41 protein-coding genes and 7 pseudogenes (2 of these 48 cut by a window edge) are annotated in these 57,671 nt (G+C 38.7%); 14 read left to right on the top strand and 34 right to left on the bottom strand.

From position 1 onward, the window contains the following. The 6 genes and pseudogenes from FLP15_RS00290 to FLP15_RS12880 all read right to left on the bottom strand — a co-directional run. Positions 1–878: pseudogene (locus tag FLP15_RS00290) on the bottom strand (3D domain-containing protein) (it extends 171 nt beyond the left edge of the window). Positions 879–1,056: 178 nt separating this feature from the next. Continuing rightward, a complete protein-coding gene (locus tag FLP15_RS00295) occupies positions 1,057–2,325 on the bottom strand; it encodes an MFS transporter (protein ID WP_190288365.1) in 1,269 nt (422 codons plus the stop codon). Positions 2,326–2,852: 527 nt separating this feature from the next. Continuing rightward, positions 2,853–5,250: pseudogene (gene pheT / locus FLP15_RS00300) on the bottom strand (phenylalanine--tRNA ligase subunit beta). Between the two features lie 3 nt (positions 5,251–5,253). After that, positions 5,254–5,781, bottom strand: a complete 528-nt coding sequence (locus FLP15_RS00305) for a GNAT family N-acetyltransferase (protein ID WP_190288366.1) — start codon at positions 5,779–5,781, stop codon at positions 5,254–5,256. A gap of 109 nt (positions 5,782–5,890) precedes the next feature. Further along, positions 5,891–6,739 (bottom strand): type II restriction endonuclease, encoded by an 849-nt coding sequence (locus FLP15_RS00310; RefSeq protein ID WP_223804664.1) that lies wholly within the window; start codon positions 6,737–6,739, stop codon positions 5,891–5,893. Next, positions 6,727–7,062, bottom strand: a complete 336-nt coding sequence (locus FLP15_RS12880) for an EcoRII N-terminal effector-binding domain-containing protein (RefSeq protein ID WP_223804665.1) — start codon at positions 7,060–7,062, stop codon at positions 6,727–6,729. The genes FLP15_RS00310 and FLP15_RS12880 overlap by 13 nt, the downstream gene beginning before the upstream one ends. Before the next feature lie 100 nt (positions 7,063–7,162). Between FLP15_RS12880 and FLP15_RS00315 the strand changes: the two genes are divergently transcribed. Next, positions 7,163–8,320: a DNA cytosine methyltransferase gene (locus FLP15_RS00315; RefSeq protein WP_223804666.1), complete on the top strand. Its 1,158-nt coding sequence runs from the start codon at positions 7,163–7,165 to the stop codon at positions 8,318–8,320. 13 nt (positions 8,321–8,333) lie between these two features. Here FLP15_RS00315 and FLP15_RS00320 read toward each other — a convergent pair whose 3' ends face one another. The 5 genes and pseudogenes from FLP15_RS00320 to FLP15_RS00340 all read right to left on the bottom strand — a co-directional run bounded on the left by FLP15_RS00320 (position 8,334) and on the right by FLP15_RS00340 (position 13,760). Further along, the gene (locus FLP15_RS00320; protein ID WP_142765561.1) at positions 8,334–8,894 is read right to left on the bottom strand and encodes a hypothetical protein; all 561 of its coding nucleotides are present in this window, start codon (positions 8,892–8,894) and stop codon (positions 8,334–8,336) included. Then, positions 8,887–9,945 (bottom strand): DUF262 domain-containing protein, encoded by a 1,059-nt coding sequence (locus tag FLP15_RS00325; protein WP_142765562.1) that lies wholly within the window; start codon positions 9,943–9,945, stop codon positions 8,887–8,889. The genes FLP15_RS00320 and FLP15_RS00325 overlap by 8 nt, the downstream gene beginning before the upstream one ends. A 38-nt stretch (positions 9,946–9,983) precedes the next feature. Next, positions 9,984–11,024 (bottom strand): phenylalanine--tRNA ligase subunit alpha, encoded by a 1,041-nt coding sequence (gene pheS / locus FLP15_RS00330; RefSeq protein ID WP_142765563.1) that lies wholly within the window; start codon positions 11,022–11,024, stop codon positions 9,984–9,986. A gap of 622 nt (positions 11,025–11,646) precedes the next feature. Continuing rightward, positions 11,647–12,938: pseudogene (locus FLP15_RS00335) on the bottom strand (adenylosuccinate synthase). Positions 12,939–13,136: 198 nt separating this feature from the next. Next, a complete protein-coding gene (locus tag FLP15_RS00340) occupies positions 13,137–13,760 on the bottom strand; it encodes a hypothetical protein (RefSeq protein WP_223804667.1) in 624 nt (207 codons plus the stop codon). Between the two features lie 218 nt (positions 13,761–13,978). Between FLP15_RS00340 and hslO the strand changes: the two are divergent. From hslO to FLP15_RS00370, 6 genes and pseudogenes are all read left to right on the top strand, one after another. Continuing rightward, positions 13,979–14,862: pseudogene (gene hslO / locus FLP15_RS00345) on the top strand (Hsp33 family molecular chaperone HslO). A 96-nt stretch (positions 14,863–14,958) separates the two neighbouring features. After that, positions 14,959–15,474 (top strand): dihydrofolate reductase family protein, encoded by a 516-nt coding sequence (locus tag FLP15_RS00350; RefSeq protein WP_142765565.1) that lies wholly within the window; start codon positions 14,959–14,961, stop codon positions 15,472–15,474. 521 nt (positions 15,475–15,995) lie between these two features. Next, positions 15,996–18,320, top strand: a complete 2,325-nt coding sequence (gene hsdR / locus FLP15_RS00355; protein WP_142765566.1) for an EcoAI/FtnUII family type I restriction enzme subunit R — start codon at positions 15,996–15,998, stop codon at positions 18,318–18,320. A gap of 15 nt (positions 18,321–18,335) precedes the next feature. Continuing rightward, positions 18,336–19,802 (top strand): class I SAM-dependent DNA methyltransferase, encoded by a 1,467-nt coding sequence (locus tag FLP15_RS00360; RefSeq protein WP_142765567.1) that lies wholly within the window; start codon positions 18,336–18,338, stop codon positions 19,800–19,802. Beyond that, on the top strand, positions 19,799–20,812 hold the full coding sequence (locus tag FLP15_RS00365; RefSeq protein ID WP_142765568.1) for a virulence RhuM family protein: 1,014 nt from the start codon (positions 19,799–19,801) through the stop codon (positions 20,810–20,812). Before FLP15_RS00360 ends, FLP15_RS00365 begins: the two co-directional genes overlap by 4 nt. Then, complete coding sequence (locus FLP15_RS00370) at positions 20,802–22,352, top strand: restriction endonuclease subunit S (protein WP_142765569.1); 1,551 nt, start codon at positions 20,802–20,804, stop codon at positions 22,350–22,352. The genes FLP15_RS00365 and FLP15_RS00370 overlap by 11 nt, the downstream gene beginning before the upstream one ends. Here the strand turns inward: FLP15_RS00370 and FLP15_RS00375 are convergent. The 3 genes from FLP15_RS00375 to FLP15_RS00385 are packed head-to-tail and all read right to left on the bottom strand — an operon-like array spanning position 22,303 to position 25,192. Then, positions 22,303–22,929, bottom strand: a complete 627-nt coding sequence (locus FLP15_RS00375; RefSeq protein ID WP_142765570.1) for a restriction endonuclease subunit S — start codon at positions 22,927–22,929, stop codon at positions 22,303–22,305. The genes FLP15_RS00370 and FLP15_RS00375 overlap by 50 nt on opposite strands. Then, complete coding sequence (locus FLP15_RS00380; RefSeq protein WP_142765571.1) at positions 22,929–23,726, bottom strand: tyrosine-type recombinase/integrase; 798 nt, start codon at positions 23,724–23,726, stop codon at positions 22,929–22,931. Before FLP15_RS00380 ends, FLP15_RS00375 begins: the two co-directional genes overlap by 1 nt. Positions 23,727–23,773: 47 nt before the next feature. Next, positions 23,774–25,192: a restriction endonuclease subunit S gene (locus FLP15_RS00385; RefSeq protein WP_223804668.1), complete on the bottom strand. Its 1,419-nt coding sequence runs from the start codon at positions 25,190–25,192 to the stop codon at positions 23,774–23,776. Between the two features lie 551 nt (positions 25,193–25,743). Here FLP15_RS00385 and FLP15_RS00390 point away from each other — a divergent pair. From FLP15_RS00390 to FLP15_RS00405, 4 genes are all read left to right on the top strand, one after another. Further along, positions 25,744–25,962 carry a DNA-binding protein gene (locus FLP15_RS00390; protein ID WP_223804669.1) on the top strand — a complete coding sequence of 73 codons (219 nt, stop codon included), beginning with the start codon at positions 25,744–25,746 and terminating at the stop codon, positions 25,960–25,962. Between the two features lie 386 nt (positions 25,963–26,348). Next, a complete protein-coding gene (locus FLP15_RS00395) occupies positions 26,349–27,605 on the top strand; it encodes a tyrosine-type recombinase/integrase (RefSeq protein WP_142765573.1) in 1,257 nt (418 codons plus the stop codon). Between the two features lie 86 nt (positions 27,606–27,691). Continuing rightward, a complete protein-coding gene (gene dusB, locus FLP15_RS00400; RefSeq protein WP_142765574.1) occupies positions 27,692–28,696 on the top strand; it encodes a tRNA dihydrouridine synthase DusB in 1,005 nt (334 codons plus the stop codon). Positions 28,697–29,182: 486 nt separating this feature from the next. Beyond that, entirely contained in the window at positions 29,183–29,413 is a 231-nt protein-coding gene (locus FLP15_RS00405) for a hypothetical protein (RefSeq protein ID WP_120772379.1), read from the top strand. A 29-nt stretch (positions 29,414–29,442) separates the two neighbouring features. Here FLP15_RS00405 and FLP15_RS00410 read toward each other — a convergent pair. From FLP15_RS00410 to FLP15_RS00455, 10 genes and pseudogenes are all read right to left on the bottom strand, one after another. Continuing rightward, positions 29,443–30,329: pseudogene (locus FLP15_RS00410) on the bottom strand (YitT family protein). 268 nt (positions 30,330–30,597) lie between these two features. Beyond that, positions 30,598–31,482, bottom strand: coding sequence for a YitT family protein (locus FLP15_RS00415; RefSeq protein ID WP_142765575.1), 885 nt, complete (start codon positions 31,480–31,482; stop codon positions 30,598–30,600). A 226-nt stretch (positions 31,483–31,708) separates the two neighbouring features. Beyond that, positions 31,709–32,596: a YitT family protein gene (locus tag FLP15_RS00420; RefSeq protein ID WP_162930859.1), complete on the bottom strand. Its 888-nt coding sequence runs from the start codon at positions 32,594–32,596 to the stop codon at positions 31,709–31,711. Next, the gene (gene aspS / locus FLP15_RS00425; RefSeq protein ID WP_142765576.1) at positions 32,580–34,349 is read right to left on the bottom strand and encodes an aspartate--tRNA ligase; all 1,770 of its coding nucleotides are present in this window, start codon (positions 34,347–34,349) and stop codon (positions 32,580–32,582) included. The genes FLP15_RS00420 and aspS overlap by 17 nt, the downstream gene beginning before the upstream one ends. Positions 34,350–34,460: 111 nt before the next feature. Further along, on the bottom strand, positions 34,461–35,753 hold the full coding sequence (gene hisS / locus FLP15_RS00430) for a histidine--tRNA ligase (RefSeq protein WP_142765577.1): 1,293 nt from the start codon (positions 35,751–35,753) through the stop codon (positions 34,461–34,463). A gap of 852 nt (positions 35,754–36,605) precedes the next feature. After that, positions 36,606–37,159, bottom strand: a pseudogene (pgsA, locus tag FLP15_RS00435) (CDP-diacylglycerol--glycerol-3-phosphate 3-phosphatidyltransferase). 154 nt (positions 37,160–37,313) lie between these two features. Continuing rightward, entirely contained in the window at positions 37,314–38,216 is a 903-nt protein-coding gene (locus FLP15_RS00440) for a helix-turn-helix domain-containing protein (RefSeq protein WP_142765578.1), read from the bottom strand. Between the two features lie 343 nt (positions 38,217–38,559). After that, positions 38,560–39,843 (bottom strand): EF-P 5-aminopentanol modification-associated protein YfmH, encoded by a 1,284-nt coding sequence (gene yfmH / locus FLP15_RS00445; RefSeq protein ID WP_190288314.1) that lies wholly within the window; start codon positions 39,841–39,843, stop codon positions 38,560–38,562. Positions 39,844–39,852: 9 nt separating this feature from the next. Continuing rightward, positions 39,853–41,130: an EF-P 5-aminopentanol modification-associated protein YfmF gene (gene yfmF, locus FLP15_RS00450; RefSeq protein WP_342588751.1), complete on the bottom strand. Its 1,278-nt coding sequence runs from the start codon at positions 41,128–41,130 to the stop codon at positions 39,853–39,855. A gap of 120 nt (positions 41,131–41,250) precedes the next feature. Beyond that, the gene (locus FLP15_RS00455) at positions 41,251–41,643 is read right to left on the bottom strand and encodes a hypothetical protein (RefSeq protein ID WP_142765580.1); all 393 of its coding nucleotides are present in this window, start codon (positions 41,641–41,643) and stop codon (positions 41,251–41,253) included. Positions 41,644–41,722: 79 nt separating this feature from the next. Between FLP15_RS00455 and yaaA the strand changes: the two genes are divergently transcribed. Further along, on the top strand, positions 41,723–42,085 hold the full coding sequence (yaaA, locus tag FLP15_RS00460; protein ID WP_142765581.1) for a S4 domain-containing protein YaaA: 363 nt from the start codon (positions 41,723–41,725) through the stop codon (positions 42,083–42,085). Positions 42,086–42,273: 188 nt separating this feature from the next. Then, on the top strand, positions 42,274–43,350 hold the full coding sequence (gene recF / locus FLP15_RS00465) for a DNA replication/repair protein RecF (RefSeq protein ID WP_142765582.1): 1,077 nt from the start codon (positions 42,274–42,276) through the stop codon (positions 43,348–43,350). Here the strand turns inward: recF and FLP15_RS00470 are convergent. Further along, positions 43,347–43,715, bottom strand: a complete 369-nt coding sequence (locus tag FLP15_RS00470; RefSeq protein WP_142767395.1) for a carboxymuconolactone decarboxylase family protein — start codon at positions 43,713–43,715, stop codon at positions 43,347–43,349. The two genes, recF and FLP15_RS00470, sit on opposite strands and share 4 nt — an antisense overlap. A 67-nt stretch (positions 43,716–43,782) precedes the next feature. On the opposite strand from FLP15_RS00470, the gene FLP15_RS00475 reads away from it, so the two are divergent. After that, positions 43,783–44,163 (top strand): MerR family transcriptional regulator, encoded by a 381-nt coding sequence (locus tag FLP15_RS00475; protein ID WP_142765583.1) that lies wholly within the window; start codon positions 43,783–43,785, stop codon positions 44,161–44,163. A gap of 659 nt (positions 44,164–44,822) precedes the next feature. Here the strand turns inward: FLP15_RS00475 and FLP15_RS00480 are convergent. The 9 genes and pseudogenes from FLP15_RS00480 to FLP15_RS00520 all read right to left on the bottom strand — a co-directional run. Further along, positions 44,823–45,985: pseudogene (locus tag FLP15_RS00480) on the bottom strand (uroporphyrinogen decarboxylase/cobalamine-independent methonine synthase family protein). A gap of 109 nt (positions 45,986–46,094) precedes the next feature. After that, positions 46,095–47,030: a LysR family transcriptional regulator gene (locus FLP15_RS00485; RefSeq protein WP_142765584.1), complete on the bottom strand. Its 936-nt coding sequence runs from the start codon at positions 47,028–47,030 to the stop codon at positions 46,095–46,097. Positions 47,031–47,479: 449 nt separating this feature from the next. Then, on the bottom strand, positions 47,480–48,463 hold the full coding sequence (gene galE / locus FLP15_RS00490; RefSeq protein WP_142765585.1) for a UDP-glucose 4-epimerase GalE: 984 nt from the start codon (positions 48,461–48,463) through the stop codon (positions 47,480–47,482). A 770-nt stretch (positions 48,464–49,233) separates the two neighbouring features. Continuing rightward, on the bottom strand, positions 49,234–50,721 hold the full coding sequence (gene galT / locus FLP15_RS00495) for a UDP-glucose--hexose-1-phosphate uridylyltransferase (protein WP_142765586.1): 1,488 nt from the start codon (positions 50,719–50,721) through the stop codon (positions 49,234–49,236). A gap of 643 nt (positions 50,722–51,364) precedes the next feature. Next, positions 51,365–52,564 carry a galactokinase gene (locus FLP15_RS00500; RefSeq protein WP_142765587.1) on the bottom strand — a complete coding sequence of 400 codons (1,200 nt, stop codon included), beginning with the start codon at positions 52,562–52,564 and terminating at the stop codon, positions 51,365–51,367. 2 nt (positions 52,565–52,566) lie between these two features. Further along, positions 52,567–53,589 carry an aldose epimerase family protein gene (locus tag FLP15_RS00505; protein WP_142765588.1) on the bottom strand — a complete coding sequence of 341 codons (1,023 nt, stop codon included), beginning with the start codon at positions 53,587–53,589 and terminating at the stop codon, positions 52,567–52,569. Positions 53,590–53,745: 156 nt separating this feature from the next. Then, complete coding sequence (locus FLP15_RS00510) at positions 53,746–55,134, bottom strand: glycoside-pentoside-hexuronide (GPH):cation symporter (RefSeq protein ID WP_142765589.1); 1,389 nt, start codon at positions 55,132–55,134, stop codon at positions 53,746–53,748. A gap of 150 nt (positions 55,135–55,284) precedes the next feature. Next, on the bottom strand, positions 55,285–56,025 hold the full coding sequence (locus FLP15_RS00515; RefSeq protein WP_142765590.1) for a MurR/RpiR family transcriptional regulator: 741 nt from the start codon (positions 56,023–56,025) through the stop codon (positions 55,285–55,287). Positions 56,026–56,700: 675 nt separating this feature from the next. Continuing rightward, positions 56,701–57,671, bottom strand: partial view of a nicotinamide-nucleotide adenylyltransferase gene (locus FLP15_RS00520; RefSeq protein WP_142765591.1) — the 3' portion only. The gene runs 169 nt beyond the window's last position; 971 of the gene's 1,140 nt are visible here — the last part of the coding sequence; the start codon falls outside the window, past its right edge; its stop codon occupies positions 56,701–56,703.

Raw genomic sequence — 57,671 nt, forward strand, 5'->3', positions numbered from 1 at the left:
GTCAACGGCGATACACATTGGATTCTTACTCAAATCAATCCCATTGCTGTAATACCATTTAGAGCATAAGCTGTCGCTTGAACATTTATTGTGCGACCTGAGCTTGTCGGTGGAATAACCGGTTTTGGAGGGGTTGGGTTTGAATCTGAATTTGATGTGTTACTTGTTGAGCTAGAAGATGTACTCGTTTGCGCTTGCTGTGCTTCCGCTATAGATTTTGCCAAGGCTTCATCGTGAGCTTTTTGTTCAGCTGCTGCTTTCGCTTGCATTGTACTCAATAATTTTTGATTTGATGCAATTTTATCTTTTAATGTCAAGATATCGCCTTGCAAATCGGTCACTTGTTCTTGATAATTTTTCTGATCTTGAACTAATTTTACTTGAGTGGCTTCCAAACTTGCTTTCATACTTCTTAGAGTATTCTCTTTTTCAACCAAGGCTTTTGCTTGGTTGGATTCTGCTGTCATCACGGCATTCAAGCTTGTTAGACGCATAACCATATCTGAGAGATTTTTCGATGATGCAATCACATCAATCACTGACATCGTCATCCCACCATTAGATTGCATCGCACGCATTTGATGAGCAATCACTTCTTTTAGGTTTGCTACATCATCTTGTGTTTGGGCAATTCCAGATTGCAAATCGTCAATCTTACCTTGAGTTTGCTGAACTTTTTGTTGTGATGACTGAGCTTTACTGTAAAGGTCATTTACTTGTGTAAGCTCTGCATTTAGCTGAGTTTGGAATGTTTGAATTTGCTGATTCACTTCATTTTGGGTGCTGTCAGCTCCCACAGGAAGCCCTGATGAGACCAACAGTAACACGCCTGCAAATACTCCAACTTGCTTTACTTTTTTAGAAATTAGCTTCTTCATACTTCATCTATTCTAACACATCACCGTCCATTTTTTGTTTCATAATCGTTACAAATGTTAATTAAACAAATCAAAAGATACAGAAACACACTTTCTAGGAAGCGTTCCCTCTTTTTGTAAGCAAATTTTCATTAATATTTTTGTTTAAATTTAGAAAATAATCACTGACAGAGTTTGGTCAGTGATTATTTTTTTCTGTCAGTGATTTTATTCTTTTTTGCAAATTTTTATCATATTGTCTGGTTAGCGGGAAGAGTAAAAGTAGACTTCCACAGATAATTCCTCCACTACCACTGATTAACAATACTTTTTCAACACCGATTCCCTCTGATAGTGGTCCTGCAAATATTAGACCTACTGGTCCCGCAAGGCTTGTCAGCGCATTTATCATCCCCATCACTCGTCCCAAATACTCCGCCTCAAAGCTTTGTTGTATCATTGCCATCTGGAGAGAACTAAAAAACGGGGTTGCAATCCCGGCAATAGCATTAAAGACTACAAAAATATAAAAACCTGTCCGATTAGCTGGTAAAAACCCTCCAAGTCCTATCACCACTCCGATAAGTATTAGGGAGATAATCATTGGCAATATTCTGTTTTTGTTTTTTCCGAATATTCCTATAAACAAGCCTCCTAGAAGCATGAAACTTGAATAAACTACTTCAATCACACCAGCATCTCCAATCGTTCCACCAAAATATTGTATTGTGATTAGAGGATACATACTCATTCCTGGCATAAAAAGCAGCATGAATAAAGCAGCTATTAAGGTTATCCACCACATTCCGCGATTTGAATGAAGCTGTGTAAATCCTTCTTTAGTATCTTTCCACAGACTAACTTTCTCTCCTGTTGAAGAAACGGTAGGCAACTTCACTAATAACAACAGACCTGCACCGATAACAAAACCAATAACATCAGTTAATATCAGCCACTGCATTGAAACAATGGAGTACAGAAATGCTCCCAGTGCTGGTGATACAATGAAAATGAGTGATTGCATCATACCAAATTGGCCACTCACACGAGTCAACTCATCTGTGGGAACCATTGTCGGCATTACTGATTGCACTGTTGGCATCTGAAAAGTCTGTGCTAATGCCCGCATAGTAATCACAATGAAAACGAGAACAATCGGAAATTCTCCACGGACCAGCGCTACTGCAGAAAGTATGATAGCAAGAAAAGCAACAACAGCATCTGAGCTAATCAGCACTGTTTTTTTGCTCCATTTATCAATTAATGGTCCAACAAAAGGACTGAAGATAACCATTGGTACCATACCAGCAATTGTCGCAAAACTTAAAATCGAAGCTGAACCTGTCTGCTCTGCAAGATACCAAATAATCGCATACTGCACAACCATCGATGTGATGCCAGAGAGCAATTGACCTGATAGGAATAAATAAAAGTTCCGTCGCCAATGCGGTGGAGCTTGAGTATTTATCATAACGTCTATAAATCTCCTGTAAAATTTATCAGAAAACTTTCCTTTCTTTGATTCGGATTTTATCAAAACAAGTGCGTGCTATCTCCACCTTACGGCTACGCTGTCGATGCTTGCTACGGTGCTACGTGCTTCGCACGCCGTTCTACGAACGGTCTCCGCAACTTCGTTGCTCCGCTGTCCGTTTGCTTAACTGCTAAAGCAGCAAGAGCAAAAGGCAAAGCACCTAGTCGCAATCGCAATACTCCGACCTCTTAGGTCAGAGATAAAGCAGCACTAAGCCTTGAATTTCGTCCGACTAAATTCAGTGGTGAGTTGAAACTCCCACTGAATAAGTCTTGACTTCATTATTATATTCTCAATATGGGACAGAGATTGCTCTCCCAATAAATCGAACACTTTTCATAATTGTAATAACTGATATCGTTTTCATTATATCAAATTTGCTGACAGACTCAAAATTCGCTCCAGCATTGTTTTGAGAATAGAAAAAGTTACTGACAGAATCTTGTCAGTAACTTTTGATTTTAACGAATCTCAACATTTAGTTTTTCAACTAAATTTTTTGTGATTTTATTGACTGCTGCCGCAATTTCTTCATCTGTCATGCTGCTATCAGCTGGCTGGAAAATCAAGCTATATGCCATTGATTTCTTGCCCAGTGGTAATTTTTCACCTTGATAGATGTCAAATAATTCAGCCCCACAAGTGTTTTAACACGGCTGTCAGTAATGACAGAAATGATATCAGCATGAGTTTTCTCTACATCAATCAACAGCGCAATATCGCGTTTTACAGCCTGTACTTTTGGAATATCAGTAAAGATTGTTTGCGCTGGTAACTCTTCAAGCATGACTTGCAAGTCAAGACCAGCGACATAAGTTTCAGCAATATCATATTTTTTAGCAATTGCTGGATGAATTTCACCAACGAAGCCAATCACACTTTCACCGATTTTGACGAGAGCAGTACGTCCTGAATGCATTGCGGAATTTTCAGAAAATGGGACAAAAGATACGTTTTGATAACTTTCAAGCAAATTTTCAACAATGCCTTTGACATAGTAAAAGTCTACAGGAACAGCGCCTTCATCGTAAGTTTTATCTACTACATTTCCAGAAATGGCGAACGCCAAATTAGGTACTTCAGTTGGACGACCATCCTCAGCTGTACTTGGCAAGAAAATATTTCCAATCTCATAAATCGCAACATCTGCATTTTTACGATTTTGATTGTAGTTAATAATGTCAAGCAAACCAGGAATCATGTTGACACGGAGGGTCATACGGTCTTCAGTCATTGGCATCATTAGATTTGTTGTATCAATTTTGCCCACAAATTCTGTAGCTTTTTCAGGAGTTACAAGTGAATAACCAATCACTTCGTCAAGTCCTGCCGCTTCAACAATTGTGCGAACCTTGCGGCGGAATTTTTGCATGTCGGTCAATTCGCCTGCATTTTGCGACACTGGCAAAGTGCTTGGTAACTTGTCATAGCCATAAATCCGCGCCACTTCTTCGACCAAATCAGCTTCAATACTGATGTCCCAGCGCCGTGATGGAATTTCGCAAGTGAATGTTTCATTGTCAACTTTGACATTGAAGCCAAGTTGCAAGAAAATTTTCAGCACTTCGTCTTGAGTCAATTTTGTGCCAAGTGCTGCATTCACACGGCTCAACGTAATTGACACTTCTTGGACAGCAGGCTGATAGTCGTTGCTTTCAACCACACCAGACAAGACTTGACCTCCTGCTAACTCAACAATCATTGAGGCTGCAAAATCAAGCGCAGTGCGCACTGTACCTTCGTTAATGCCTTTTTCAAACCTAGAACTTGCCTCAGAACGAAGCGCAAATTTTTGTGAAGTTTTACGGATTGATGTCCCATCAAAAAGTGCAGCTTCCAATGCAACGGTCGTCGTGTTATCAGTGATTTCAGAATTCACGCCACCCATAACACCGCCCAGGGCGACAGGGACACCGTTGCTCGTTATGACAATGTCACTTTCAGCGAGTTCGCGCTCTTCGTGGTCAATCGTCAAAATCTTCTCACCTGCTTTTGCATCACGAACGACAATTTCATCGCTCCCGAATTTGTCAAAATCAAAGCTATGCAAAGGTTGTCCGAAGAGCATGAGGACATAGTTGGTCACATCAACGACGTTATTAATCGGCTTCACACCTGCATTCATCAGACGATTTTGCAGCCATTGCGGACTTTTGCCAATTTTGACATTTTCGATGACACGAATCTTGTAAGTCGGCACCTTGTCTGTGTCAACTTTGACAGAAACTCTGTCAGCTGCGAGTAGCGACGGATTTTCTGTCAGCGCACGTTCTTCAAGTTTGACAGGTAAGCCGTAAATCGCGCCCACTTCCCAAGCTGCACCGTGCATAGACAGCGCGTCCGCGCGGTTCGGCGTGATGGACAGCTCGATAATCTCATCATCCATATCCAGATATGGGAAAATGCTGTCGCCGGGCTTAGCATCCGCTGGCATTTCAAAAATCCCATCTTCGTGCTTCATTGGGTTAATTTTTTCATCAATACCGATTTCATCAAGCGCACAAAGCATTCCTTGCGACTCAACTCCACGAATTTTGCCTTTTTTAATCTTGATATTATCAACAATTCGCGCGCCAACCAAGGCTGTAATGGTCTTCATGCCAACACGCACATTTGGCGCACCGCAGACAATTTGCAGCGGCTCATTGCCACCGACATTGACCTGCGTGATATGCAGATGCGTTTCAGGAATGTCTTCGCTCGACAAAATTTCACCGACCACAAGCTTTGATAGCCCTCAGCTGGCGTCGTCACGCCCTCCACTTCAATGCCCGATGTGGACATTTTTTCTTCCAATTCTGCGGCTGTTGCCGTGAGGTCTGGCACCAGTTGTTTTAACCATTTGTAACTAACTTGCATTTTTTATTTTTCCTTTTCAATCATAAAAAGATAATGAGGCATCACAATATCACGGTAACGCTTAGTAAATCTACTTTTGACAATCATATTATTTCGAATGGCTACATTCATTGAGGCTAGATTTGTATCTCTGACTATTGAAGTTACATTTCCCGCTTTCAATTTTTCAAAAGCATACTTTTTAACTGCTTGCGCAGCCTCTACTGCAAAACCATGGTGCCAAAATTCTTTAATTAAATGATAACCAATTTCTTTATAGCTTTTTCCTTCAACAATTTGGTCAGTTATCCCACATTCTCCAATGACTTGCCCTGTCTCTTTTAACTCAACAGCCCATAAACCATAGCCATTTTCTTTATAAGACTGCTGATTCCAATTTAGCCAATTCAGAACTTCTTCATCGGAAAATGCGTGTTCATAAGCATACATGACTTCCGAATCTTGCAGAAATTTATTTAAATTGGGAACGTCGTCATTTTCCCATTCCCGCAAAATCAAACGCTCAGTTTCAATCATTTTCTTCATTTTTATTTAAACTGCTCCAATTCTGTGGTAGTCGCCGTCAGATCTGGTACCAGTTGTTTTAACCTTTTGTATGATACTTGCATTTTTTATTTTTCCTTTTTCCTTTATTAAAAGATTATATTTCTTTATTTTTGACAAAGTCTATAAACTTTTTGACATTCCAAATTCTTTCCCTATAATCAACAGGATAGAATTTTATATATTCTTGCGGTACGACAAGGGTCACATTTTCTTCAGCCATTTCATCAAGTTGTTGAGGAGAAATCCCTTGTTGCAAAGTTAATAAATGCTTATTGGGAATTCTCTCCGCTTCATTCAAAATCTGACGCCATCTATCTTTACAAGTTGTCTTTGCTCCTAAAAAAGTAAGTTTCCCCACTTGAAATTGAGAATTATGATAAGCCTTTCCATCTGGAAAAATGAAATCAGGTTTACGATTGCCTTCAGTTTTAACTTGTTCTTCAAATTTAAGATGATTTCCACTAAATATAGCAGCCGTGTGGTTTTCCAAAGATTTGCCAGCCCTACTTTTTCTTCGGTTTAGGACTGAGTTAGCAACATTAACAAAACTCTCCACAGTATCAAAGCCTGTCAGAATACTTTTATAACGTTGAACTTCAATCATTCTAAATAATTTATATTCTTCTCCATACCAAGTTAATAATTGCTTATCTGGATTAGAAATTACCTGATTTTGGAAATCTGGTAATTTTTCTAAAATCCTTCTCGTGGAACTTGATATTTCCTTAGAAGATGGAAAATCAACAATAAGTTTATTTATATACTCAATAAATAGAGTTTCAAGATAATTAGGTTCACCAATATAGTTATTTTTTTCCTCAATCAGTTTACCAGTTTCTGTCACACTTATATTAAACCTGTTCAGAAAACTATCAATTTCCTCCTCAGTTGATAAGATATAAGCCTCATAATCTTCTGAAGATAATTTAACTAAAATGAACAAATCCCCGTGTGTTCAGGTTGCAAGAAAGGAAAACCACGACCAAATTTTGTTATTCTATATTCATCTCGTGTGCCTACACCATAATAAATAAAACGGCTATCAGTAGTAAGGTTATCCTGCCATTTTATCTTGACAAACTTGTCTTTATTTTCTCCTTTTTGTCCTGGAGTTTCAAATAAAATCGAATTTGCAGGCTTAGGTATGAATATTCCAGCTTGATGAGCACCCGTCAATCCTGTGTCGTTAGCTGTTAAAAATCTACAAAATGATTTATTGTTTTCTACAACTGCTGAGATGGCTTTTTCTAGGATTTCATTTGTCATTTGTGTGGAACTCCTTTTATTGATATTTTTAGAAGATAATGATATAATTGTGTCAGAAAGCGGACAAGTTGTCCGACTATGTACACAGGAAACAATGATTATGGAACAAATATTAACATTTACTGATTATGATGTCCTCATCAGAAGCAAACGTGAGCGGTTAAACATGACCCAAAAAGAACTAGCTGACGCTGTCGGTTTTGGAAAATTTGGTGACCGCACTATCCGCCGCTGGGAAAAGCGTGAAAGCAAACCTTCTTCACTTGAACTTAACGCTATTTTACATTTTCCAGAAACAGCACCGTTTTCTAATATCGAAAATGCTCCTTATAAGATGATTGACCTTTTCGCTGGTATCGGCGGAACACGTCTCGGTTTTCATCAAACGAGGAAAGTGAAATCTGTTTTCACGAGTGAAATTGATAAGTTTGCTTGCAAGACTTATAAAGCGAACTTTGGAGATGTTCCAGAAGGCGATATCACAAAAATTGAAGCTAAAGATATTACAGATTTTGATATTTTAGTTGGAGGTTTTCCTTGCCAAGCCTTTAGCCAAGCTGGGAAAAAATTAGGCTTTGAGGATACTCGCGGAACTTTGTTTTTTGAAATTGCACGTATTTTGAAAGAAAAACGTCCTAAAGCTTTCTTACTTGAAAATGTTAAAAATTTGAAATCTCACGATAAGGGACGAACTTTTCAAGTTATTGAAAACACACTCAAAGAATTAGATTACGAAGTCCAGCATATTCTTTTTAAGGCTAAAGATTTCGGGGTTCCTCAAAATCGGGAACGTATCTACATTGTCGGTTTTGATAAAAAGCAAGTTTCAAATTATAAAGATTTTCAATTTCCTTTTAACTTTCATACTAATACTCTCGTAGGAGATATTCTTGATGATTATGTTGACCCCAAATATACTATTTCAGATAAACTTTGGGAGGGACATCAACGTAGAAAAGCAGAACATAAAGAAAAGGGGAACGGTTTTGGATATTCGCTTTTTAATGCCGAAAGTCAGTACACAAATACCATTTCAGCACGTTACTACAAAGACGGTAGTGAAATTCTGATTGAGCAAAAAGGTCAAAATCCAAGAAAATTGACACCACGTGAGGCTGCACGTTTGCAAGGCTTTCCAGAGAATTACATCATTCCAGTAAGTGATACGCAAGCTTATAAAGAATTTGGTAATTCTGTTGCTGTACCCGTTATTCATGCGATTGCTGAAGAAATGTTGAAAGTTTTAGAGAACTCCTGATTTGGGAGTTTTTTTATTCTTGCTCTTCAACCAAAACTGTAGCAAAATTTTTTATCATTTTCACAAATCTATCATAGTTGCTTTGTCCACCTTTCTGTCTGTTCTTTTTCAGAAGATAGTCTTTAGGTTCAAGAAAATCTTTATGATGTAAAGAATGGCTAATATATTCTCTTTTTGCTTCATCACTTTCGTGAGCAATAAAGTTTCTTAAGTATTTACAATCTTGAAAAAAGCTCCATTCTGAATCTTGTTGTATTAACTCAAAACAATTATCTTTTTCAAATATTTGTTCCACAATTATTTTCATTCTAGAATTTATTTCAAAATAGCTTACGTTAGTCATTTTTTTTAAATGGTCATAATCACTAAACTGCATTTTTAATTTCTCGTGTTTTCCAAGTTTGCTTGAGTTTCCAATCGCGTACTCTGGAATCATCTTCGTATATAGGTTCTCAAACTTAACAAAAATTTTAAAGAATGCTAATTCAATAATTTCTGGATTATTTTGAATTAAATTTTTCCACTTCTCTATTTCCTGAAACAAATCGTATCTTTCATCTTGTTCATCAACCATTAGACAAACTATCCATTTCATAAATTAATATTTCTAGGCGTTTCTCTCTAGTAGCTGCTTGTCTAGTTCCGTTACTATGTAGTTTTTCAAACTCTCGGATTATTGTCTGTTTGCTTTCATCATCTACACTTATTTGAGCCTCAATTTCATTTATACCTGACTTCAGTCCCAACTCACTAGTAACTATCCTAGATTGTTTATTATAGTTTTCTAAGCCAAACAACCCTAATGTCAGATAACAAAATAAAGTATAGAAATAATTTTTGTTTCTGAATTTTCTTACATTGATTGTATTATCGGAGAGTAGCATTTCAATTTTATTAAACACTGTATTAAAACGACTTAATATCTCTTCATAATTTGAAAACGCACTATCATATGTTTTATAAAGTTTATCTAAATTACTTGGATTGTCAGTTCTTATTCCTTCCAATAATGCGCCAACTAACATCGAAATGTACTCAGCATCTACCATTCTTAAAAGTTCGTTATCAGAAAATATATGATTTTCAATAAAAAACTTTCTTCGCTCACTCGCAATAGAATAGACCATCACTTTCAAAAATCCTCGATAATTAGCATTACGCAATTCTTGCTTTGTAAGCACGTAACTATTGGTGTTCATACGTGTAAACATATCATAAATTAAATCATCATCTTTCGTTGTTATTAACTCAACTGGTACTTGATAATTCAAAAATTCTTCCCTAACTTGTTCTGGTAATTCGGAAAACTTAAGTTCTGAAAATTCTTGATTGTGAATTTTCATTACACCAAATTCATCGTTCGCAAATTTTATGATAGCTCTTAAACGCTGTTGTCCATCAATCACTTCTCTAAATGTTTTTCTAAGCGACATATCTACTGTTTGACGAATAAATACTAACGGAATAGGTAAATCCCTCAGAATAGTATCAATTAAATATGACTCAGCTTTACTATTCCAAACAGAATTTCTTTGGTATTTGGGAGACATTTCTAACTGACCTTTATCATACCATTCCAAAAAGTCATTGATGTTATATATTTTAGTTTGTTTCAAATTTGCCATAATCAACCTCTATATTTTTTAATAAATCTGCTAAGGTTCTATTTCCCAAACTGCTCCAAAAACCGCAAATCCCCTTGATAAAATCCACGAATATCATTAATCCCGTATCTCAGCATGGCAATCCGCTCTTGCCCTAGCCCAAAGGCGAAGCCACTGTAAATTTTGCTGTCGAGTCCCGACATTTCCAGCACATTAGGGTGAACCATACCAGCGCCAAGAATTTCAATCCAGCCAGTGTGTTTGCAGACGTTGCAACCTTTGCCACCGCACTTGAAACAAGAAATATCGACCTCAACCGATGGTTCAGTGAATGGGAAATAGCTTGGGCGCCAGCGAAGCTCACGATCTTGACCAAACATTTTTTTCATGACAAGGTCAAGTGTGCCTTTAAGATCTGCCATGGTGATATTCTTGTCCACAACAAGCCCCTCAATTTGATGAAATTGGTGGCTGTGTGTTGCGTCATCAGTGTCTCTGCGATAAACGCGCCCCGGCGCAATCATGCGCAAACCTCCTTTGCTAAAGTCATGCGCATCCATTGTCCGTGCCTGCATAGGCGAAGTGTGCGTGCGCAATAGCGTTTCGCTCGTGATGTAAAAAGTATCTTGCATATCACGCGCAGGGTGATCTTTGGGCAAATTCATACGCTCGAAATTATAATGATCCGTTTCAACTTCGTAGCCGTCCACAATTTCATAACCCATGCCTAGAAAAATTTCTTCAATTTCCTCTTGGGTTTGCGTAAGAATGTGACGTGCACCTCTTTTTTGTTTACGCCCTGGTAAAGTCACATCGAGTGTTTCAGCTCCCAATGCTGCATTCATCGCAGCTTGCTCAATTTCAGCTTTCTTTGCCTCAAATTTTGTGCCAAATTCATCACGAAAAGCATTAGCCAAGCTACCTATCACAGGGCGCTCGTCATTGGTCAAATCTTTCATCCCTTTGAGGATTTCAGTCAATTCACCTTTTTTACCCAGCATAATCGTCCTCAGATTGACGAGTGTTTTTTCGTCAGTTACTGACAGAAGTTCTGTCAGCGTGCGCGTGCGCAAATCTTCAATTTTTTCTTTTAAATCCATGTTTAATATACAAAATATAGCTATTACTTCTCTGCAAATAACTATCAAGTTATTGAGAAGAACAGATTCATTTTGTTATCCTTTCTATAATAAATGACGTCAAGACTTATTTAGTGGGAGTTGAAACTCCCACTGAATTTAGTCGGACTAAATTCAAAGTTAGTGCTACTTCATCCCTACCTAAGAGGTAGGCGACTAGCCACTTCAGTATCATAGCGAGCATTGACAGCGGAGCCGCAGGGCGGAGATAGCACGCACTTACTTCGATAAAAAAATACCACGATTTTATTCTCCAAAGGAGCGAAAACCGCGGTACCATCCTATTTTATCACTTAATTAACTTATTTAATTTGTCCGTTTAGTAAGCAAATGTTCAAGACCATTTCTCGCTTAAAAACAAAACTTTACGCAAGGTGAACTTCAGCTGTCGTTTTGTACTACGGCTCTCAGTCGGTGACCATAATTCCCTCAAACTCTACCTACAACTTACTCTTCTTACGTGATTATTTTTATTTTATCACTTTACACCAATTTGTCAAATCTTTTTAAGAAACTGATGCAATTTTTATGATTATTAAAAGCTGTCAGTACTGACAGCCTTATTTTTCAATGCTTAGATGGCTTAAACACCCCATACAGACTCTAAAACATTAGTTTGTTCACGTCCTGGTCCAACAGAAAATGTCGAAATGCGCACGCCAACTAGCTCGCCAACACGGCGCACGTAGTTTCTGGCTGCTTCTGGAAGTTCTTCGAGTGTTCTTGCAGAGGTAATGTCCTCAGACCAGCCTGGCAATTCTTCATAAATTGGTTTGCAATCTGCGAGTTCTTTGAGAGATGCTGGATAGTGCGTAATGCGTTCGCCATTGCTTCGCTCGTAAGCGACACAGATTTTCACTGTATCAAGTCCTGACAAGACATCAATAGAATTCAAGCTAAGATTTGTCAGTCCTGACACACGCTTGGCATGGCGCATAACCACTGAGTCAAACCAGCCCACACGGCGAGGACGACCAGTTGTCGTGCCATACTCATGACCGACTTCACGAATTTGATGACCGACTTCATCAAAAAGCTCAGTAGGAAATGGACCGTCGCCAACACGCGAAGTATAAGCTTTACAAACGCCAACGACTTTATTAATCTTGCTTGGACCAACGCCTGAGCCAATCGTCACACCACCTGCAACAGGATTTGACGAGGTTACAAATGGGTAAGTCCCTTGGTCAATATCAAGCATGACACCTTGCGCACCTTCAAAAAGCACACGTTTTCCTGCGTCTAACGCATCATTCAAAATCACTGATGTATCGGTCACATATTTTTTGAGTTGTTGACCGTATTCGTAGTATTCTTCAAAAATATCATCAAATTCAAGGGCTTCTGAATCGTACATTTTAACAAATTCACGATTTTTAGCTTCGAGATTGGTGCGCAAGCGTTCTTCAAAGATTTCCTTATCAAGCAAGTCCGCAATCCGAATCCCGACACGTGCTGCTTTGTCCATGTAAGCTGGGCCAATTCCTTTGATGGTTGTACCGATTTTTTTGTCACCTTTGGCTTCTTCTTGAAGAAAATCAAGCTTTTTGTGATAAGGCAAAATCACGTGCGCTCGGTCTGAAATTCGCAAGCTATCCGCTGAAACACCATTTTCAGCGAGATAAGCAATTTCCTCAACGAGCGATTTGGGATTGACAACAACACCGTTACCAATCACCGAGATTTTTTCTGGGAAAAAGATTCCTGACGGAATCAGATGTAGTTTGAACTTCTTACCGTCAATAACAATGGTATGACCTGCATTGTCTCCCCTTGATACCTGGCGATGACTTCGGCATTTGAACTCAAAAAATCGGTAATTTTACCTTTCCCCTCGTCTCCCCACTGCGTTCCGACAACTACTACTGATGGCATAATATTTCTCTTTTCTTTAAAATATTTTGCACGCTCCACCGCCTTTGCTCCACAAGTCTGCTTTGCGAGGTAGATATGGCTGGCATTTTCAAGATGAAAGCTCCTGTCGCACTTACTTTTATTTTATCAAATTTTGATACCGATTTTAGCAAAAAGTGAAAAGAAAATACGTAATTCTGGTTAAATGTTTGGAAATAGCTAATTTTTGTAACCTGTAAAATTCCAATTCACAATTTGACCTGATTTCTGGTCATACCGAATATCAATTTCAACATTATTTTTGGAAGTAGCCGGCGTTCTCCAAACTGCATTAAGAACCTTTTGCCCTTCATCATCAACCATACTATAAATCTGAGTTGGTGCTGGAAGTACAGCTGCTAAAGTCGAGTACAATGTTCCTCCAGTATAGGTCATTTTCCCGTTTACTCCCTGTTGTGTGCCCATTGCCCAGTGAATTGAATAAAAAAGATGATTGGTCCAACCTGGAATCTCTGAAAGATGATTTGCTGCAAACTCATATTTATCTCTGCTTGATGCAGTAGGAGAACCATATAGTCCATACGAGCTACTACTACTTTTTGAAAAATCATTGATTCCAGCATTGTTAGGATTTTTTAGAGCCCCAACAATTACAATCACAAAAAAGACAAGTAAGGCAATCGAGAATAAAATAATATTTATCGTCCAAAATTTTGTCTTAAATTTATATACTTTCTCTTCTTGAGTGGTCTCGTAGGTTTTCTCATCAATTTTAATCTGCTTTATTTTATTCGCTTCTTCGAGCGCTGAATCAATATATTGAGTATGACAAAACACACTCAACACCGTTTTCTATCTCAATGAACTCATTACCACCGCACTGCTCACAGATTCGTTTTTCCATTTCTTCTCCCAGACTGACTTGTTGCTCGTGTAAGACAAGTGCCTGTACTTTCAATTTTATTACATTATATTATTTTTACAAATTGCTTGCAATATTTCTTATCGAAATTTTGCAATTTTCAAAGTTTAGATTCCGTACTTTTTGTTATAATTAAACCATGGATAAAATCATTAAATCAATCTCAAAAAATGGACATTTTCGCGCTTTTGTTTTGGATTCTACTGACACGGTGCGCGAGGCGCAAGTGCGTCACAACACGATGCCTTCGTCAACTGTGGCGCTGGGACGGACGCTGATTGCGGCGCAAATCTTGGGCGCAAATGAAAAAGGCGACGCAAAAATCACGGTCAAGGTGCTGGGTGACGGTGCGATGGGCGCAATTATCGCTAACGCAGACAGTAAGGGGCAGGTCAAGGGCTACGTACAAAATAAAGATTTAGATTACAAAAAAGCTTCCACAGGTGAGGTACTGGTCGCGCCTTTTGTGGGAAATGGATTTTTTGTCGTGATTAAGGACATGGGACTGAAACAGCCTTATAGCGGGCAAGTTGACCTCATCACTGGCGAAATCGGCGAGGACTTGGCTTGGTATTTCCTTTCTTCTGAGCAAACGCCATCGTCTGTCGGCTTGAATGTTTTACTTGACGAAAATGCTGACACAGTCAAGATTGCAGGTGGTTTCATGTTGCAAGCATTGCCAGACGCAAAGGACGAGGAAATCAGCGAAATGGAGCATAATATCAAGGCGATGCCGTCCATTTCAAGCTTACTGACAGGCGCTGAGCCACTGACCGCCATGTTGTCAGCGATTTATGGCGATATGCCTTTTAGCATTCTTGACGAATCCCCCTCAAATTTGACTGCGATTGCAACAAAGACCGCTTCCGTCAAGGTATCAAATCGCTAGGGGCCAAAGCTATCACCGAGATGATTGAAGAAGACCACGGCGCTGAGGTCATTTGTCAATTTTGCGAGAGAAAGTATGAATTTGACGAAAAAGAACTGAATGCCCTCCTACTGCCAGACGCACAGACAGATTGAAAGCTCTGTCAGCATACTGACAAAAAATGACAGTCAGCAAATTTTCAGTAAAAAGCTGAGTAAAGTCACTATTCAAACGAAAGGGACAGCCAACCAATGACCGTAAAACTTTTTATCGCAGCCACACTTGACGGCTATATCGCAACGCTGGACGATAGTCTCCAGTGGCTATTTGACGTTGAGGGCGAGGGAGATAACGGCTACGGTGCTTTTTATGAAACGATTGACACCCTTGTGATGGGCAAGAAAACCTATGACTGGCTCCTGCGTGAGCAGCCGAACGACTGGGCTTACACTGGCAAAAAATGCTTCGTGCTGACCCATCAGCAACTTCCAGATACTGACAGTGTCAAATTTACTGACGAAAAAATTCTGTCAGAACTGACAGAAAGTACCGAGCAAATCTGGGTCATTGGCGGTGGCGAAATCATCAAACTTTTCCTCGAAAATCATCTCGTTGACGAGCTTCAGGTGACAATTGCACCAGTGCTTTTGGGCACAGGCAAGCCTCTATTTCCATCAGGAAATTACACAGAGCAACTTCAACTTGTCAGCAGCAAAACTTACGGTCAATTCGTTGAACTCCATTATCTCGTCAAAAATAATCACTGACAGAAATCTGTCAGTGATTTTCAATCCTCAAAAGCTTGTGAAATACACTGAAAATGGTAGTCGAATGACGGAAATCAGAAGCTAGACAAAAAGATAAAATGGAAGCTGCACAATGTGCAGAACCACATTTTTCTATTTTGTATCGCTTCTTGGCGATTTCCGTCATATCCTGATATAAAAATCATCTAATAATCAAAAATCGCTATAAAGAGGGCATCAAACCCATAAACTAGAGCGAGCAAATCAAAAATTCACAAAATTATTCACGAAACTACGGTGCGTTTAGAACAAAAGAAAGCTCGGCTGAATGGTCGAGTTTTTGGCATGAAAAGTGGCAACAAAAATGCCCCAAATAATGGTATAATGGAGTTAACAGTTAGTTCTGAATAACAATATTATCAGAACTTTTTTTCAAAAATATGATTGCAAAAATTTAGTTGAGCTTTAGTCAAAATATTCGAGCCGAATTCTGAGAAAGAGAATATCATGCCACTAAAACTCATAGAGAGTGAGAAATGGAAATGGCAGAGTATTTAATTCCTAAACAGCAGATGTCGGAAGAAGACATCAAGGTGAATTTTATTACGCCTGCTCTTGTGAGCAAGGGCTGGAAAAATGGGACGGATATTCTTTATGAAAAATCTTTCACAGATGGTCGAGTTCAAGTCAATGGAGAGAAATCAAAACGGGAGAAAGCTAAATTTACTGACTATCTGCTTTTCTATACGCTAAATAATCCGATTGCAGTTGTTGAGGCGAAAGATAACGCTCACTCGGTCGGTCATGGTTTGCAGCAAGCGATGGGGTACGGTCAAATTTTAGACGTTCCTTTTGTCTATTCATCAAATGGAGATGCTTTTGTTGAACACGATTTCTTGACAGGAAAAGAGCGGGAAGTAGCACTTGATGAATTTCCTACCAAAGAAGAATTGTGGGAACGTTGGGTCAGAGACGGTAAATTAACCGAGGCAGAGCAAGCGATGAAAAAGCAGAGCTACTACACAGCTCAGGATGCGAACACTCCACGATATTATCAAAGAATTGCCATTAATCGCACGGTTGAGGCAGTCGCAAACGGTCAAGAACGAATCATGTTTGTTCTTGCAACAGGAACAGGAAAGACCTATACTGCTTTTCAAATCATTCATCGTCTTATGCAAGCAGGACTTAAAAAACGAGTGCTTTATTTAGCGGACCGTAAAGTTCTCATAGAACAGCCTTTTAACAAGGATTTCAAACCCTTTGGGAACAGAAAAACCATTATTGATGCAAAATTACTCAATTCGCCAGAGGCGTTTAATTCGTATGAAATTTATTTGGGCTTGTATCAGCAACTTGCAGGAGAAGACGGTACCGAAACTCATTACGAGAAATTCGGTCCAAATTATTTTGACCTAATTGTTATTGACGAGGCTCATCGTGGCTCTGCAAAAGAGGAATCCAACTGGCGAAAAATCCTTGATTATTTTAGTTCTGCAACTCAGATTGGGATGACGGCAACGCCAAAAGAGGATAATGTTACTTCTAATGAAAAATATTTTGGCAAACCAATTTACACCTATAGCCTCAAGCAAGGAATTGATGACGGATTTTTAGCTCCTTATCGTGTTATTCGGGTTAATTTCGATATTGATGTTAATAACTATCGCCCAGAAAAAGGCAAAACCGATAGATATGGCATGATTATTGAAGACCGTCAGTACAATCGTAAAGACTTTGATAAGACGATTGTCATTGATAATCGAACGAAAAAGGTAGCAAAATACGTATCAGATTACCTGAAAAATAGAAATGCTAGATTTGACAAGTCCATTTTCTTCTGTGTCGATATTGAGCACGCTACAAGAATGCGGATTGCATTGGCAAATGAAAATTCAGATTTAATGTTAGAAGAACCTCGCTATGTAATGCAAATGACCAGTGGAGAAAAAGAGGGCATTGAGCAGCTCGAAAACTTTTCAGATCCAAATGAAAAATATCCTGTGCTTGTAACCACATCAAAACTTTTGACGACAGGTGTAGATGCAAAAACCTGTAAAATAATTGTCCTTGATGCTAATATCCAGTCAATGACAGAATTTAAGCAAATCATCGGGCGAGGGACTCGGCTTGATGAGGATAATGGGAAGACTTTCTTTACTATCATTGACTTTAGAAATGTAACCAATAAATTTGCTGACCCAGACTTTGATGGAGACCCTGTGATGATTATTGATGGAGGAGATACGCCACCAAAAGGCGGAGGCAATACTCCAAAACCAACAGAGCCACCCACACCAAAATATTATGTGGACGATAAAGAAGTCAAAGTTGTCAATGCAACCGTTCAAATCATAGATGCGGACGGAAAGTTAATCACAGAAAGTCTGATAGACTATTCCAAGAAAAATGTTTTAGGGCAATATGCAACCTTAAATGACTTTATTCAAGCGTGGTCTGATGCAGATAAGAAATCTGCAATCATTGAGGAGTTAGAAAAGAAAGGTGTTTTTCTTGATGAAATTCGCCTGAGTGAGAAAAATCTCACAGATATTGATGATTTTGATTTGCTCTTGCAGCTCGCTTATGGTCAAAAACCATTGACAAAAGCGGAACGAGTCAATAATGTCAAAAAACGTGGCTATCTCTATCAATATTCAGACGAGGCAAGGGAAGTCCTCGAAATTCTCTTAGACAAGTACAAAGACTCAGGAATTGAAAATATCGAGGATTTATCTGTCTTGAAATTACCAGATTTTGATAAATTCAAAGGTATCACTTATGTCATCAATAATTTTGGTGGCAAACTACAATATCAAAATGCTGTTAGAGAGCTTACACGTGAGCTTTATACGATGACGGCGTAAAAATAGAAAGAAAATATGGCAAGTAATTCATTTGTAAAAAAAATTCAAGACATCATGCGAAATGATGCAGGTGTCAACGGGGATGCACAACGTATTGAGCAAATGAGCTGGATGCTCTTTCTCAAGATTTATGATAGCCGTGAAGAAGTTTGGGAGATTGAGGAGGATGACTATGAGTCTATTCTCCCCGATAAGCTCAAATGGCGAAACTGGGCTCATTCTGAAAAAGGCGAGCAAGTTTTAACAGGCGATTCACTCCTTGAATTTGTCAATAATGAACTGTTCAAAGGACTTAAAGCAGTTGAAATCACACCTGAAATGCCGATTCGCAAGCAAATTGTGAAGTCTGCTTTTGAAGATGCAAATAATTACATGAAAAATGGTACGCTGTTACGACAAGTGCTGAATGTCGTTGATGAAGTTGACTTCAATAATTCAGAAGACCGTCATTTGTTCAACGACATTTACGAGTCCATCTTGAAAGATATTCAATCCGCAGGAAACGCAGGGGAATTTTACACGCCTCGTGCGGTTACGGATTTCATTGCTGAAATTCTTGAACCAAAACTTGGCGAGACGATGGCTGATTTTGCTTGTGGGACAGGTGGTTTCTTGACTTCAACTTTGAAACGTTTGGAGACGCAAAAGAAAACGGTCGAAGATGTTGAAACTTATAACCACTCGGTCTTTGGCATTGAGAAAAAAGCCTTCCCGCATCTTCTCGCCGTCACTAATCTTTTCCTACACGAAATTGATGACCCTAATATCTTACACGGCAACTCACTAGAGCGAAACGTTCGTGACTATAAAGAGAATGAGAAATTTGACATCATCATGATGAATCCACCTTTTGGCGGGTCAGAACTTGCGGTTGTACAAAAGAATTTTCCTACGGAACTTCGCACTTCTGAAACAGCGGATTTATTCATGTCTGTCATCATGTACCGTTTGAAACGTGATGGGCGTGTGGGTGTTATCTTGCCTGATGGTTTCTTGTTTGGCACAGGAACAAAAACAACGCTCAAGAAAAAACTGGTAGAGGAGTTCAATCTTCATACGATTATCCGTCTGCCGCACAGCGTTTTTGCTCCTTATACCAGTATTCACACTAATATTCTGTTCTTTGACAAAAAGAAAAAAACAAAAGAAACTTGGTTTTATCGGTTAGATATGCCAGAGGGTTATAAGAACTTCTCCAAAACCAAGCCGATGAAATCCGAGCATTTCAATCCTGTTCGTGATTGGTGGGAAAATCGAGAAGAAATCATGGAGGGAAATTTCTCTAAAGCTAAGAAATATACGCCTAAAGAGTTGGCTGAACTGGATTACAACTTTGACCAATGTGGCTTTCCACAAGAGGAAGAAGAAATCCTAGAGCCAATGGAGCTGATTAACCAGTATAACACAGAGCGGAAAGAGCTGAATGAAAAGATTGATACGGTTTTAGCTGAAATCATGCAGATGTTGGAGGAAAATGAATGACGAACGAAAATCAACTTCCGCAAGCGACAAATAGTCAGTTTTTGATTTATCAATCAGAAGATGGCAAGCTGAAAATTGACGTCAAATTTGATGGAGATACTGTCTGGCTGACTCAAGACCAACTTGTTCAGCTCTTTCAAAGCAGCAAGGCAAACGTGAGTGAGCACATCAAACATATATTTGAAGATGGCGAGCTGGAGGAAAATTCAGTAGTTCGGAAATTCCGAACTACTGCCTCCGATGGAAAAAAGTACAATAAAAAGTTTTATAATCTCGACATGATTATCTCAGTTGGCTACCGTATCAAGAGCCGTACTGCGACAAAATTTAGGCAGTGGGCGACTGAACATTTGCGAGAATTTATCGTCAAAGGCTTTATGTTGGATGATGAACGCCTAAAAAATCCTGATTTGCCTTTTGATTATTTTGATGAATTGCTGGCTCGTATCCAAGATATTCGGACTTCTGAGAGACGATTCTATCAAAAAATTACGGATATTTATGCGACAAGTATTGACTACGACCCGACGGAGGAGATGAGTATTTTATTCTTCCAGACCGTTCAAAACAAACTGCATTGGGCGATTACTGGGCAAACCGCAGCACAGATTATTCGCTCACGTGCGGATGCTAAAAAGCCAAATATGGGCTTGACCAACTGGCGTGGAGCAACGGTTAGAAAGTCAGATGTTGGCGTTGCGAAGAATTATCTTAATCAAGATGAATTAGGTGCTTTGAACGATATTGTTGAGGCGTATTTAACCTTTGCACAAGCTCAGGCAAATCGCCGCATTCCGATGTATATGAAAGACTGGATTGAGGCATTAGACGGTTTCTTGACCCTCAGTCGGCGTGATGTTTTGATAGGTGCGGGAAAAATCTCACATGACTTAGCAATAGAGCATGCAAACTCAGAGTACGAGAATTTTAAGCAGTTGCGTCTGTCAGAGCAGGATAAATTACCTATTGTATTTGACGAACTGTTAGGAGGTGGCGAGATTGACTCCTGAGCAATTAAAAGCCAGTATCTTGCAGCGAGCAATGGAGGGGAAACTTGTTCCGCAAGACCCAAACGATGAACCAGCGAGTGAGCTGCTAAAACGTATCAAGGCTGAGAAAGAAAAACTCATCAAAGCAGGAAAAATCAAGCGAGATAAGAACGAAACTGAGATTTTTCGTGGTGCTGATGGTTTACATTATGAGAAGTTTGCAGACGGGACGGTTAAAGAAATTGAAGTGCCGTTTGAGATTCCTGAGAGTTGGGAGTGGGTTCGGCTAAGTACAATCTCGTCAAAAATCCATTATGGTTATACTGCCTCAGCAAAAGAAGTTGGGAATGCTAAACTTCTTAGAATAACTGATATTCAAAATAATCAAGTAAACTGGGAGACAGTCCCATATTGCGATATAAGCCTAGATAAACTCCCAAACATGCAATTGGTAGAGAACGATATATTGATTGCTAGGACAGGTGGTACGATTGGAAAAAGCTTTCTGATTCAAAATGTGACTGAAGTAGCTGTTTTTGCCTCTTACTTAATTAGAGTTCAAATGGTCGTCGGAAATGTTTCGGATTTCGTGAAAACATTTATTGAAAGCCCAAATTATTGGGTACAGCTTCAAGAAATGTCAATGGGGACGGGACAGCCCAACGTCAATGCGACAAATTTATCTACCTTGTTGATTCCAGTTGCTCCAATAGCAGAACAAGAAAGAATATTTAGCCGTATTGATGAATTAGAACATAATATCCAGCAATATTCAGATAGCTACCAAGCACTTGAGAAACTCAACAAAGAATTTCCAGAAAAACTGCGTAAATCCACCCTCCAACACGCCATGCAAGGGAAACTTGTTCCACAAGACCCGAATGATGAACCTGTCGAGATTTTACTCGAAAAAATCCGATCCGAAAAGCTGAGACTCTATGAGACAGGCAAGCTCAAGAAGAAAGATTTGCAGGAGACGGTCATCTATAAAGCTGAGGATAACTCATATTATCAGAAGATACAAGAAACCATTGAAAAGATTGAAGTTCCTTATTCAATTCCAACTAACTGGCAATGGCTCAAAATGCAACAGTTAAACGAGCTAATTATGGGTCAAAGTCCTAAAGGTAATGCTGTAACTGAGTTTGAAACAAGCAATTCCATAGAGTTTCATCAAGGGAAAAGTGATTTTACTTCTGATATTCTAGGACGCTCTTCAAAATACACAACTCAAGTTACAAAATTCGTTTCAGCTCCAAGTATTGTAATGTCAGTAAGAGCACCTGTCGGAGATGTAAATTTGCTTAATCATAATATTGTGATTGGTCGTGGTTTAGCAGCAATAACGCCCTATAGACCTATGTCTAGGAATTTTGAATATCTGTATCTCAAAACTCTAAAGCTGGATTTGGAACGAAAGGCAACAGGCTCTACTTTCAAAGCCATAACTGGACAAATTCTTCAAAATACGCTAGTTTTACTACCTCCACTTGAAGAACAAGAACGCATCGTTACACAAGTTGAGAAATTTTATTCTCAAATTGCTCAACTGCCTCGGTAATTCTTCCTTGCTCCGCCATCGGTGGAATAGGAATAAGCAAAGCGTTAATACTTGACGAATTTAAGGTCGTTCCTTTAATCGCATCTTTTGACTCGCCACCATTTGCGATATTCGGCAGAAACTTGAAAAGATAATTTCTAAATATATTTTCCATATCAAAATATGGGAAAATGGAGATGATTGCCTCGTTGTGAGAAGCATCAATCCCAAGAATTGAAACACGCCCAACCGTGAGCTTAAAACTCATGAGCAAAGTACCCCTCGGAGAAACCTTATCTCTAAACAAAGGAATAGCTAAATTAGACAACTTTTCTTTAGTAGCTGTTATCACTCCGTTTTCGGGCATATCTGCGATAGAAACCCAAGGTATATCGAAGCCCCAATATTCTGTGGCAGACCTTGGAGGTGTTTTTCCCAAGTAATAGCTAACCACATCTTTGAAACGACAATATCGCCAAGTATTTGGTAACTCTGAAATATCATTAAGTTTTTCTTCAGAGTTGCCTATCTTCTCATAATATGAGCTGACTGAACAAAAAAACACAGAAATTTCCATAAAATCTCTGTGTTCCCACATTACCAAGTAACGACTTTATCCACAATATCCTGCTGTTCATTCGCTGACTTTCTGAGATAAATTCGAGTGGTTTCAATGCTCTCGTGCCCCATCAAATCAGCAAGCAGGGCAATATCATTGTATTTACTCAAAAAATTCTTCGCAAAAAGATGGCGAAAAGAGTGCGGATATACGACTTTCGGATTGAGCCCATACTTTTCAGCATAGTTTTTGAGTTGTTGAGCGATGCCACGTGTGGTTATCGGCTCATCAAAACGATTAAGAAAGAGGTAGCCCGTCTGCCTCTTTTCGTTTTCAAGCCATTTCAAAGTTTCCGTCCGCAAGCGTTTTGGTATGTAAAGCCGCCTGACTTTCCCACCTTTGGAATAAATGTCAAAATAGCCAATCTCAACATGCTCAACCTTAATTTTGATGAGTTCACTGACTCGTGCTCCCGTCGCTCCCAAATACCAGACAACAAAAGTCCATTTGAGATTACCGTCATTTCGGAGTTTTCGCTTGAGAAAAAGATAATCGGCGTGGCTGATGACATCTTCCAAAAAAGACTTCTGTTGAATTTTGATGAAGTTCAATTTCAGCTTGTCTTTGTGAATAAATTCAAGGTATTTGTTAATTCCTTGAATCCGGAGATTGACCGTTTTTGGTTTGAAATGTTCGAGCAGATAACCTTTGTACTCTAACAAATCTTCAAGTTTCAGCTCATAGTTTTTCAAAAAATAGTTTGTACCGTAAAGATAAGACCTCACGGTGTTTTCAGCAAGCCCTTGCTTTCGCAGGTACAGTTCAAATGGATTCATGGATTTTCTCCTATCTTTGTCCTGATAGGAAATTCCACCGCATGACATTATTTTACCGCTTTTAGGCTGTTGATTTCTTGAGTGAGCATAGAAATACTACGAATAATGCGTTCTTGCTCAGATTTTGGTGGAACTGGAAGTAGAAAATTTGGGATGTCCCTGAGGTTTATTTTATAAGTGTGTGTTCCACCTCCGACTTTTACTTCATCAATCCAATTAGTCCCTACTGGCGAATTTATGACCTCAATAATAAAATCAACAATCGAATTATCAATTAATCGAACAAGCCCCAAACTTACAAAGATGCTATACTCGAAATCTAGCGTATTTTTAAGTGCTTTTCCTAATGTCCCAATCCGACAAAATAATATATCGTCTTTTTGGGGCAATACTCGTTTCTTCAATATTTCGTGTTCAGTCTTGCTAATGTATTTGATACGTTGGAAAGTAAATTTTCCTGAAGATATGTTTTGGACGCTTAAAAATGGTATGCCATTTTCAGTATAAGCAGGTGTTTTGTGAGTACCATCTGTTACAAGCTGTGACAAGTCTCTAAGTTTAATCCACTTCCAATTCTGAGGTATCTCAAACGGAACATCAATTTTTACAGTATTTTCCCCATCTTGCTGATAATATGAGTTATCCTCAGCTTTATAGATGACCGTCTCCTGCAAATCTTTCTTCTTGAGCTTGCCTGTCTCATAGAGTCTCAGCTTTTCGGATCGGATTTTTTCGAGTAAAATCTCGACAGGTTCATCATTCGGGTCTTGTGGAACAAGTTTCCCTTGCATGGCGTATTGGAGGATGGATTTGCGGAGTTTGTCGGGGAAGGTTTTGTTGATGAGTTCTAATTGGTTGTAGTTTTGAGCATAGGTATTTATTTTAGGAAAAAATTGTTCTATTATTTTAACAAGACGTAGTTGTTCATTGATTGGAGGAAGAGCCACAAAATAATCTTTTAACATTGGGACTGTCAGCTGAGGGATACTTGTTCCTTGACCAGTTGGCAATATACAATCAAAAAAATATTTCAGAAATTCTAATCCAATAAATTTTTCATTTGTTTGAATAACAATTAAACGAACGATTGGTACAAACGGGCTATTTCTAATTGACGAATATCCGATAGTACCTCTTCCTGAAATTGTAAGAGATTTTTCCGTTACTCTTGGAGCATCAGTATATCCATATAATCCATCATTTTTGGCACCGTTAGAATATATAGGTATTTGAGTAATAGGTGTTTCATTCTCTGTGCATATTTCCGGTCTATCTCCGCCTGCAAAAATATTTGATACAATTTTTGAAAATCTCACCCACTCCCAACTCTCAGGAATATCAAACGGCACCTCAACCGCTTTAAGTGTCCCGTCTGCAAACTTCTCATAATGTAAATTATCAACTTTTGAGAAAAGCAAAAAAGAATTGATGAAGGCACTACTTGCAAGCATAGTATTTGTAGCCACAAATACAAAGTTTAGAAGAAATTCCCAATCCGTGCTCGATATTTTTTCTAATACTTGAGGAGTTCCACAATCCCCATCTTGAAAAACATAAGGTTTAGATTTTTGATTTTGGACTTTGTAAGCCCGAAATTTTTTCTGCAAGTATTAGAGGTTGTTGAGTTTCAAAATAAGTTATCAAAGAATAAGATCGGGGATTGGGGGGCTACCCCAAAACTTTCAAAAGGTCGTTGAGTCTGCTCAACGGCTTTTTGAAAATTTTGTGTTTGTGGCTACAAATACTATGCTTGCAAAACGGGTGGTTTCAACTTTTTACGAGATGAAATTGAGGACTCTATGACAAATTTGATTATAGATTTTTTGAGAAGCAATAGAATGAAACTCACAAAAAAATCTGGAGCTTTGACACCAAAACAGCTTGCGAACTTCTCGACCAAGCGGTAAAATGGACTTCTAAAAACTTCTCTGTTGTTGTCAAAATTGATTGCGATAACCAAGAGAGAACGATAAAATAAGAGTACAAAAAATCAAAATAAAAATATGGAGGACACTATTTGGAAAAAGAAAAATTGACCAAGCTCTATGGGTCAAAAGAAGAAATCGCCTATATCTTCGGTGTGAATGTCAAAACACTAGGAAATGATTTGACGGCAATGCGACGACTGCCAGAATTTGCAGGGGAAGTCTTGAATGTTGGACATAAACGTGTCAATATCAGGATTAAGGGTTATGAACGCTACTTGCAATACAAAGCTCATGCGAGAGAAATTTGACGGGGCTGCCCTTGGAGGAGGCGAGACGCACTGTGCGACGGCTTTAGCCACAAGTCGCCTGTGTGGCTTGCCCCAAGGGCTGCGGGCGAGCTTGCTCGTTCGCTGCCCCTTACACCCCAAGTGTTAAACAAGGGGTGTTACTTGTACACAAGTCCAACCAGCGGCTCAACCACGGGAAATAGTCAGTACACAGGGGTATTTCGGGGGTTGCGGGGGTTGCGGGAACTGAACGGCAAAACAGGTACTTAATCATTCCCAATAAGTCCTAAATCATCACGGTAGAAAATAAGGTTAAAGGAGGGTCTTACGGCAGTAATCACGGCGAAAGAATGGTATAATAGAGGTGTTCTAAACGCTCCTATTCGTGAAAAATCGAAAGGAGAGCAATGGCTACAAAAAATGGGTTGAGGATTTACCCTGAAAAATCCACAGGAAAGTCGAAATATCGGGTCGTGATGGACTATTATCATCCGCAGGAGGAACGCTGGAAGCAGGTCACTTGTGGGACGGACAGCACGACGAAGAAAAGTTTGGAGGGAATTAAAAATAAGTTGTCGCTCAAGGTTGAGAAGATTTTGGGCGAGAGTGGAAAAAGTAAGACAGGATTGACAGTCGCTGAGGCGATGGCGGAATGGCTGGCAACTCGAAAAGGTGCTGTTGCAGACGGGACACACGTCGAGGATTTACACGTTGTACGCCCTTTCGTGGCTCAGTTTGGGCGTTGGAAAGTTTCCAAAGTCGAAAAAGACCATGTGAAAGATTATCTACTGGCTTTGTCCATCGCTCCTGCATCAATGAAGAACTATCGCAGTCGGCTCAATCTGTTCTTTGAGTTTTGTGAGGACGAAGGTTATATCAAGGAAAGCCCGGTGTATCGCCTGCGGATGCCCAAGCACATGGAAACGCTTGAGGAAAAGAAAAAGCGGGAAGATAAGAATTTCACGGTTGACGAGATGCGAATGCTGCTTACAGCGATGGAAACACGGGCGGATTTAGCTCGGACAGAGGAAACACGGCAGAATAATTGGCGGAAACGTTACTTTATGGAGTTTCAGTTCTTGATGGGTGACCGCATTTCTGAATCCGTAGGACTGCGAGGGCAGGACATTGATTTTGATAAAGGGGTGCTGCATTTGCGAACGCAACTTGATGTCGTAAATTCGAGGTCAGGCAGTCCCAAATTGAAAACCTTGAAGACAAAACATTCGGAGCGAGACATTCTCCTGAAACGACGGGAGTTGGAAATCATTCACTGGTTTATCGAGCGAAATGACGAGGATGCAGAATTTATCTTTTTATCTGAAAAAGGTGCTTTGATGAAAGGGACTGTGATTAACACTTACCTGAAACGATTTTGCGATGTGCTCCCTTACAAGCTGAAATCATCCTTTGTCTCACACGCTCTGCGGCATGGCAATGTGATGTTGCAAAAAGAGCTGGGGATTGACGAGCAAGTCATTGTCCAACGTGGTGGCTGGTCGGATACGCAGATGATTAGTCGGGTTTACGGACGTCATGTAACGCCCGTCCTGCTTGAGCGGGCAGACCTTGCCTTGAAAGATTTCTCTCTCCAAAATTCACGAAATATTCACGAAAAAACGGATGAGATTTGGGATTTACGGAGGAGCAAACGAACGGGCTGAAATACTGAGGGCTTTGAGTGGAGGGGCTTTGAGGTCATTGGAGAAATATGACCACTCGGGGCGAGTTTTCTGATATAATAGTCTCTATGGAAATGGACAAAATCTACAACGAGCCGTGGAAAATCCGCGACATCGAGATAAAAAATAAAATCGTACTTGCCCCAATGGCAGGAATTAATAACAAAGCTTTTCTCAAAACAGCAAAAGAATTTGGCGCAGGACTTGTCGTCACAGAGATGATTTCTGACAAAGGCATTGAACACCGCAACAAAAAAACACTCGAAATGATGGACTTCGAGGGCGTGCCACACCCTCTCTCCATGCAAATCTTTGGCGGTGAAATCGACACGCTCGTTGAAGCCGCAAAGTTCGTTGAAGCCAACACTGTCGCAGACATTATTGACATCAACATGGGCTGCCCTGTCCCCAAAGTCACAAAAAATGAAGCAGGCTCTAGGCTTCTGCTTGACCCCGACAAAGTATATGACGTTGTCAAAGCTGTCAGCTCTGCCATTTCAAAGCCGCTCACGGTCAAAATCCGTATCGGCTGGGACAATGACCACCTCTTTGCTGTTGAAAATGCCAAGGCGATTGAAGCAGGTGGCGCTTCCGCAGTTGCCATGCATGCGAGAACCAAGGCTCAAGCCTACACTGGCAATGCCCAAGAAAATTGGCATTGGCTCAAAACATTAACCGAAAATGTCAATATTCCAGTCATCGGAAACGGCGATGTCCACTCACCCGAAGACGCCAAACGTATGATTGACGAAACAGGCGTAACCGCTGTGATGATGGGACGTGCTGCGCTCGGAAATCCCTGGGTACTTCATCGTACAGAGCATTACCTTCGCACAGGAGAGCTGCTCCCTGAGCCAAGCGTAGAAGAAAAAATGGAAATCGCCAAGCTCCACCTCGCCCGCCTCGTCGAACTAAAAGGAGACAATCTCGCCTCACGCGAATTCCGCCAACACGCCGCCTACTACCTCAAAGGCGCACCACGTGCCGCCAAAGTAAAAGTCGCCGTCAATCAAGCCGAATCCCAAGAAGAGATTATTCAAATCCTTGACGCTTTTGCTAATCACGTAAAATGAAGTCAAGATTTATTCAGTGGGAGTTTCCTAAAACATTTGTCCATTTTCTCTAGCCGCTGAAGCGGCTGATAAAAGGGCAACTCTAACTGAATTTAGGGTAGTAATAACTAAGCGACCTGTACGATATGAGTTCACACCTCCGCTTCACTTCGTTATCCATTCGCTCTATCTCCGCTTTGCTGCGCTGTCGATTTCACTAAGCCACTAGGTGTAACAACTAGCATATCCGTTGCTGCTTTAGCGCAAACGGCTATCCTATAAAGTGGCAAGTTCAAATCGCAATTGACTAAAGTCGCAAGGCGAAGTGGTCTTGTCCAAGAAGCCTAGGCGCTAAAAGCGCCAACGCCCTATGGCAGTCAGACGAAATTCAAAGTTAGCACGCACTTATTTCGATAAAATAGAGATGAATCTGGAAATTTCCAGATTTTTTGTTTATAATAGAGCTAGAAATGTTTATACAATTCCAAAAAAAGAAAGGGTTTTCTCATGCGTACAACTAGAGCTACCGAAGAAATCGAAAAAGCCGTTATTCATTTGAAAAAAGCAAAGCGTGAAATTAGCAATTATACCTTTGATTACAATATGCAAAACTTAATTCAATTGGATAAGACGATTAAACAGCTAGAAGCGATTAAAACAGGGGTCAATGCTGATAGTTTCCAAGTTGAAGGAGTCAAATCTGTGGGACAACTCGAAGCTGATCGTCTTTCAAGATAAATATCATAATAAAAAATAGCTCTTATGAGCTATTTTTTATTAATCTTTTTCACCTCTTTAAATCTACTGCGTGGGTAGGTAAAATCTCCAATAACCTCATGCACATTGATAATTGAAGTAAAAGCATTAGGATCAATAATAGATAAAATCTGTTTCACCTCTTGAATCTCACCTGGGTTCAAAACGACATACAGAATTTCTTTTGAATGTCCAGAGTAAGCTCCCTCACCGTGAAGATAAGTCGCTCCACGACCTGTTTCTTCAATAATCGCCTTTGCCATCTCCCGATGTTTACTCGTTATAATCAACATTCCACGAACCGTATAACCACCACTTTGCACAACATTAAGCACTTGCGCAGCAACAAAACTCGCAATCAAAGTATACATCATATGATTCAGATTAATATAACTAAGTGATAAAAGCATGACGCAAGCATCAAAAGCAAAAAATGTTTTTCCGACTGCAACACCACGCTTAATCTGAAGCAACTTCGCCACAATATCAGCACCACCAGTCGTCCCACCAAATCGGAAAACAAAACCGATTCCAATACCAGCAAATACCCCGCTAATAGCGCCGCAATCAGATTATCATGACCAACATTAACTGAAAAATCAACCCGTTGGAAAATCCACATCCAAATTGAAAGACTCAAAATTCCCCAAATCGTATAAATAAAAGTTCGACGTCCCAAAAAGCGATAACCAATAATTAAAAGCGGAATATTTAAAATCAACTGTGTATAAGAAGGATCAATATGAAACAAGGCATGTCCAATCAGCGAAAGACCAGCCACTCCACCCTCGGCAAGATGATTTGCCATATTGAACTCAACAAACCCAAAAGCATAAATTGCTGTTCCCAATGCAATTGCAACAATATGCAAGAAATGTACTCTTGCTAAATTTTTCATATAAATCCCCCAAAAATTTCACAAAATATCCTTGCCAAAAGGGCAAGGTCTTTATCACTATTGTACTTAAAATTTGGAATTTGGTCAAACTTTGAAATTGTCTATACTAATATTTTTTATCTTCCCATGAAACCCCTGTTATTATTGACTCAATCACCACTCATCGAAGCCCATTAAAACAAAAAAATCCAAAGAAATTTTACTTCTTTGGGATTTTTTATTTAACACGATAGAGATTCCTTAATGCCAAAATTAACATCCCTATCTATCACTTCTTTGACTTTTTAATTTCTTTAAATCTCCCTCGTTTAGGAGCGAAATCTCCAATCACTTCATGCACATTAATAATTGAAGTAAAAGCATTAGGGTCAACAATAGATAATACCTCTTTTACTTCCTGAATTTCCCCTGGATTTAGGACAACATATAAAACTTCTTTTGAATTTCCTGAATATGCCCCCTCACCATGAAGATAGGTTGCACTACGCCCAATTTCCTCAATGATTGCCTTTGCTACTTCGGCATGTTTATTAGTAATAATCAACATACCACGAACCGTATATCCACCGCTTTGAATGACATTGACTACTTGCATCGCAAGAAAACTCGCAATTAACGTGTACATCATCTGTTGAAGATTAATATAACTCAGCGAAAGAGCCAAAACAGCGGAATCAAACATAAAAAGTATTCTCCCAACAGGAACACCTTTTTTAATCTGGAATAATTTTGCAATAATATCCGCCCCTCCAGTAGTTCCACCAAATCGAAAAACAATTCCAATCCCTGTACCGGCAAAGACACCAGCCAATAACGCTGCAATCAGATTATCGTGGTCAATATTGATGGAAAAATCTACTCGCTGAAAGATCCAAATCCAGATAGCTAAACTTAAAATTCCCCATATCGTGTAAATAAAAGTCCGACGTCCCAAAAATTGATAGCCTAAAATCAAAAGCGGGATATTCAAAATAAGCTGTGTATAAGATGGATCAATATGCAAAAGTGCATATCCAATCAAAGAAATCCCTGCAATTCCTCCTTGTGCAAGATGATTAGCCATATTAAACGCTACAAACCCAAATGCGTAAATCCCTGTACCCAGAGTAATGGCAAGAAGATATAAAAAATGTACTCTTGCTAAATCCCTCATGTAATTCCTCCTCTAATATATAACAAAGCTTATTATAAAAAATTTTCTTAAGCCCTCACTTTGACCTCTAATAAAATCAGGTGTTTTCACCTTATTTCCTTATCTCACTATATTTTGAGATTAATCTCACAAATCTTTTGATGACATTTTTTTCATTAAAAAAAAGATATAAGAAGGGGAGAAAGCTCAGATTCAGACTTTCTCCCTTCCTTTATTTGTTTAGTTATTAATCACTGACCTCAGTAAAGTTTCCTAATACCCGAACATTTTCCGAGATTGAAACAAAAGCCTTTGGATCATACCTTCCAATGATAGATTTGAAATCTTGATATTCATACATCGTAATCACAGTTAATAATACTGTCCGTTTTTCATGGGTATACCCTCCCTCAGTATTATTCAAAATCGTCACACCATGATTGAAGCGCTCAAAGAGCTTATGCATGAGCAAATCAGGATTCTGCGTAACTATCATCACTTGCAATCGTTTTTGTCGTGTAAAAATCGCATCTTGGACACGCGAACTGACAAATATAGCAATGATAGAATAAAGCATATATTCCCAACCAAACAAGATACCCGCCACAAAGACAACAATACCATTAACGATAAAAGACAAAGTTCCTACCGTACGCCCTGTTTTTTTTCGAACATAAAGACTAACGATATCCGTTCCTCCGCTTGAAATACCAGCTTTCATCGCATTCCCTACTCCAAATCCCATGATAGCACCACCAAAAACAGCATTGATGACTGGGTCATTTGTTAACGAGGTCACTGGTATAAAATGGATAAACACAGAGCTCATAAAAACTGTAATCAAAGTATAAACAGTAAATTGTTTCCCAATTCCTCGCCATGCGAGCATAATTAACGGTACATTTACAAGAAAGAGCGTTACAGAAATAGGTAGAATATCATGTCCAACCAATCGAGTAACTAACTCAGATACAACCTGAGCCACCCCTGTGGCACCAGAAGCATAGACATGTCCAGGCTGGTAGAAAAAGTTTAATGCGAATGAAGAAAATACTCCATACACTACTGCCGCAGAAAACTTATTGACTAATTTTTCCAGTCCAATTGACTTTAAGACTTTAATTATTGTTTGCAAGTTTAATACTCAATTCTTCCAGTTGTTTTTCTGCAACCACACTTGGTGCTTGCGTCATCGGATCGGTTGCTTTATTATTTTTAGGGAAGGCAATGACCTCACGAATATTGTCTTTACCAGCTAATAGCATGACAAAACGGTCAAGACCAAGCGCTAAACCACCATGTGGAGGGAATCCATAGTCTAATGCTTCAAGTAAGAAACCAAATTGTTCATTTGCATCTGCTAAATTAAAACCAAGCGCTTTGAGCATTTCTTCTTGAAGCTCGCGCGTATTAATACGCAATGAGCCACCACCAAGCTCATAGCCATTAAGTACAATGTCATAAGCATGAGCCCGTACTTTGCTTAGCTCTGAGTCTTTGCTGTGACCATCAGCTGATAAAAATGTTTGTGTTTCTTTGGTTGGTAATGTAAATGGATGATGAGCAGACATATAGCGTTCTTCCTCTTCTGACCATTCAAACATCGGCCAATCAATAACCCACAAGAAGTTAAATTTTCGGAAATCTATCAAGCCTTGTTGCTTTCCAACAGTAAGTCGAAGCGCTCCCAATGCTGCATTTGCAACTTCAAGTGTATCAGCCACAAAGAGAACCAGATCATTATTTTCAAGTTGGAGTTCCGTTTGAAATTCTGCTGTCTTATCGGCTAGAAATTTCGCAACAGAACCTGCTAATTCATCATTTTCAAATTTAACCCAAGCTAGACCTTTTGCACCATTTTGCTTTGCTTGCTCTGTAAGCTTATCAATCGCTTTACGTGAATATTTATCTGCTGCATTTTTTACAACAATCGCTTTGACTGCTTGTGCTTCAGCGAAAACTTTGAAATCTACAGTGTGTGCAAGTTCAGTCAAGTCTTGAAGTAAAAGTTCAAAACGTGTATCTGGTTTATCTGAACCATAGAAGTTCATGGCATCATCATATTTCATTCGTGGAAAAGGTAACGTTACATCAACCTCTTTCACTTCTTTCATGACTTTGGCAATCAATCCTTCCGTAAGTTCTTGGATTTCTTCCTCTGATAAAAATGATGTTTCTAAATCGACCTGAGTAAATTCTGGTTGACGATCGCCACGCAAATCTTCATCACGAAAACATTTGACAATTTGATAGTAGCGGTCAAGTCCAGCTGTCATAAGCAATTGTTTCATGAGTTGTGGAGATTGTGGTAGCGCGTAAAATTCTCCCTTATTCACACGACTTGGCACTAAATAGTCACGTGCCCCTTCTGGTGTAGATTTATTAAGGAAAGGTGTTTCAACATCAATAAACCCTTCGCCATCAAGGTAAGAGCGAATTGCTCGTGTTGTTGCATGGCGCATTGTGATATTTGCCAACATTTCTGGACGACGTAAATCGAGATAACGGTATTTCAAGCGTGTATCATCAAGAACTTCAACACCATCTTTGATTTCAAAAGGTGTTGTTTTTGACGCTGAAAGGATTTCAATTGTTGTTGCTTCAATCTCAATCCCTCCTGTTTTGATTTTCTCATTTTTACTAGCGCGTTCAACGACTTTACCTGTAACCTCAAGAACGAATTCATTCCGTACTTTGTCCGCAGCTTGTGCAACTTCAGGATGTGCTGTTTCTGGATTAATTACAATTTGGACGATTCCTTCGCGGTCGCGTAAATCAATGAAAATCAGACCTCCAAGATTACGGCGTTTTGCTACCCACCCTTTAACGGTAACTTCTTGATTCAAATATTCTTCTGTGATATTTCCTGCGTAATTCGTACGTTTCATAATAAGATATTAATTTTCCTATCTAACCCTGAAAAAGTAACAACACTTTATTCTCATCAGGTTCTAGGAAAATTCTCTTCCTTCTTTCTGGTATTTTGAAAATTTATTTTTTTAGTTCTCTATATCTGCATAGATTTCTTCAAATACTGGTGCAAATGATTCATAGATTTCTTTGAGCGTCGTTGATACTTCTTTACGTGTCTGATTATGTTTGATTTTAACATTACCTGTACGAACTTCATCTTCTCCGATAGTAATAATGAGCTCTGCTCCCAGCTTTTCTGCTGTTTTAAATTGAGCACCAAGTTTCCTATTCGAAAAATCACGTTCTACTTTGAAAGCTTGTTCACGAAGTGATTCAGTTAGCTTAGTTGCTTCAAGATTTGCTTTATCCCCCATTACTGCGATAAAAACATCAAGATTTTCCTCAGGTATAAATTCAATTTCTTGTTTTGCAACAACTAAAAGTAAACGCTCAATCCCCAGACCAAACCCAAAAGCTGGTGTAGCTGGTCCATCAAAGTACTCAACTAATCCATCGTAACGACCTCCGCCACAAACGGTCAAATCTTTACCTTCAAAGTTAACAATAAACTCAAAAATTGTATCGTTATAATAATCAAGACCGCGAACCATATTAGAGTCAATAGTATAATTGATATTTAAAGTTTCGAGAATACGCTTGACTTCTTCAAAATAATTCTTTGACGTTTCGTTGAGGTAGTCCAAAATTGATGGTGCTTTTTCCACAATGTCAATATCTTCTGGTTCTTTGCTATCCAACACACGAAGAGGATTTTCTTGGAGTCTACGGCGGCTATCTTCTGAAAGTTGTGTTTCAAAAGGTATCAGATAGTCAATCAGAGCTTTACGATATGTTTTTCTACTTTCCATATCTCCAAGAGAATTGAGTGAAAGAGTGATGCCTGTAAGACCTAGTTGACGGAAAAAGCTATCTGCCATAGCAATGATTTCAACATCAATAGCTGGATTTTTAACTCCTAAACATTCCACACCAAATTGATGAAATTGTCGCAAACGTCCTGATTGTGGGCGTTCATATCGAAACATTGGTTCTTCATACCAAATTTTGACAGGCTTGATAATTTCAGGAGCATAGAGTTTATTCTCAATATATGCACGAACTGCTCCAGCAGTTCCTTCTGGTCTAAGAGCAATGTGGCGCCCGCCTTTATCTTCAAAGTCATACATCTCTTTTGTAACAATATCGCTCGTTTCACCTGTGGCACGACTGAAAAGTTCGTAACTTTCAAACATTGGTGTACGGATTTCTTTGAAATTATAGTCATTAAATACGGCGCGAGCGATTTCCTCAATATATTGCCATTTGGCAGACTCAGCTGGAAGGATATCCGCTGTTCCTTTGGGTTTTTGAAGTTTCATTTTTTTCCTTTCAAGATGATGAAAAATTATATTTTTGTTAGTAAATCCTAAACTAACTTTTGAAGTGATTACTTCATCAGTGGGAGATTCTTTCTCTCCCACTGATATTAGTAGAACGAAAGCAAAGCTTAGTGTTGCTTATCCCGCCACCTAAAAGAGGTGGGGGATTTAGCAGACACTTGCTTAGTTAAATCAGAGTTATGGGGTTACATCTCTGCTTCACACGTTATGCATTCGCTCCAAAACGACTAGAACTGTTCCTGAAGCCTGAGCGCTAAATTCGTAATGCGAGATAGGATGTTAGCCAGCAAAAGATTATTTTTTCTCTTACTGCTTTGCGGTTAGGTAAAGAGATAAATGTTCTAAAGCGCTGAACGCTCAAAGTGTGAATGTATAGCACCTGCAACAATTAATACTGTTTAACTTTCAAACCTATCGCTTGAAGTGATTACTTCATTGGTGGGGGAATTGCGATTGATAAAAGGGCAACTCCCACTGAATTTAGGGTCAACCTCTAGGTGTAACAACTAAGCGACCTGTACGCAGTTAAAGCTGCAATAGCCTGCTTAACATCTTCGATAAAAACAATCTTCTAGATTGTAATCGCTTTTTTCAAAAAGAAAGCACCCTAAAGCTCACTTGCTCTAGGGTGCTGAATTTGCACGGTACCACCTAAAATTCGCTCACGAATGAGCCTCAGATTGATTATAACGTTATCATCGAAATCATGTCACGAATAAGAGCTGTCTCTTTCAAATCTTGTGAGCTTTCACCAAACACTCACTCTCTATCTATCATTTATTGTAACGCAAAAAGTCGCTCAAAGCAAGCGACTTTAGTAAGTTTTATAAATTAATCTGCATTTTTGAAAACTGACATATTTTTTGCAAAATAATCATATCCTGAGTAAATTGTGAAAACAAGACAAACATAGAGTAAAATTGTTCCGATATAAACTGGGTCACCTATCAAAAGAAAAATGATCGAGAGCATTTGTGTAAAGGTTTTGATTTTTCCTGGCATAGCTGCGGCAAGTACCGTTCCCCTTGCTCAACAAGAAGAAGGCGAAGTCCTGTAACAGCAAGTTCACGACAGACAATGATTGCAACAAGCCATGCTGGTGCAAGATTTAGGGCAATAAGCATGACAAAAGCTGTCATTGTCAACATTTTATCAGCAAGCGGATCAGCAAATTTACCAAAATTGGAAACGACGTGCCACTTACGAGCCAGATACCCATCAAGCCAATCTGTGAAAGAAGCCACAGCAAAAATTACTGCTGCTACAATCCAAGCAACATTTGTTGAACCAATAGTCGCACCTTTGGGCAGGTAGAGTACAATGAGAAAAATTGGAATCATAAAAATTCGCAATATGGTGAGTTGATTAGGTAGTTTCTGTTTCATAAATCTCCTTAAAACATTGACTCAAAATTTAGTTAATCATAGAGCTTCGTAAGGCAAAATGTATTTTTTTGATAACTAAAAATGAAGTTTTGTGATTTAAAATGCTGTCTTTTATATACATATACTGACGGAAATTCTGTCAGTAACTGCGACATTACTGACCAGTTGCATTTGTTGTCGTTGTACTTGTACGGTCAATTTGTAATGTAATTGTTGCTGGACCAGTGGTAGAAAGTAGTGACAAATCTAATTTTTGACCATTGATTGTGATGGTCAATCCATTTACTGTTCCAACTGAAATCACTGAACTCGTCACTCCTGTTGTCAGCACTGACGAAAGTGTTTTCATTGTACTTGAGAGAGTTTTACCTGCTGCTGTCAGGTCAGAATTACTCATTCCAACCCATATATTACTGCCATCAGCAACGGAAAACTCCACTTTCACTGGGTCTTCAATATTGGAAATATTTGCTGTAATCGCTGAGCCAGAACCTGTTACCGCTATCTTTGTATCAGGAACCCTTATGTTTGGTACTGAACTTTCAGATGTTTTGCTCGTACTTGCTACAGTAGATTTTTGGACTGATTCACTCTTTGATGTTGAATAATCATTAGTAATTAGAGTTGGTGTTTCTGGACGATTCATGATTACTGCGACAACCACAGCAACTAAAATCAGCACAGCTGCTGAGGATAAGGAGATAATAGGAACATAATGCTGCCACGTCTTCGGCTCCTCTTCTTCAGGATCAACCCTATCGCTTGGCTTCACAAAATGATAGGTTTCCTGAATATCTTCTTTATCTTCAACTGTGATACCTTTTCCTTCATCGTAAGCTTGGATAATTCGATCTGCATTTAAGCCAAGCCTTTCAGCGTATTGTTTGAGATAGGCTTTGATATAAAATTCCCCGGGCAAAGCCTTATAGTCGTCTGTTTCTAATGCGACGATATATAATTTTTGTACTTGAGTTAATTGTTCTGCTTCGGAAAGACCAAGCCCTAGCGCTGTTCGCTTTTCTTTTAGGACTTGTCCAATAGTTTTGATTGCCACCATGTCCCCCTTCGTTGTTGTACTACACATGGATTTTTTATTATAACTGTTCTTGTTTTTTATGAGATTTTGGGAATCTCGACATAGATATTGCGCTGACAGGGGTCTGTCAGTGACTTTTTGAAATATTCCGCAGCATCAGCCACCTCCTTCGCTCTCATGCAAAGTGGTTATTATTTAAAGGCAAAGCACTGCTTCTCAAAAATTTGATGTATACTCCTTTTTGAGAAATTTCTTCATCAATCTTTCAGCGATGAATGCTGTCAGTACTGACAAAAATACATTTTTACTTAGTAGGTGCTGACAGGTTTGTCAGTCTTTAGAAAATCACAAAAAATTCTGATTTTCATTTTGGCAAAATCGTGAATTCTACCAGTTTCATTTCATTAATAAATTTTTCTGCATGTTTTTCAATAACATCAAGTGTTATCTTTTCTAGGATTTCAGGAAGATCAAAAAAGTTCAAATCATCATAAATCTCGGATGCAAATTGATTAGCAATGTATTCCAAAGAGTTCAAAGAACTAAAATAATCACCAAGCATTTCACGTTTTAGCAAATCGAGATGCTCTACACTAAAATCTTTATCTATTTTATAACTTTTTAGCGCTTCTTGCAAAGCTTGACTTAATTTTTCTGGATTTTCTGTATCAGCCGTCAAAATTGAGAAATGAAATTGCTTCTCTAAATCAAAGCTAAAACCAAATGAATCATCGATTAACCCTACATTATAGAGCTTTTCGTAACGTTCACTTGTCCGTCCAAAAAGTAAATCAAGGAAAATCTGATTGGATAATTTATAAATTAATAATTCCTTTGAAGACTTAGGAAGCTCATCTTCTCCTCGAAGTCCTAATGCAAATTTGGGCATCGCCACTTCTAGCTCAATTTGGTCAAAAGAGTGAGGGTTTTCTGCTTGAAATGGTTGCCGTTTGATTTCTTCGATTTTCACAAACATTTTGTTTTCTTGATTATTTTTCACAAAATCAGCCATCTTGTTAATATCAAATGGACCTGTCAAAAACAAGTTCATATTTGAAGGATGATAAAAAGTTTCATAATTTTGATATAAATCTTCTGATGTTATGGCATTGATTGTTGCAGGTGTACCCGCAATATCTGCTGCAAGTGGTGATTCTGGATACATTTTAGCAAGCAATCCTGCAAAAAGTCTAAAATCAGAATCATCTTGATACATTTGGATTTCCTGCTGGATAATTCCTTGTTCTTTGTGAACATTTTCTTTTGTGAAATATGGTTTTTGCACAAAATCTAGTAAAAGCTGTGTGCATTCGTAACTATTTTCTCTGGTAGAAAAAAGATACGAAGTTCTGGAAAAGCTGGTAAATGCATTAGTTTGAGCTCCCAATGCACCAAACTTATACATGACATCTCCGTCTTCTTTTTCAAAAAGTTTGTGTTCCAAAAAATGAGCAATTCCCTCTGGAAAAGTTTGAAATTCAGTCGCTCCTCTAGGAATAAAAGTCGTATCAAGTGAACCAAAATTGGTTGTAAACAGGCCATAGGTCCTGTTATAATCAGCTTTAGGAAGATAATATACCGTCAAACCATTTGACAAGACATCACTAAACAAGGTTTCACCCGTTTTTTCGTAAAATTTAGTTTTCAAATTCACCTCTTACTCATCATCTTTCATATCCTGAAGAATTAATCCTTCCATAAAGTATTCTGCCTGTAATATCAAGTGACTAGCCACTCGCTGAATATCAACTTTTGACACTTCTGTCAGTAATGACAAGAATCTGTCAGTAGTCAAAAAACGCTCTGGAATCAAAGCTTTCACAAACTCCAATTCGATATTATTAGAAGGTGAATCCTTACTTACAAAATAAGTATTACGAAGCATTGTTTTTGTTTGCTCCATCTCATGACTTGTAAAATCTCCCTTTTGCAATGCCAAAAGTTGGTCAAAGATAAGCTGTTTTGCTCGGTCAAAATTTGCCGCATCAATCCCAGCAGAAATCTTGAAAAAACCACTAAAAGAGTCAAAGGTTGAAGAAATGGAATAAGCTAAACTCGCCTTTTCACGCACATTAGCAAATAATTTTGAATGTGCAAAACCACCAAGTAGACCATTCATCACTTGCAAAGCCATATAATCCACATCACCATAATTCACCTCCAAATGATAGCCTAATTGTAAAAGAGATTGTGCAGTTTCTTTTTTTTCTGTCAGCACTGACACCTTTTCTGTAAGTAGCTGTGAATAAAAAACATCACTGACAGCCGTTCTGTCAGTAAAACCAAAATCTGAAAACAGCTCAACAACGCGTTTTTCATCTACATCACCCAACACAAAAATATCCGTTGCATTATTTTTTAACAATTTTTGATAATAATCAAAAACTGCTTCTGGCGTTTCTCTTTCAATCAGTTCAACCGTTCCAACACTTGGCAATGCTTGCTCTTTATCCTCAAAAAACAAATTTGCCAACTTACGACTCGCATAATACGCTCGGTCATCATTCATAGACTCCAAATAATGAATCAAATTGGTCTGTTCTCGTTTGAAAATCGTTGGAGTAAAGGCATTTCCTGTGACATCTGGTTCAAAAAGAGCTGTCTTTAAAAACGAGATTGCTTCTCCCAGCGTATCAAAGTTCACAAACTTAGGGTTCACAACATTCATGTTAATCGAAAGGATATGCTGATTTCCTTTTTTTGACACACCTGTAGTAAAAGTTGCGCCAAACAATGAAGAAAGCTTGCGACTAAAGTCTTTTCCCGTTGTATATACTGCATTCGTTGTTTCCAACATATTGGAAATAATCACACGTTTTCCCAAATTTTTTTCTGATATTTTTTCTCGAAAGCGGACCATTATCCGTACTGTTTTAAACTTTGTTTCATTTATCACATGGAGCTTTACTCCATCTGCTATTTTATATTCCGCCAATTCACTATCACTTTCCATTATGAACTCTGTCCATAAGCTCTATTATAACAAATTTTAAAATAATTTAGTCCGCCTTTTCCATTAAAAAACACTCAGATTTTTCTGAGCATTTCCTTAGAGTCAATTTTGTTTAACTAAATTCTGTAAAAGATAGCGAAAACCTATCGCAAGTTGTATAAAACCCATTCCCAAGAAAATACCATGCAAAGGTGTAAAAGACCAGAGCAACAAAACTTGGACAAGAATAAAAGCCACCTGTAACATTCCAAAAGCTATAAAGCTGAACATTGAAAAACACTCATTTCTCAAAACCACCAGTCCGCACGAGATATTTCCCAAGCCCAATACCAAAAACAAAAAAAGACTAGGAACAAAAAAGTTATCAAAAGGTCCATTCACCAGCATCTCTGTCGTCAATCCCCAGACTCCCTCAGGATTGCTCATTCCTGCCATACCACCCAAAACCGCAACACTTCCACAAAGGAAATGCAGAAAAATACCAATTCTAATCATTTATTTCCCTCCTCATCTTATTCTAACATTCCCATAAATTTTTCAGAAATAAAAGCAAAAATTATGTTAAAATAAGGCTATGCAAAAATATACACTATTTGAAGAATATATCACTCTAGGAAAAGTCTTAAAAGAACTCGGACTAATTGCAACAGGTGGACAAGCTAAACTTTTTCTGGCTGAACACGAAGGGCAAATTTTTTACAATGGCGAAGCCGAAAACCGCCGTGGGAAAAAATTACGTGACGGTGATACCCTAGAATTTCCTAGCTTCAATCTTTCTGTTACATTTGAAAAAGCCACTGACGAAGCGATAAAAGAGCATGAAGCTGACAAAATAGAGGAAGCGCGTGTTAAAGCCTTAGTCAAAAAACTCAACATTGAAAACAAAAGTCAAAAACCAAAGAAAAAACAAGCACCACGTTTCCCAGGAAGAAAATGAAGTCAAGACTTATTCAGTGGGAGTTTCGTAAAACATTTGTCCATTTTCTCTAGTCGCTATCTTCGCTGCGCTACGCTGTCCGTTTGCTTAGCCGCAAGGCGGAGATAGCACGCACTTATTTCGATAAATACTGACAAAGTTCTGTCAGTAGTCAAAAATCCTGTCAGCATACTGACAGACTTAAATCTATGAAACTTACCAACATTCAACTCAAAAATTTCAGAAATTACGATGACCTTCAACTTACTTTCCATCCTAATTTAAACATTTTCCTCGGTCAAAACGCTCAAGGAAAGACCAATATCCTTGAAGCTATACACTTTCTCGCGCTTACACGTAGTCACAGAACTAGCCACGATAAAGAACTCATTCGTTGGAACAAAGATGAAATGAGAGTCGCTGGTTTAGTTGAAAAATCACATACTAAAGTCCCTCTTGAGGTCCAACTTACCACAAAAGGGCGGATTGCAAAAGTCAACCATCTCAAAGAAAATCGAATTGCCGACTATATTGGTCAACTCAACCTCATTATGTTTGCTCCCGAAAACCTCGAACTCGTCAAAGGAGCGCCGAACATCCGTCGCAGATTTATGGATATTGAACTCGGTCAAATACGTCCCATTTACCTTTATGACAGTATGCGCTATAATCGTGCCTTAAAAGAGCGAAATGCGTACCTAAAATTTGATAAATCCAAGATTGACAAGAATTTTCTTGCTGTTCTTGATGAACAACTGCTTGAGCATGGCAACAAAATCATGATTGAACGTAAACAGTTTATCCAGAAACTCGAAAATCATGCAAAAAAAATTCACAAGCAGCTCACTCACAATCTCGAAGAATTAAAAATATCTTATGTTCAAAATGTCAAGGAAAACTTTGCTTCAGAGCTTCTTGCCAGACAAGACCACGATATTTTTCGTCACCAGACAAGCATCGGTCCTCACCGCGATGACCTCCAATTCTTTATCAATGAGATTAATGTCGCCGATTTTGGTAGTCAGGGTCAACAACGAACAGTTGCCCTTTCAATTAAGCTCGCTGAGATCGATTTAATTTTTGAAGAAACTGGCGAATATCCAATTTTGCTCCTAGATGATGTCATGAGTGAGCTAGATAATCACCGTCAGCTTGACCTCATCGCGACAGCACTCAATAAAACCCAAACCTTTATCACCACCACAACACTTGACCACCTCAAAAATTTACCTGATGGTCTGAGTATCTTTAATGTTGAAAAAGGTGAAATCAAAAAAGCAGATTAATCTGCTTTTTCAAATACTTCTTTCGCCACAAAAATAGCATTAAGCACTCTAGGAAATCCGACATAAGGTGCACAATGAATAAAAGTTTCCACAATTTCCTCTTTCGTCAGTCCAACATTTAGCGAAGCTTGAATATGCACGCGCAACTGATTTTCACAACCACCTTGTGTCAAAAGGCTCGTAATCGTAATCATTTCACGCTGTTTGAAATCCAAGCACTTTCTGTCATAAATCGTCCCAAAAGCAAATTCCAACATCATATCATTCAAGTCTGGTGCAATATCTTTGAGGGCTTCAAATACACCCTCCGCAGCTGCTCCATCAATCTCAGCAAGATTTTTCAAGCCAATTTCTTTTTTGTTCATCATTATTTCCTCCAATCTATGATAAAATCAGTATAAACTATCAAGTATACTTGAGGGCAAGCTAAAAATGACAACTACTTATAAAATTTCTGAAATTTCAGCGCTGACAGGTCTGTCTATATCAACATTACGTTATTACGAGGATCTTGAACTTCTCAAACCTCAAAGAAATACCAACAATTATCGCGTCTTCACAGATGATGATCTGCGTTGGATTGAATTTATCAGTCGTGCCAAGGCAACAGGAATGGCCCTTACCAAAATCGTCGAATACTCAAAACTTCGTGAGCAAGGTGAACATACCATTATTCAACGCATTTCCCTTCTCATCGAGCAGGAAAAGATACTTCTTACGCAAAAAGAAGAAATTGAAAATCATATTAAGTTCCTACAAGACAAAAAACATCATTATTATGATTTATTAGAAAAACGAAACTCGGAAAATTAATTCCGAGTTTTTCTGTATTAATTACCTCACGATACAAAATAAATACCATCATATCCAAAACAACATTTCAGTAATGAAATCTTTATAACTTTTTGAAGTGATTACTTCATTGGTGGGGAATTCTTTCTCCCCCACGAATGTTAGGAAACAACCTCTAGGTGCAACCTGTACGCAGCTAAAGCTGCAACAGTCTGCTTAACATCAAAGATATGAGGTCACACCTCCGCTTCGCTTCGTTATCCATTCGCTCTATCTCCGCTTTGCTGCGCTGTCGATTTCGCTAAGTTGCTAAAGCAACAAGCTCAAATCGCAATCGCTAAAGCGCCAAGACCCTAGGGCAGTAGAACGAAAGCAAAGCTTGCCATCCCGCCTTATCACTTTGCCTTTTGCTCTTACTGCTTTAGCAGTTAGCTTCGCATGACCATTGGCTGTAAGGCACTAAAGTGCCGATGAACATTTGTCCTCTATCTCTAGGTCACTAAAGTGACAAGAATAGAGGCAACGCCAAATGGCAATCAAACGGACAGCGTAGCAACGAAGTTGCGGAGACCGTTCGCAGAACGGCGGGCGAAGCACGTAGCACCGTAGCGAGGATGAACAGCGGAGCCCAAAGGGCGGAGATAGTACGCACTTGCTAAGTTAAAATACAAATAGTATATTTATTCATTCCAAAATTCTTCTGCTAAATGTTGACCTTGCTCGATTTTTGCCCATTGTTCCTTTTGATTGAGTTCATTTCCATTATCACATGAAGCAAAACCACATTGATGTGAGAGATAGAGCCTCTCTTTTGGTAAAATCTGCGCCGCTTCCTCTAACAATTTTTTCACACGCACTTCATCATCCAATTCTGCTGTTTTACTTGACAAAAGCCCAAGCACCACCTCAGTATCACGATTTTTAAACACTTCTAGCGCTTTTAAAGAACCCGCGCGTTCATCATCCCATTCCAGAAAGAAACGATCGTACTTAAAATTCTTTAAAAATAAATCTGCGATTTTATCATAAGAGCCTGCGCCCATATTTCGGCTTGCATAATTTCCACGACAGTTATGTGTCCACACTGTCAAGCCCAAATCATGTGCATAATCAATTACTTCATTGTTTATTTCAATAAATATTTGTGCTAATTCTAGTGCTGCAGTATTTTGGTCAATAGCTTGCCCTGTAAATGGTGAATTTGGGTTATCTTCTGCGAAAATTTCCCAAAGACAATCATCAAACTGCAAAATCTCTCCACCATTATCTGCATATTCACTCACAAAATCTTTATAAGCCTGAACCAAATCTTTTCGCAAATCATCTGTATTTTCATAAACAGCACCAATCCAACATTGTCCGACCAAGATAATTCTCCGAAAATATGTGAAGGAGATGGAATGCAAAGTTTCACTGTCTGGTTTTCTCCAGCTAAAGTTTTCAAACGCTTAAAAATACTAATAAAATGGTGGTTTTTACCTGATAACTTTCCGACAATGCGTACACCAATATCCTTGCGTGTTTCATATCTGCTCTCACCATCAAAATCACGGAAATAATAACCATGCTCAGCAACATAGCGCTCAACGCCACCCAGCCCCCAAACAAAATCTGTATGCCAAAGAGATTTCGAAAACTCGCCATCAGAAATAACAGAAAGTCCATGCGCCTTTTGTTCCTCAACAATCACTTTCGTAGCTTTTTCCTCAACTTCAGCATAATTAGAAATATCATCATAAAATGGATAAGTAATATCTGTACGCCCCTGAAGCTCATCTTTTATCGCAAGCAAATCTGATGGACGAAGTAAACTCCCGACAATTGCAAAATGTTTTGACATAATATTTTCCTCACAAATAAAATAAGATATACCCAATTAGGTATGTCTTATCATATCATTATCTTATCATCATGTATAATACTTATAAAATATCAATCATTATAACTAAAATCTATACCTCATCACGCAACTCCACATCATAAGGCGCAACCACAGTCTTCAATTCATCTAAGTAGAGTTGGGCTTGAAGGCTCAAAAGTGCCGATTTTTGTGAAATCCAGCCGATTTCAATCCGATCCTCAACAGCAAGAGGAATAGAGATGATGTTATCTCCATTCAAATCACTACTTACAATCCCCGTTGAAATAGTATAACCATTTAAGCCAATCATTAAATTAAAAATCGTCGCACGGTCTCCAACTTTAATATCCTTTTTCGCATAAATCGTACTCAAAATCTCCTCAGAAAAATAAAAGGAATTATGCTCGCCTTGCTCATAAGACAAACGTGGATATTCCTCTAAATCCTCTAAAGTCACAAACTCCAGCTGTGCTAACGGATTGGTCGAACTCACAAAAACATGGGGTTTTGCAACAAATAAAGGATGGAAAACGAGCCGATTTTCTCGAAGAATTTTATCAATCACCTGCCCATTATAATTATTTTTATAAAGCACGCCCAATTCTGAGCGCAGTGCCTTCACATCTTCGATAATCTCATAAGTCCGCGCTTCGCGCAAAGTATATTCATATTCACTGCTTTGCGTTTTCTTGACCATATTGACAAAAGCATTTACTGCAAAAGCATAGTGTTGAGTAGAAATGGCACAAAGTCTACGTGAGGGTTGTTTATTAAGCCAACGAGATTCTAATAAATCAGATTGCTCTAGGACTTGTCTAGCATATCCTAAAAATTCGGTGCCGTCTTGTGTCAAAGAAATCCCTTTACTTGTCCTTTTGAAAAGTGTGCTTCCTACTGTTTCCTCAAGGTCTTTCATTGATTTTGACAAGCTTGGCTGTGTAATATACAGAGCATCCGCAGCCTGATTTATCGAACCAATGCGTGCGATTTCGGTAAAATATTTAAGTTGCTGAAGAGAAAAAGACATATTAGACTCCTTTGAAGTTGCTACTTTATCAATAAAGTTTCACTCATAACCACTAATATTGAGGAAAAAATTGTTTCCTAAATAAGATTTATTATAAAAAATTCTGAATTTATTTTTCTATTTTTTTGATTTTACTACTTTGAGCACAAAAAAACAACACTCAATGTGTTGTTTTTCCTGTTTATCAAAACAAGTGCGTGCTAATACTCCGACCTCTTAGGTCGGAGATAAAGCAGCACTAAGCTTTGAATTTCGTCCGACTGCCATAGGGCGTTGGCGCTTTTAGCGCCTAGGCTTCTTGGACAAGACCACTTCGCCTTGCGACTTTAGTCGCTTAGAGCGAATGGATAACGAAGCGAAGCGGAGGTGTGACCTCATATCGAAGATGTGAGGTTGTGCCCTAAATTCAGTGGCGAGTCGAAACTCCCACTGAATAAGTCTTTACTTCATTAGTAGCCTTCTGGATGAGAACTATGCCATTTCCAAGCATTTTCAATGATATGTTCTAAACTATGCTTTACCTGCCAATGTAAGATTTCCCCTGCTTTTGCACTATCAGCGACAAGCTCATCAGGATCACCAGGTCGTCGTTCCCCAATTTTACTTGGTATTTTCTTACCCGTTACTTTCCTTGCAGTCTCAAGGACTTCAAGATTACTATAACCCTGTGAACTCCCAAGATTAAATTGGTCTGACTTCCCTCCAGCTTTGAGATATTCTAATGCTTTGATGTGTGCATCAATCAGATCTTCCATATCTATATAATCTCGAACACAGGTGCCATCAACGGTATTGTAGTCATTACCATAAATTGTGATGAAATCGCGTTTTCCTAGTGCCACTTGCAATATAATTGGAATCAAATGTGTTTCATTTTTGTGTGCTTCACCAATATGTCCATCATTTGAAGCTCCAGCCACATTGAAATAACGGAGTGCTACATAAGTCATATCAGTCGCCGTTGATTGCCATTTCATCATTTTTTCCATGATGAGTTTACTCTCACCATAAGGATTAATAGGTTTTTGCGGTGTTATTTCTGAGATTGGACTTACTTCTGGGATACCAAAAGTTGCTGCTGTACTTGAAAATACGATATGCTTAACGTCAAATTCTTCCATTGTTTCTAGGATAACTTGAGCGCCTCCAACATTATTATTAAAGTATTTCAATGGTTTTTGCATTGATTCTCCAACAAGGGAATAGGCACAAAAATGCATAATTCCTTCAATGTTTGTTTCTTTCCTAAAAACTTCACGAAGGAAATCTCGATTACGGACGTCTCCCTCATAGAAACGTACCGCCTGCGGTACTGCCTCAGCATGCCCTGTCACTAAATTGTCGACCACAGCAACATCATAACCAGACGTTTGTAGTATATCAACTGCGTGTGAACCTATATAGCCTGCACCGCCAAGTACTAAAACTGTCATAAACACCTCCATGTTTCACAGATTTATCGAAGTAAGTGGGAGTTGCCCTTTTATCAGTCGAATCGCCTTTTGCTCTTACCATTTCGTCTTGCCAGCTTTGCTGGATTGCGATTTGAACTTCCGACTTCAGTCGGTTAGTGAAATCGACAGCGGAGCAAAGTGGAGATAGAACGAATGGATAGCGTAGCGCAGCGAAGATAGCGACTAGAGAAAATGGACAAATATTTTACGAAACTCCCACTGAATAAGTTTTGACTTCATTATACCAAGATGTGAGCAGCACCGTCAAGAAGCGGAGAGAGATAGAAAAATGTAGTTCTGCTCAAAGAGCAGGTTCCAGTTGCCACTTCGACTCATCGCTTCAGCGATGTAGCGAGAATGGACAGCGGAGCTATCTTCTCTCATAGCTTCTGGTGTTGCGAACTCAGTTATACCAAGATGTGAGCACGATTGGCAAGAAATGATGAAAAATGCCATTTGGCTCTTTGTGCTTCAGCACATAGCTTCGCATGACCACAGGACATTTGTCCGTTTGCTTAGGGGCTAAAGCCCCAAAAGCAAAAGGCATTGGCTGTAAGCTGCTAAAGCAGCAACGCCAAATGGCAATCCAATGGACAGCGTAGTGCTGAAAGCATGGAGATAGGAAATTTCAAGGATCTTTGCGTAGCAAAGGTTCTGGAATTTCTCTTTTTTGCTCATTTCTAATCATGCGAACTCAATTATACCAAAATAAGAATTATTTCGATACTCTCATTTAACTCTATTTATATTCAGTTGTTGATAAAATCAATAAATTTATAAAAAGCAGCTTGACCTTTTTCATCATCTTTAAATACTCCTGCATCTTGAAGAACTTTTTCAAAGACAGCACCAATTGCTTGTTGAACGGTTTCATGAACATCCTTTGGGTTTATTTTTTGTGTTTCTCTCAATTCTTTAGCCCACGGGAGATGAATTTCGTTGATTTCATTTGGTTCATCAATAAGATATTTCTCAACTTCTTTAAGTTCTGTTTTCAGTCTTGGTGGAAGAATGGCAAGCCCCATTACTTCAATCAAGCCAATATTCTCTTTTTTAATATGATGCAATTCTTGATGCGGATGGAATACTCCATCAGGAAATTCTAAGCTGGTATTATTATCTCTTAAAACTAAATCAATAATATAACCCTCTTTATTTTTGCTTGCAATTGGTGTAATCGTATGATGCTGCACACCATCAACTGTCACAGCAGTAATTTGCAAACTTTCATCATTATAACAACGCCATTTCTTTAAAATTTCCGTACTTGCAGCTAAAAGTTCTGCTTTGTTATTACTTTGAAGGCGTAGGACAGACATGGGCCAATTTACAATCCCTGCATGGATATTAGAATAATTTTTTAGTTGGATTTGCGTACGAATACTAGCCTTCATCATCGGAAAGTTATAACGTCCTGCTTGATAATGGTCATGAGTTAAGATTGAACCACCAACTATTGGTAAATCTGCATTTGAGCCAATCATATAGTGAGGAAAAACATCAAGAAAATCCAGCAAATTTTCAAAAGCCTGACGATTAATTTTCATTGGCTGATGCTTTTCATTGAAAACAATCGAATGCTCATTGTAATAGGCATACGGTGAGTATTGAAAACCCCAGTTTGCTCCATTAAGTTCCATCCGAATCACTCTATGATTGCTTCTTGCAGGATGATTACTTCCACCATATAATCCCTCATTTTCAAGACATAATGCACATTTAGGATAAGCTGAATTTTTTTGTGCTTTTGCGGCTGCAATCGCTTTGGGATCTTTTTCAGGTTTGGAAAGGTTAATAGTAATTTCTAAATCACCATATTTTGTCGGATGAATAAAGGCGATATTTTTTGCAATATCTCTTGTTTTGACTTGATTAATTTCACGCGCTAGATGGTAAAAATAGTCTGTCGCGTTTTTAGGGTTTTTCTTATATTTCTCCCAAAAATCATGGTTAATTTGGCTAGGCCTTGGGGTGATAAAATCCATTAATGCAGCTTCGAAAAATTCAGACTCTGTTTCGTCAAACTGATGATTCTCACGAGCAGTGTCTAACAGCGCATCCATTATAAGTAGAGAATTTTCCTGATTTTTATTTTCACTTGTTTTCGGCTGTTCCCAGTTATCCAGTCCCAAAAAATGAAGGAGTTGATTACGCAAGTAGATATTGTCCATCGCTTCAATCGCTCCATTTTTTAGCGCCAAATCTACAAAATCTTGAATGGTTTGATATATTGACATTTCTACTTCCAATCTAATACTGTTTAACTTCTAAAAGTTCCTTTTAGAAGTTACTTCGCTGCGCTACGTTGGCGATGCTCGCTACGCCAGCAAGCTAGCTAGTCGCAGTCGCAACCTTTGCACTCTACGCAAACCGCCTCTTGCGCTTACCATTTCGCCTTGCCAGCTCTGCTGGCTTAGAGCGAATGGATAGCGTAACGTAGTGAAGATGACGCACTGCATCAAGGTTGCGAATAAGAAAAGCACAGCTTTTCTCAATCGTCGCAAGGCAGTATATCTGCAGTTCAACTACTAAATCTGTTTAATACAGATTTAGAGGTGAACTAGTATGAAGTCAAGACTTATTCAGTGGGAGTTTCAACTTCCCACTGAATTTAGGGCACAACCTCTAGGTGTAACAACTAAGCGACCTGTACGCAGCTAAAGCTGCAACAGTCTGCTTAACATCTTCGATATGAGGTCACCCTGTCCCAGAAGCCTAAGTGCTAAAGCACTAACGCCCTAGGGCAGTCGGACGAAATTCAAAGTTAGTGCTGCTTCATCCCCTACCTAAGATAGGATAGCCGTTGTTGCTTTAGCAACTTACGGATATGCTAGTTGTTACACCTAGGTAGGGGTGTTAGCACGCACTTACTTCGATAAATTATTCTACGTCTAATTTTGTTGTTCCTGAACCAATTTGAGCAACATAGAAGCTTGCTGGATAACCCACGACTTTTTCATATTCATTACCGACTGCTTTTTCAAACGTAGAAACATTATCATGGGCAACCAATGCGATAGCGCAACCACCAAATCCTGCGCCTGTCATTCTAGCGCCCAAGACACCTGGTTGTTTTTGGGCAGTTTCCGCCAAAGTATCAAGCTCAAGTCCTGTGACTTCATAATCATTTTTCAATGAAGCATGAGAATCATTAAGCAATTCGCCAAATTTTGTCAGATTTCCTGCAACAAAAGCTTTTTGAGCGACTTTTGTACGGTTGTTTTCGTAAACGGCATGACGAGCGCGTTTAATCAGTGTTTCGTCGCCAATTAAACCAACATTAGCATCAAATTCTTCGTTTGAAAGTTCACCAAGCGCTTTAATATCAAGCTTTGTTTGCATACGTTTCAGAGCTTCTCGTGTTTCAGCAAACCGTTCATTATATTTTGACTCGGTCAAGGCGCGTGGTTTATTCGTATTCATGATGACGATGTCATAATCACGCAATTCGACAGGAACCATTTCATATTTAAGCGTATTGCAATCAAGTAAAATCGCTTTTTTCACTTCACCAAAGCCAATGGCAAACTGATCTAAAATCCCTGAATTGACACCAATAAAATCGTTTTCCGTCTTTTGACCAAGCTGCACGAGTTCAAGACGAGGCACCTTTAAGTCAAATAAATCATCAAGGATGACGCCGACTAACAACTCAAGTGATGCAGATGAAGAAAGTCCTGATGCTGTTGGGATTTCACCTTTTATTAAAAGCTCAAAACCTTTATCAATCGTATATCCTGCTCCCTGCAGCATGGTAATCATACCTTTGACGTAGTTTGACCAGCTTTCATCATGTTTTTGATTGCTTTCTGAAAGGTCAAATTCTATTATTCCCGCTTCTGAGAAATTTTCTGAGAAAAGTCTGATTTTATTATCTTTGCGTAAACGAGCCAAACCAGTTGTTCCGATTGTGATGGAGGCTGGAAAAACATAACCTCCATTATAGTCGGTATGCTCACCAATCAGGTTGATTCTACCTGGACTAAAGAAATATTCTACATTATCCGCTCCACCAAAGACCGTTTTAAATTTCTCTGTCAAAGCTGATAAAATCGTACTGTTTTCTACTACTACTGACATTTTTACTCTCCTATGTTTACTTTATAGATTGTTTCCGCGTGGTAGGTATCACCTGCTTTGAGCGAAATATCGCCCAATTCTGGAATTTGTGGTGAACCTGGTGCAACTTGTGTTTCAAAAGTCATTCCACCATGGTTTACTTCTGCTTTTCCACGATAAATCGTACCTAAATCACCAAAATTTGCGGTGAATATAACAATACTTGGCTGGTTCGTATAAACCGAAATGCTCAAATCATCAAGTGATAAGCGTGCTTGTGCTTTATCCATGCTCACTTCGTCAAGGACAAAGCCGTGGTCAAGTCCGTCAACCAATGTGATTTGCGGATCATTGCTCACAAAGGCTTCAGAAAGAAGTTTGTCTGCCCGAAAATCAAACGGTGTCTCTGTCACATCGTCAATTTCTCCGCGAACAACCTCTGTCTTATCCAAAAGCGGAACATAACGCGAAGCGGCTATTTGGAGTCGATGATTGTCCAGTGGAATACTGGCGTCACCACTGAGGTTAAAATAAACATGACCTGTTGGATTGAAGACCGTGTCTTTGTCAGATACGGCAAAATATTCTATTTTCCATTCGCCTAATTCGTTAAAAGTATGGATAACTGTAAACTGAAGGTTTCCTGGATAACCACCGTCACCGTCTTTTAAAGTAAGAAAATATTTCACACCAGCGGTATCTTTCGTTTCAAATGTCTCAGCTTGCCAAAGTTGCGATTGTGTGGGGTTTGCTCCACCGTGGATGGCTTGTGGAAAATCATTTTGCTCAAGTTGTATCGTTTTTCCATTAATAACTACAATACCATCTTTGGTTCGTCCAGCTATACGCCCAACGGTTGCTCCGGGAAATATGTCTTTTTCTACATATTCTTGTGCGGAATCAAATCCTAAAATGATACTTTTTCCGTTTACTTTCCAATCAACGACTCGCGCGCCAAAGTTGGTAAAAGAGATGGTCATCCCCATTTTATTTTCAATGGTGAAAAGTTTTGCACCAAGTCCAAAATCTGCTGTTGTAATTTTCATACTTTTCCTCAAATAGAGCCAACTTATTGTCAGCTCCATCATTCTACCAATAGACTTGAATCATCATAAAGCTGTTCTCCCTCAACTGACTTGAAATAGGGGATAACATGATTTTTAGAACTTTAAGAAGTGCAGTCGTATCGGTAAGTTAATTTATTATTTGAAGCGTTCTTCAAGTTCTGCTACGATTTCTTGGTGACGTTTTTCAGTTAATTTCACTTTGAAGAGATAAATGGTAAGTGAGATAATCATCAAGATAGCTGGAATAATGAAGGCATAAAGTTTAAATGTTGCCACTCCATAAGTGTGTCCTGCGATATATTTTGAACCAGTCATTCCAGCAGCAATTGCAACAAAACCATAAATTCCGTTTGAGAAAGCTCCAGCAATCTTGTCAAGTAGTGGACGCATCGCAAGAGTTACTGCTTCATTACGAACTCCATTTTTCCATTGCCCATATTCGACCGAGTCAGTAATTGTCATCAAGACAGACAAGAATACGAGTTGATATGGTGTAGTCAAAAAGATTAATCCAGCAACTGTCATTGGAACTGAGCTACCGACAGCAAATAAAATATAGCCAACAAGCATTGAGATAATCGCCCCAGTTAAAACTTTACGACGACCAAATTTTTTAGCTAAAATTGGAAACATTGGAACCAAAATGATTGAGCCAATAAATCCAACAATCCCTGTGATTGAGTAAAGGCTTGCATTACCGATGACGAAGGTAAAGTTCAAAATCAGTGTCGCAGTTGTGGCAACATAAGCAATCGCAAACAAAATGTAAGAAAGAGATAACCACATCAACTGATCATTTTTTACCAAAGCTTTAAAAACATCAAGTGTGTTTGTTTTTGTTCCTTGTTGACGAATTGTTGACTGTTGTTCTTTTGTTCCCCAAGCAGTAACTAAAGCTGAAATTCCTTGAACTAAGGCAGCTATGACACCAAAAGCAAAGAAACCTCGTGCACCTTGTATATGTCCACCTTTTGTAAAGGCAATGGTGATTGGGATAGCAAGAATTGTTGCGCCTTGTGCTCCAATAGCTGAACCGAAACGAGCAAATGTTCCTAAAGTTTCACGTTCTGAATTTTTTTCTGATAAGGCTGGAATCATTGACCAAAAAGCAATGTCTTTGAATGAATAGAAGGCGTCTAGAATAATAAAGGCAATGATGAATACGATTGCAAACAATGTTCGGTTGTCACTTTTAGCTAGGCCAAAAAAGTCAGAAAACATCAGCATAATCATCAGAGAGGACATAATCCCTCCAATCACTAACCACGGTTTAAATTTTCCCCAACGTGTTTGTGTATTGTCAATGATTGAACCAATAATTGGGTCAAAAACAATTTCAATCAACCGGATAATAACAACCAAACCAGTGACTAGTGCAATCATTGCATCTTCATGCGGTGAACCTGCAAACATTTGAGCCGTCACAAAGGCTATAAAAAATGTACTGATTGAGTAATAATAGACATCGTGCCCTAATGCACCGAATGCATACGATAAACGTTGTTTCATTTTTCCCTTATTCATGGGAATCCTCCTTATAGATTTCTTTTTTGAAATCGCTCACATTTATAGTATAGCATTCAAATTTAAGAAAGAGTTTCCAATTCTTAAACACTTCTTTGGAAACACTTCCAATTCTTAATAAAAAAATTACTGACAGATTGTCAGTAAATATTATTTTTGTTTACTCTTTTGATATATTGAATAGGCATCCACTAGTACACGCTCCAGGATAAAGAGAGGAAGTCTGCTATGAACATCAAGATCGAAATAGTTCACTTCTAATCTACTTTTATATCCAACTAGACTAACATCAGATAGCTCGGTAAGTTCACTTTCTGCATCAGCTGTCAATGCTAGAATTTTTCCTCTTTTTTGTCTAACTATTTTTAAGGGAATATTAATCTCAGGATTTTCACCCGAAAGAGAAAGCGCAAGCACTAAGTCATCGTCATTTACAAACTGTGCATAATATGCAATCTGTTTTGGGTCATCATAAATACTAACGGTTTTATGGAAAAGCTGTAATTTTCTTAAAAGTTCATTAGCAACATTAATGGTTAGACCTCGGGCAAAGATTTTGATCTCTTTTGCTTCATGAATCAGCTTAACCGCCTCCTCTACTTCAGATGCTGAGATATTGTTAATTGTTTGCAGCAATTCTTCTTCATTTTTAGCAATCGCGCCTAAAACTTCTGTTGAAAAACCACTAATCTCCGGAAGTTTTTTCTCACGAATCGAATAACGAAATTCGCCATATCCTGAAAAACCTTTTTTTCTTACAGTGCGATTAACAGTTGAGATGGAAACATGTGCCAATTCTGCAAGTTCCGAAATTGGAATCTGAGGTATTTTTTCATAATTTTCTTGGATAATTTGCCAAGTATAACTCTCAGCACTTGTTAGTTTTGACATTTTCTTTACTCCCTTTGGTTTTGCAGTATTATCTCCACCATCACTCTACTGATGATTCCCTAAAATCATTGCTTCAAAATGAACTAGAGATTTTAACCTACTCTCAAAATATATCTTTGTCTTCTTCATAAAAATTATAACATTTAACGCTTACATGCGCTATAGTATCTTTGGAATCGCTTTATATCAAGCTTATAAAAATGATATCCTAAGTGAGACTCCCTTGAAAATGCTAGTTTGCTGATCGAAGTAAATTATTGAAAATACGCTAGATTTTACTGACAAAAATTGCAAACTATTGAAAGCATACTGACAGCATTTGTTTCTAATATTCAGGTTGAGATTTACTGCATCATGCTCTCTATTTGTGTCTCTCATATAAAATAACTAAAAAAACTTACTGATTTTTTCGTCAGTAAGTTTTTATTTTTTGTCAGTAAAATTATACCAGTTATTTTCTGAATAACTTGAATCATTTGGTTAAATAACAAGCGCATCCAATTATGAAGTGCTTAGACTCCTAGTAAGAGTAGCTCTGACTAGCGAGCATTGATAGTTAGACATTTCCATAAGTATTTTATACCAACTCATCTTTAAAATTATTAGATGAATCGCGAATATACTGCTTTGTGTCGCTTTGCAAAAGCAAGGCATTGTTTTTGGTGAGTAACAGCATCAGTATTTCAAACGTTCAATTTTGACCCCTGTATACTCATGCACGGCATCAATCGCGTGATGATAGCGACTGAGATAGCCAGCTTTATCACGATTATCTCCTTCGTCATCAAGAACAACAACCTTGTCCATCAACTTAAATTCTTCAAGTTGTCGCATCAGTTCGACATGAAAATCATAGCGCGAATCCTCCCATGCCATATTACGAAAACCATCATTTACATAGTCTGTAATTGGCGGGATGACCAAAATTAAATCCATTCGTTCATCAGCGATTGTTTTTTGAAAGAGGGGTTCAAGTTGCTCAAAGTCTGATGGAGAAAGATAAAGTTTCGCATACACTCTTGTGACAATTGCATCTGTATCCAGAAAAACAATGCCTTGGTTGGCCGCTGAATTAATTTCTCGTGAATTAGCGTCATATTGTCCTGTAATCATACGGGCATAATCATCCATCCGCAGCTCATCATCATCAATATTTGATTTTTCCTCATACTCACGCGCATACTCTTCGGAAAATGGTGCATTTATTGAGCGCGCTAAACGTCTGACAAGTGTAGTTTTTCCTGTGGAAGCTGAACCCATCACCGTGACAACTTTTGAGAAATTTCTTCTGAACACTCGATTGATATCTGCCCAATGTTCTTGTGGATTCTGCCGAATTTGAGTTGCTGACAGCTCAATATCATGTCTGTCAGCGATTTCAACAGCATAATGATTGTTGTCAGCAGGAAAACGCTTTGTCAGCTCTACTACATACTCTGTCTCTCCGACATAAAATGTTACTGATAGCGCTTCTTCATAAGTATTTTGTTGAATCAAATCTAACAAACGCGTGACCCATTCATCCCAGCCATTTGGCATTGCTGGGATATTATTTTCGTTCAGCATTGCGACTTTTATATTTTCTTCGTCATTAAAAGCTTCTCTGAGATAACGAAAACGTTTTTCAAGAGGCAAACCAATTTGCG

This window comes from Lactococcus protaetiae, assembly GCF_006965445.1.
In the GTDB taxonomy this organism is placed as follows: Bacteria; Bacillota; Bacilli; order Lactobacillales; family Streptococcaceae; genus Lactococcus; species Lactococcus protaetiae.

Excerpts from the sequence above, each read along its gene's own strand:
- FLP15_RS12880 (WP_223804665.1), bottom strand. The coding sequence starts at position 7,062 with ATGACAAATGAAATCCTAGAAAAAGCCATCTCAGCAGTTGTAGAAAAC.
- FLP15_RS00315 (WP_223804666.1), top strand. The coding sequence starts at position 7,163 with ATGGAACAAATATTAACATTTACTGATTATGATGTCCTCATCAGAAGC.
- FLP15_RS00320 (WP_142765561.1), bottom strand. The coding sequence starts at position 8,894 with ATGGTTGATGAACAAGATGAAAGATACGATTTGTTTCAGGAAATAGAG.
- FLP15_RS00325 (WP_142765562.1), bottom strand. The coding sequence starts at position 9,945 with ATGGCAAATTTGAAACAAACTAAAATATATAACATCAATGACTTTTTG.
- pheS (WP_142765563.1), bottom strand. The coding sequence starts at position 11,024 with ATGGATTTAAAAGAAAAAATTGAAGATTTGCGCACGCGCACGCTGACA.
- FLP15_RS00350 (WP_142765565.1), top strand. The coding sequence starts at position 14,959 with ATGACCGTAAAACTTTTTATCGCAGCCACACTTGACGGCTATATCGCA.
- hsdR (WP_142765566.1), top strand. The coding sequence starts at position 15,996 with ATGGCAGAGTATTTAATTCCTAAACAGCAGATGTCGGAAGAAGACATC.
- FLP15_RS00360 (WP_142765567.1), top strand. The coding sequence starts at position 18,336 with ATGGCAAGTAATTCATTTGTAAAAAAAATTCAAGACATCATGCGAAAT.
- FLP15_RS00365 (WP_142765568.1), top strand. The coding sequence starts at position 19,799 with ATGACGAACGAAAATCAACTTCCGCAAGCGACAAATAGTCAGTTTTTG.
- FLP15_RS00375 (WP_142765570.1), bottom strand. The coding sequence starts at position 22,929 with ATGTGGGAACACAGAGATTTTATGGAAATTTCTGTGTTTTTTTGTTCA.
- FLP15_RS00380 (WP_142765571.1), bottom strand. The coding sequence starts at position 23,726 with ATGAATCCATTTGAACTGTACCTGCGAAAGCAAGGGCTTGCTGAAAAC.
- FLP15_RS00395 (WP_142765573.1), top strand. The coding sequence starts at position 26,349 with ATGGCTACAAAAAATGGGTTGAGGATTTACCCTGAAAAATCCACAGGA.
- dusB (WP_142765574.1), top strand. The coding sequence starts at position 27,692 with ATGGAAATGGACAAAATCTACAACGAGCCGTGGAAAATCCGCGACATC.
- FLP15_RS00405 (WP_120772379.1), top strand. The coding sequence starts at position 29,183 with ATGCGTACAACTAGAGCTACCGAAGAAATCGAAAAAGCCGTTATTCAT.
- FLP15_RS00415 (WP_142765575.1), bottom strand. The coding sequence starts at position 31,482 with ATGAGGGATTTAGCAAGAGTACATTTTTTATATCTTCTTGCCATTACT.
- aspS (WP_142765576.1), bottom strand. The coding sequence starts at position 34,349 with ATGAAACGTACGAATTACGCAGGAAATATCACAGAAGAATATTTGAAT.
- hisS (WP_142765577.1), bottom strand. The coding sequence starts at position 35,753 with ATGAAACTTCAAAAACCCAAAGGAACAGCGGATATCCTTCCAGCTGAG.
- FLP15_RS00440 (WP_142765578.1), bottom strand. The coding sequence starts at position 38,216 with ATGGTGGCAATCAAAACTATTGGACAAGTCCTAAAAGAAAAGCGAACA.
- FLP15_RS00455 (WP_142765580.1), bottom strand. The coding sequence starts at position 41,643 with ATGATTAGAATTGGTATTTTTCTGCATTTCCTTTGTGGAAGTGTTGCG.
- yaaA (WP_142765581.1), top strand. The coding sequence starts at position 41,723 with ATGCAAAAATATACACTATTTGAAGAATATATCACTCTAGGAAAAGTC.
- recF (WP_142765582.1), top strand. The coding sequence starts at position 42,274 with ATGAAACTTACCAACATTCAACTCAAAAATTTCAGAAATTACGATGAC.
- FLP15_RS00470 (WP_142767395.1), bottom strand. The coding sequence starts at position 43,715 with ATGAACAAAAAAGAAATTGGCTTGAAAAATCTTGCTGAGATTGATGGA.
- FLP15_RS00475 (WP_142765583.1), top strand. The coding sequence starts at position 43,783 with ATGACAACTACTTATAAAATTTCTGAAATTTCAGCGCTGACAGGTCTG.
- FLP15_RS00485 (WP_142765584.1), bottom strand. The coding sequence starts at position 47,030 with ATGTCTTTTTCTCTTCAGCAACTTAAATATTTTACCGAAATCGCACGC.
- galE (WP_142765585.1), bottom strand. The coding sequence starts at position 48,463 with ATGACAGTTTTAGTACTTGGCGGTGCAGGCTATATAGGTTCACACGCA.
- galT (WP_142765586.1), bottom strand. The coding sequence starts at position 50,721 with ATGTCAATATATCAAACCATTCAAGATTTTGTAGATTTGGCGCTAAAA.
- FLP15_RS00500 (WP_142765587.1), bottom strand. The coding sequence starts at position 52,564 with ATGTCAGTAGTAGTAGAAAACAGTACGATTTTATCAGCTTTGACAGAG.
- FLP15_RS00505 (WP_142765588.1), bottom strand. The coding sequence starts at position 53,589 with ATGAAAATTACAACAGCAGATTTTGGACTTGGTGCAAAACTTTTCACC.
- FLP15_RS00510 (WP_142765589.1), bottom strand. The coding sequence starts at position 55,134 with ATGAATAAGGGAAAAATGAAACAACGTTTATCGTATGCATTCGGTGCA.
- FLP15_RS00515 (WP_142765590.1), bottom strand. The coding sequence starts at position 56,025 with ATGTCAAAACTAACAAGTGCTGAGAGTTATACTTGGCAAATTATCCAA.